The following is a 57671-nucleotide window of genomic DNA, read 5'->3' as shown; positions in this document are numbered from 1 at the left end:
TGAACACAGCTCCGATCAAGGTACGCTGGAGGTTTACTGGGTAGCATCTGAGGCAGGTATCGAGTTCATCCGCACCGCCGATGCCAGTGACAAATACCTGAGCAATTTAAATGAATTTGGTATACGGGAAGCCGAATGGTACTTGTGCAGCCGTGATCGGGGCCGGCCTTGCCTGATGGAGCCTTATCAGTACGAAATCCGTCCCGGGTACGAGGTGTTGCTGACATCCCTGGTGTACCCGGTCATGGTCAATGGCACTTTTCGTGGTGTCGCGGGTGTTGATATTAACTTACCTGTTTTGCAGGAATCCTTACTCAATCAGGCTACCGCGCTGTACGATGGCAAAGCCGATTTGTATCTGTTAAGTGATAAGCAACTGGTGGTTGCCTCCAATCGTTTTGCTAACCAACTGGGGCAATCCCTGCAACAGTTGGATCCTGCCCTAGCCACCGCTTTACAGCAGCAAGGCAGTGGTTTGTTTTCGTATCAGGATCAACTGGTGCTGGCCTACCCCATTCCTATCGAAGCCTCTGGCAGTACCTGGTATACCCTGGTTGCAGTGCCTGAGCAGGTTGCATTGGCTACCGCACGCGAATTGTCGGCCCAGCTGCAAGAAGATGCCAATGCTACTACAGCTCGTATGCTGCTATCCGGCCTGGGGTTGCTGCTGTTTTTTGTGAGCTTGATGTCGTTGTGGCTGGCTCGTGCTACCAAACCCATTGTTAAAATGAGTCTGTTGATGCAGGAGTTAGCAGGCGCTGAAGGTGATTTAACCCGAACTCTGGATAGTAGCCGTCATCAGGAGTTGCAGGATATGGCGCATGGTTTTAATGCCTTCACCGCCAAGCTGGCACTGATGATCAAAGCTTTGCAGCAATTCTCTGCCCAGTTGCAACAGCAAACCCATACGCTGGTAGATACCAGCCAACACACCAATCAGGCCACACAACTGCAGGCAGCTGAAATTCAGAATGTGGTTTCGGCCATGCATGAAATGACGGCGACAGCCAATGAAGTGGCACAATTGGCCGGCAGCACCGCGGAAGGTGCTCAGAACGCTATTCTGGCCCTTAATGAAGCCAATGGCTTATTTCAATCCACGCTGGATGAGTTCAGGCAGTTGGCGGTAGAGGTAGAGCAGAGTAAAACGCAAATTGAAGGTGTTGCTGGCAGCAGCCAGGAAATTAACCAGATTATTGAAGTTATTCAATCCATTGCGGAGCAAACCAACTTATTGGCTCTGAATGCCGCCATCGAAGCCGCCCGGGCCGGTGAGCAAGGCCGTGGCTTTGCCGTGGTAGCCGATGAAGTTCGTACCCTGGCTGCCCGAACCCACAGCTCCACCGATCAGATCAAACAGTTGATCACCAACTTGCAACACCAGGTAAGTGGTGCCGTGCAACAGATCAGTAAAAACACCGCAGGTATCGAACAAACATTATCCGAAGCTGTGGTTGCTTACGACAAGCTCTCTGCAGCCACGGGGGATATAACTGCCATAGCTGACAACTCTTTTCAGGTAGCCACCGCAGCCGAAGAACAAAATCAGGTAAGCGATGAAATAAACCGCAATATTTCTGCCATTGGTGATGCCACCAGAGAGCTGGAAGAATTGGCTCAACGCAATAAAGATGTCAGTGATGCTATTGATGCAATTACCCAACAAATGGATAACCGGCTGAATCAACTTAAATGTTGAGCAGCCGACTGGAGTCTGTATGAAAAAAACACTACTCTGCTCAGCTTTGCTCGGCAGCACCCTGCTGAGCTACAGCGTTGGTGTTCATGCCAACTGGAGCCTGGATCTGGCTGTAACCAATAACTACTTGTTCAATGGCGTCAGTCAAACAGATAAAAAGCCAGCTTTCCAGCCCGGCTTGCTGTGGGAGGCAGGTAACGGTTTTTATGCCGGTTTCTGGGGCTCGAATGTCGACTTTGGCGAAGGCACCAAAGTCGAGTTTGATGGCTATGTTGGCTATTACCACCAATTTAACGATGTTGGTCTGGATGTCGGGCTGTCCCAATACACCTACCATGGCCGCGGTCACAGCTCCGATCTAAACTTTCGTGAAGTGCATCTGATACTGAACCGGAACCCTTACGAGCTGTCGTTGTGGTACAGCAACGATTACTTTGGTTTTGGTGGTGGCCATCTGGTGGTGAAAATTGCCCGAAGCTTTGTGCTCAGCCCAGGCTGGACACTACAGGCTGGCCTGGATCGCTCGCACTCCTTCGATAAAGACAGCTACGATTGGGAAGGAAAATCCGGCTTTTTTCATGCCGAGCTGGTACTAAGCACCGATCTGGCCGGCTTTATCCTGAGCGCGGGCCTGCACACCACAACCTTAAAAGAACGTTGGGGTGATGATGCCCTGGTACTATCGGTCAGCCGCTCTTTCTAAAGGCTCTGCGTGCACCTGAGCGGGCAGGCACAGGGCACACACCATAGCAACACCGGCGGTCGCTGCTGCAACTACAAAGGTGTGGGTTGCACCAGCGCCATCCTGCCACAAGATGCCGGCGGCATAAGCGCCGACAGCACCGCCGCCGCCAAAAATGACACCGGCATACAGTGCCTGACCACGGCTGCGCAATGCTTTCGGGAAATAATGCTGCACAAATTGCATCGCACAACTGTGCGCAATCGCAAAGCTCCCGGCATGCAATAGCATACTGAGCCCCAGCCAAAGCGGCGAATGCGCCAGATAAGCCAGCATCAACCAACGCAGCATGGTCAGGCCATAGCAACAGCTCAGCACCAGCCGGTAACTGCGCTGCTTTAATAGAGCCCCCATCCAGAAAAAAGCGACAATTTCAGCCAAAACAGCCAGGCTAATAAAAAGCCCGGTGGCGATGCCGCTGTAGCCTAAATCCCTGGCATAGAGAGTGAAAAAGCCATAAAAAGGGGCAAAGCTCATCTGCAAAATAAAAGCTGCGCCCATAAAGCAGAGAAACACCGGCTGAGTTAATAAGCGGCCAAACCCCTTTTTCTCGGTGCTGCTTTCGGTGGGCGCTGTCAGCTCAGGCAATAAAAATAAACTGCCAATCAAAAGCAACATCAGTAAAGCTGCACCATAAGGCAGCGCTTCGGTCCCAAAGCTTTGCAACAAAACCCCACCCACCAGCACCAGTACAATGTAGCCAACACTACCACTGCTGCGAATGCGGCTATAACGGCTGGTGTTGTCGTTCAAAAAATGAAAGGTGGTGACTTCCAGTTGCGGCAGGATGGCAGTCCAAAAAAAGCTGAAGATACTAAAACCCAGCAACAACAGCCAAAAACCCTGATCGAAGAAGCTACTAAGCCAGCCGAGCGTGGCAAGCACTGCACCAAGTCGCATAATACGCAGTGGCCGTCCCTGCTGCTCAGCTACCGCAGCCCAGAGACTTGGGCCAACAATACGGGTAGCAGTGACGAGCGCCAGCAAGACACCGATATCGTACGAGCTTAAACCGCGGCCATCGAGAAAAAGCCCCAGATAAGGAATGAAGATACCGAGCACCCCGTAGTAAGCAAAGTAAGCCAGCACTAAGGCTGGCACGGCATGCTGTACTGGCAGTCGGCTCATTCGTCTTGCAGGCGGGCAATATCCGGTGTGTGACAAACCACATCCGGGTTCTGCGCCCGATGCCGTAGCAGGTGATCCATCAACACTATGGCGAGCATGGCTTCGGCTATCGGCACAGCACGGATGCCGACACAGGGATCGTGCCGGCCTTTGGTCAACATCTCGACCGGCTCACCTGCCACATTGATGCTTTGACCGGGGATGCTGATACTGGAAGTAGGCTTTAGGGCAATACTCACCCGGATATCCTGGCCACTGCTAATGCCCCCCAGCACACCACCGGCATGATTGGCGCTGAAGCCCTGCGGGGTTAACTCATCGCGGTGGGTCGAGCCATTTTGCTCCACCACCGCAAAGCCATCGCCAATTTCTACCGCTTTTACCGCATTGATGCTCATCATGGCATGGGCAATATCGGCATCAAGCCGATCAAATACCGGCTCACCAAGCCCTACAGGTACCCGGCTTGCCACTACATTGACCCGGGCACCGACCGAATCGCCTGCTTTTTTCAGCTCACGCATGTAGGCATCGAGTGCCTCCAGTTTGCCAGGATCCGGGCAAAAGAAAGGATTGTTGTTCACTTCATCCCAATGGGCTTTCTGCATCACGACCGGGTCTACTGCAACCGGGCCCAGTTGGGCCAGATAACCACGGATTTCCATGCCAAATTTTTCTTTCAGGTATTTTTTAGCGATGGCGCCGGCAGCAACCCGAATAGCCGTTTCACGGGCGGAAGAACGACCACCACCGCGGTAATCACGAATGCCAAACTTATGCCAGTAAGTGTAATCGGCATGGCCCGGCCGGAACACATCTTTGATTTTGGAGTAATCCTGCGAGCGCTGATCGGTGTTTTCAATCAACAAACCAATGGAACAACCGGTACTGATGCCTTCAAACACACCGGATAAAATTTTGACTTCATCCGCTTCCCGTCTCGCTGTGGTGTAGCGAGAAGTACCGGGCTTGCGCCGGTCCAGGTCCTGTTGCAACTCTTCTGCGGTGATGTGCAACCCGGGAGGGCAGCCATCGACAATACCGCCAATGGCTGGGCCATGACTTTCCCCGAAGGTAGTCACCCGAAACAACTGGCCGATACTATTGCCTGCCATTTAAAACTCCTTCAGTTGTTGTTGGCAGCGCACCAGCTCTGCCTTGTCAATGGAAAACACCCCGGTTCCGCCCTGCTCAAACTCCAGCCACTGCAAGCCAACATCCGGCAGCAAGGCCTGCAGCGCCACCATGCTGTTGCCTACTTCACACACCAACACGCCCTGCTCAGTCAGGTGTTCTGCCGCCTGTCGTAAAATTTGCCGGGTTAGTTCCAGACCATCGGCACCAGAAGCCAGGCCGAGCTCGGGTTCATGCAAAAATTCTGCGGGTAAATCGGCCATATCTTCGGCATCGACGTAAGGTGGATTGGTCACAATCAAGTCGTACTGCTGGCCAGCCAGGCCTGAAAAGACATCCGATAGCAGTGGAAATACCCGATGCTCCAACTGGTGCTCCGCAATATTGATTTCTGCCACAGACAGCGCATCCGGACTAATATCCACTGCATCAACTTCCGCTTGCGGAAACTGGTAGGCACAGGCAATGGCAATGCAACCAGAGCCGGTACATAGATCCAGAATTCGTGCAGGCTGATGACCGACCAGCTGTTGCGCAAAACCTTGCAGGATAAGTTCAGCAATCGGTGAGCGAGGCACCAACACCCGCTCATCGACATAAAATGGCAAACCGGCAAAATAAGCCTGCTGGGTCAGGTAAGCGGCTGGAATGCGTTGTTCAATCCGTTGCTGCAGCAATGCCATAAAGGCTTGCCGCTCTTGCATGGTCAAACGAGCCTGAAACAAGTGCTCATCGGTGATCGGCGGCAAAAACAGCACGGCGGCCATCAAATTGGCAGCTTCATCCCAGGGATTATCGGTACCGTGCCCCAAAAAGACCTGCCCCTGATGCATTTTACTGACGGCATAGCGCAACCAGTCCTGGACGCTGTGCAGTTGCTGAAGAGCATCCTCAATCAAAAGCGGCTCAAATAAGGCAGAAGCAAGAGGTTGCGCTGTATCTGTGGTCATAACAATCCAGTTTTAAATGCTGCCGGCAACGGATGTGGTTTGTGTTACCCGGCTAGTTTCATTACACTTGCACCATGCCCAGAAAGAATCAAATCAGCCCGGAAGAAAGCCAGCTTTTTCGCGAGCTTGTCGCGGATACCTCACCCTTGGTGCAGGATAAAAAGTGGCATCATTCTACTCCGGTTGCTGCAAAAACTAAAGCAAAAGCCCGGCTTCCTGCAAAGGAGCAGGCGCTGTTTTATTTCTCTGATCAATACGAAGGCTATGTCAGCACCGATGGTGCTCAAAGCTATACCGCACCCGAAGAGGATGCGCTACTAACCAGAGCTTTAAAGCGTGGTCAAATCCAGCCACAGGTCACTCTGGATTTGCATGGTATGACACAGCAGCAAGCCAAGCTTGAACTGACATCACTGCTGCACTGGTGTGAGCTACAACAGCTGCACTGCGCCTGTATTGTGCATGGAAAAGGGCTGGGGATTTTAGCGCGGAAAGTGCCCAATTGGCTAATTCAGCATCCGAATGTACGGGCGTTTCACACGGCGCCACGCAGTTGGGGGCGTGATGGCGCCTTGTTGGTCTTGCTCCGTTTGGCAAAAGGCTCGGTGGCAGCCAAGGACAGTGATAACCCCGCTTAGCCCTTCCCGGAAGGCTGGCAATCACACCGGCAGCAGGTTGAGTTCAAATGGGGATGCCGTTTCCAACAGCTGGCCGGTTTTCTCTGGTTCATAGTGCAAACAGGCAACCCCTGCGGTCGCAAATATCGGAGCCTGGCCGCTATAACTAAAGGTTTGCACCAAAAAGCTTACCAATGGCATATGGGATACCAGCAGGATACGCAGCTCAGGTTGAGCCGCCCATAAAGCATCCAGATAAAGCTGGACCTGTTGTGGATCCCCATCGGGCACCAGATCGGATAGCAACTCAAGCTCGCAACCCTTTGCTGCCTGTTTTTGCAACACCAGCTGCGCCGTCTGACAGGCGCGTGTATAAGGGCTGCAGATGATCCGATCAAATGCAGGGAAGTGCAGCTGTAACCAGCCAGCCATTTGGTTTGCTTCTGTGATTCCTTTCACCGTCAGTTGACGCTCAGCATCCGTACTCTGCAATGCTTCAGCCTCACCATGACGCATAATGACCAAGTTGACCATACCATGTCACCTACTACCGAAATGTCACGCCCTGGATACACCAGGCCAAAAATTGTGCGCTATGATAAAGAAAGAAACAGCAATGAGTAACTGTTATTAAGTCATAACTTTGCGCTATGCTATTCCTTAAAGCTATGAGGCTTCATTTCTCACAGTGTTCACTCAAAAAACCAGCAGGTCAAACCTTGAAAAAAACCGAGATAAAGCAAAGCCCTAACGATAAGAAGCAGTACAAACACCTGGTTCTGAGCAACGGCCTTGCTGTCTTGCTGGTACATCAACCTGATGCCGAAAAAAGTGCAGCCGCACTTTGTGTACGTGCCGGACACTTTGATGATCCGCCCGAACGGCAAGGGTTAGCGCATTTCACCGAACATATGTTATTCCTTGGTAGCCAAAAATATCCCATTGCCGGTAGTTTCCAGAACTTTGTCAGCCATCATGGCGGTAACAACAACGCCTGGACAGGGACAGAACATAGCACCTATTTTTTTGATATTGACACAGACTACTTTGCAGATGGTCTGCAGCATTTTGCAGATATGTTTAGCGCTCCCTTGTTCGCCGAAAACTACATAGAAAAAGAACGTCAGGCGATAGAGGCAGAATTTACCCTGAAGCTCAAGGACGATGGTCGTCGTATTTATCAGGTGCATAAAGAAACGGTGAATCCGGCACACCCTTTCGCCAAGTTTTCCGTTGGTAACCTGCAAACATTAGCCGATTCTCCGCAGCAAAGTTTGCGCGATAGCCTGCTTGGCTTCTATCAACAGTATTACCTTGCCAATCAAATGACGCTGGTTCTGGTAGCTCCAGATACTCTCCAGGCCCAACAAAGCTGGGCTGAACAATGGTTTGCTGCTTTGCCGCATGGTGATTGCCCACGGGATTGGCTTGAACAGCCGTTGTATCTGCCAGAGCAGCTTGGTATTGAGCTGCTGATAGAACCGCACAAAGAAATGCACAAGTTGGTGCTTACGTTTGCCTTACCAGGGATCCAGCGCTGGTATCCGTACAAACTGGTCAGTTTTATTGCTCACTTGCTTGGTGACGAGGGCCCAGGCTCTTTGTACGCGGTATTGAAATCCGCTGGCTGGATTAATCAGTTAAGTGCAGGTGGTGGTATTGATGGCAGTAATTTTAAAGATTTCAGTATTTCCTGCGAACTGACTCAGGCTGGCATGGCTGCTACCGAGCAGATCATCAGCATGGTATTTCAGTATCTGGCGATGTTGCAACAAGCCCCCTTCCCTGCTCAATTGTACCGGGAGCGTCAGCAATTGTTGCATTGGTCGTTTTGTTACCAGGAACCAAGTACCACCGAACAGACAGCGACCGAACTGGCTGTAAATATGCATCACTATCCAGTGGAAGACATCGTGTTTGGTGATTACCGGATGGAAACACCTCCGGAGTCTTTGTACCGTGAAATTCTAAGCTACTTTCAACCAGACACTATGCGTTTGATGCTGATAGCTCCCGGGCTTAACTGTACTCAGAAAGCGCGCTGGTACCATACCCCCTATCAGGTAAAAGCTATACCTGCCAGTTTCTTGCAATCCCTGTTGCAGGCAACACCTTCAAAACAGCTGCAGCTTCCTGAAGCAAATCCTTATCTGGTGCATGAATTAGCTTTGCTGCCGGCCTCAGCTACCCGGGAAAAACCAGAGTGTCTGTATCAGGACCAGTCCCTGACACTCTGGTTTAAACCGGATGCAGACTTTCATACCCCAAAAGGCCATATTTACCTGCAACTTAGCCTGCCACACAGCATTCAGAGTTGTTGGCACCTGGCCGCAACACGGCTATGGGTAGAGCTGCTGAACGATGAAATACAGCAGGCATTTTACCCAGCCAGTACCGCCGGGCTTGGTTACAGTCTGCATGTACAAAAACAGGGGATAAGCCTGCATAGTTACGGCCTGAGCAACAATCAAATCCAGCTGCTACTGGATGTCTTGCAGCACATTTGTCACTTTAAAATCATCCCTGGCCGCTTTGCCGAGCTGAAGCAACAGCTAATGCGTCATTGGCGCGACAGCCACAAGAATAAACCTGTTGCCAGTTTATTCAGTCAGCTTTCGGCATTGTTGCATCCGCTTAACCCTGCTATTGACATGCTATTGGTTGAGCTGGAAGCCATGCAGTTGGATGACTTTGCCAACTTTAATCAGCAATTGCTGCAGCCACTGCATATCGAAGCCTTTATGGTGGGCAACTGGCAACCCCATGAAGCGATGGAGCTACAGCAACGTTTGAGCGGTTGGTTAGCGGATAAAGCCAGTTGCCTGCCACTATCAGTTCCCGAGCGCTCCACCCGGGGGCTTGGGCCAGTCTGGCTAACCATTGATGTGGATCACCACGATCATGCGCTGGTAATCTATTTGCCTGCTCAGGATAAATCCCCGCAACATATTGCCCGATTTATGTTCGCCAATCATCTATTGGCACCACGATATTTCCAGCAGTTACGGACCGAGCAACAACTCGGCTATCTGGTTGGTACAGGCTACGTGCCTGTCAATACCCTGCCCGGACTGGCATTTTATATTCAATCCCCCACAGCAGACTGCGTACAATTGTATCATGCTACCATTGATTTCTACCGAGCTCTGCTGTTAGAGCTCGAGTCACTCAACCAGCAGGAGTTCGAGGAGTTAAAGCAAGGTTTAATGAGCCAATTGCAGGACAAAGATACCAGCTTAAGCAGTAGAGCTAAGCGCCTCTGGTTGGCCATTGGTCAAGATGATTTGCAATTTAGTCTGACGCAACAAATCACTGAGGCATTAATAGCTTTAACAAAACAGGAATTTGTGCACTTTTTTCACCAATTGCTATCACCTGATTACGATGCCATCTTCCTGGCTACCGATGGTGTGCCGCGACACAGCCACCTTAAATTCACCACCAGCGCAGAATTGCTCAGCCAACTGGACGATGCAAGCTGATGTTTGCTTTTGACAGCTTGCTGTAAATTCTATATGTTAACCGTACCTTGGCCAGATACAGCATGCACCAATGCACAATGGCATTAAAACAATAATAACAACTTGTTGCCTCGGGTTGCTTGCCCATCCACGCACTGCGTACGCTCTGAACTGGGAAAGTATGGAGCCTTACGCTATTAGTGGTATTCTACTGCTCTCACTGGGTGCCCTGCTGCTGGCACACTTAAGCATTGTGAGGATGCGGCGCTACCAAAAACGTCTGGAACACAGTGAAGAACGGCTTAGGCTGTCACTTTGGGGCAGCGGTGACGAACTATGGGACTGGAATATCAGACAGGGCAATTTGTATCGCTCTTCTTCCTGGCAAAATCCGGTAGAACTCAAGCCAAGCTCCCAGGACTCCCCACCGAACCGGCAACAAATCCACCCGGATGATCTGGACCGGGTCACGGATGCCCTGAGCAAGCACCTTAGCCAAGAAACACCCTACTTTGAAGCGACCTACCGCATTCTCTCCGATGACCAACAATGGATCTGGGTGCTTGATCGGGGCAAAGTAGTCAGTTACGACCAGCACAACCAAGCCAGCCGCATGACCGGCACCCTAAAAAATATCCAGCACATCAAACTGGCTGAAGAGCGGTTGCAACTGTTTGCTCAGTGCCTGGAGAGTATTTCCGATGCGGTTGTGATTTGTGATACTGCCTTTCGGATCCTGGAAGTGAACCCGGCATTTAGCCGTATCACCGGTAAAAGCAGAGAACAGGTGTTGGCACAGCAATTCGAGCTATCGTTGTATCCCAGTCGTTATATGCGGGATATTAAGCTGACTCTGGCTCAATCTGGCAACTGGGCTGGTGAGGTACAAGAACAAAAAGCCGATGGGCAAATCTATTTCGCCGAACTTAACTTCAACGTTGTCCGCGATGAGCAAGGCCAAATCCAGCAATATGTCGCCGTATTTTCCGATATCACAGAACGAAAAACCCGGGAAGAACAACTCAGCCGTCTGGCAAACAGTGATACTTTAACCGGACTTCCAAACCGCACCCTCTTTCTAAGCCAGCTAAAACAATTGGTAGAAAAACAAAAACACCACTCACTGCTGATGTTTGATCTGGATAACTTCAAAAAAATTAATGATTCTTTAGGGCATCAATTAGGGGATGAGCTGCTGTGTAAACTAACCGAGCGGTTAAGCCTCTTTCCGCGTAGCAAAGGCCAGCTGTACCGCCTGGGAGGGGATGAGTTCGCTATTCAGTTGGAAAACACCAATGACATTCACACCATTACCTCGCTGGCAAAAGAGTTACTAAAACAAATTAATATGCCTTTTTATATCAATCAGCATGAGCTGGCCATCAGTTGCAGCATCGGCATAGTGCTGTGTCCGGAAGATGGCCAGGATCCGCAGAGCTTACTGCGCAACGCAGATACTGCCATGTACCACGCCAAAAGCGAAGGCGGCAACCGCTACTTGTTTTTTAATGACAGCATGAATAAACAAGCCGTGAAGCGGTTGCAAATTGAAAACTTAATCCGCCACGGCTTAAAAGAGGATTTTTTTACCGTCTACTACCAGCCCAAAATGGATATTCACACCGGCAAACTGGTTGGGATGGAAGCCTTGGTGCGCTTTATCACCCCAAAGCGAGGCATTATCAGTCCAGGTACTTTTATTCCGGTCGCTGAGGAAACAGGCCAGATTGTGGAGATTGGGGCTATCGTACTGAAAAAAGCCTGCCAGGATGTCAAAAACTGGATTGATCAAGAGCTATTTCATGGCAGGGTGGCGGTTAATTTATCGGCGAAGCAATTTATGCTGCCTTATTTGTGTGAGCAAATTGACGACATTCTGCAACAAACTGAGTTGCCGTCTTACCATCTTGAGCTGGAAATTACTGAAGGCACTGTGATGCAATCCCCTACCATCGCTATAGATACCATGAAAAAGCTACGCGCCCGGGGCGTGCACTTGGCGATGGATGATTTTGGCACCGGATATTCTTCACTGGCATACCTGAAACAGTTTCCGCTCAATACGCTGAAAATTGATAAAGCTTTTATTGATGACATGAATACGGCCCGAGGCCGTAATATGGTGGATACCATAGTCACGATTGCTCACAACCTTAGCTTAACTGTGGTGGCCGAGGGCGTAGAAGAAAAGCAGCAGCTGTTGCAATTAAAGCAACTTCGCTGCGAAGTGATCCAAGGGTATTATTACAGTAAACCGCTATCTGCCGATGACTTTACCCAGTTTCTCAGGCAACAGCAGCCTCAAAAAAAGAGCGCCACAGTTGAACAGAGCGCTCTTCGTTCAGCCGCATCGGCCGCCGATTCATAATCTGGCAGTGCCCGACACTAGTCGCTGTCTACCTCGACGTAGCTAAAATCATCACTGCTATCGGCAATGCGTTTTTTACCAAAGACAGTGTGAAACTTACGCTTTTCCTGTACTTTTTGCTTGTACTTTAGCCAGGTTTTTTCAATGGTACTGCTTGGCTCGGCTTCGCCACGACAAACCAGTACAAAATGCTGCTCATCTTCAGTTTCCGGAGCCCGGGTTCCTTGCTCCAAATCCTGCAAAGCGACACCGTGCTTCTCCAGCAAGTTACCTTCTGCCAGAGTAAAGCGCCCTGACCGGGTAAACCCTTTTGGGAAGTTACGGTCATCGAAAAAGCGACGTGGAGCGACAAAACTTTGCTGCATCACTTTTTTCCTCTGCTGCTGATCATTACAATGAATTCATTAAGGGTAGCATGTTTTACAGAGCAAGCAGGCTCTGGGATCACATTCAGCTTGCCCTGCTCAACTGTGCGGAGTATGGTGAACAAAACAGCCCCCGTAAAACAAAAGTTTTTTATCGTGAAGATAAAAATTTCTAAGGAAACAAGGTGGATACTGAGTTACTCAAAACCTTTCTGGAAGTGCACCGCACCAGACATTTTGGCAAAGCTGCCGAAAACCTTTTTTTAACCCAGTCAGCCGTTAGTTTTCGTATTCGTCAGTTGGAACAACATCTTGGCGTTGCTCTTTTCAGTCGCTACCGCAACAATATCCAATTAACTACCGCAGGGGAGCGCTTACTGCCCCATGCAGAAGCCATGCTGGTTACGCTGCAACGCGCCAGGCAAGATGTTGCTATTACCGATGATCAGCAGTTGCAATTAGCCATTGCCTCGACAGCTTCTATTTGGGATGGCTACCTGCTCTCCAGGTTTAACGCCTTACCAGACCAGCTCCCCACCTTCAGTTGGCGGGCAGAAAGTCTTGAGCGAGAGCAAATGATTCGAAGCTTGCTGGAACGTCAATTGGATCTGGCTTTGTTATTCGATCCGCCCAAAACTGATGATTTAATGGTGGAATTGCATACAGAGTTGCGACTTATTCCAGTGATCCGAAGCAATGACAAGCCCACCAAAGCAGCCATGCAAAGCAACTACATTCTGGTAGATTGGGGGACAGTGTTTCAGATCAAGCATGCAGATATCCTGGACGAAAACACCAAAGTAGCGGTAAGAACAAATCATGCAGGTCTTGCTTTGTCACGACTGCTGCAACAAGGAGGAGCCGCTTATTTACCTGAAACCATGGTTCAGCACCTCCTGGAGCTTGGGCAGTTGCAGCAGGTGGTGGATGCGCCATCAATCCAGCGCAACTTATACTCGGCTTATCTAAAAACCACAGACTCTGTCAGCAGCATTCAGCAGGTATTGAGTGGTCTGAAACAAGTTAGGGTTTAAATAACCAGGCATCGCGGCCACGGGCCCGTACAATAGTTAAACGCTTATGGCTGGTAAAAATTGGCAATAAAAATGGACCAAAAGCCAGTGCAGCTATGGCCCAGCGCCGTGCCCGCATCCCTGCTCTAAGCGCAGCAATGTAAATAGAAATAGCGGTACAAACAAAAACAGCAGGCAACAACAACAAGGCTATGTCTCCTGACGGTAGCTAGGCAGATTAGTTTATGAGAACGCCGCTATTCTAACATAGTAAGAGGCACTTGTTGATAGCACAAAACCCTGGCCTGCTAGTTCAACTGGCAGGCTGCTGTCTCCTCTGTCATCCGCTGGTACACCCAGGCACTTTCGCCGCTAAGTAAAGACACCTTAAACCGGCAATAACGTTGCCCTAAGCGCTCATATCGGTCCAATCGCTGCAGTTGCCTGGCACTCACTTCGAGCCGGAGTCCGGAAGTCACTGCGGCCTGGTTGGCAACAACGGTCAGTCCTTGCTTTTGAAAGCCTGGAAGTCCATCCGCAGTCACAGCTACATCCTGGCCAATGATCACCCAACGAAGCCAGCGATTGCGTAAAGTGCCATACACAAACAACTGATACGAGTGTTGCTGGTACTGCATACCTTCTGGCAGAGAGTAACCAAAAGGGCCGAGCAATCGTAGCCACAACAGCCACCAGAAAAATCCTGTGACCAATACAGCAGCAACAAAGGCCATAAGCAATGGTTTAATCGATTTCATTGCCACAGTGTACACCCGGGGCCGGGGCAAAAAAAAGCCCATCCGAAGATGGGCTCATTGAGTTCATGCTTTAGTTCGCTATGATTTCTAGCAAAGTAGAGCTTTGCTCATTTCCTTCATCATCTTTGAAGGACATCACACCCATGTACGGGAATGGTGATGGTGTCAAACCAGTCGTCATCAAAGTGACGTTGTTGTAACGACCTTTGATAGCACGAACCGGAGCAGCGATACGCGATGTCGCATTATCGTGCTCATCCACAATCCAGAATGGCATGGTGTACGTCACCTCTGCCGCGCCTTGTAAATCACGTGGATGCACCCAGACTATATACACATCGCCATTTGCCGAGTTAGCGGCTGGTTGAGGATCGCGCAATACGATGTCTTCAAAACCACTGTTGTTGGTTGACGATGTAACGAATGAACAGCTCCATCCCTGACAACGGTATACATACAGGTCCAGAATTGCACCTGGTACGGATGCCAAGCCCTCGTTCAACATAAAACGCGCGACACGGGTACCCGCAGGGATCTCCAGAATATGAGTGCCTAAACTTGGTTCATTAAACTGGAAAGTACCATCTGGATCCTGCGGAATGGTTCTGCCGCTACCAAAAGGCGCCGACAGACCAACCAGAGATGTTGAGGTAGTACCACTGTAGTTCATCAGGACAGGGAAGCTTACACGACCAGAGCGCGCTGCAACCTGAGCAGAAATTACCTCAGGAGCCTCGATCAAGGTCGGTGGAACAGCCTTCACCGCCACTGGGCTACGGACATCGAACTGACCATTGCTCAAGGTAACGGAACCGAACAACCACTCATTAAACTGAGTTGCTGCAGTGGTTTCAAAGTGGATTGCATACGCCGCCTGGCCATTAGCAGGTACTTCCAGTTGAGAAGATGGTACCCATTCGCCCATAGCGTTCATCGTCAGAGCAGTCGCCTGAATGCCATTTGGAGCTTCCAGTTGAATGCTGTAAACAGAGCTGACGCCGGAGACATCCGTCACTTCGCGGTACACCACACGGCTTTCATTCAATTCAGCAATACCAATGGATGGCAGGTTCAATTGGCTGGCTTCAAAGTCATAGCCCATCTCTGCAAAGGCAGCACAGCTAAACCCTGTTGCATTAGACACAAAGCTTTCTGCACCTAACCCACACAGGAAAGCAAAGTAGTGGCTGGTATCTACGTCATACACCAAGCCAGGGTTACTGGCACTGGCAGGAACAGCGTGACCGGCACCAAAATCAAATGGGTCCGCGGGGGTAACACCATTTTCTTTAACCACATTCTGCCGTGCAGTCGTCATTAAGGCCGACTTCATCATGGCTGGTGACCATTCAGGATGAGACTCTTTTAACAATGCAGCCATACCCGCAATATGTGGGCTGGACATTGAAGTACCACCCAGATACGTGAAAGGTGCACCCTGACGGCCCAACATCCGCTCTTCCGAACCAGCAGCCAGGATACGGGTACCAGGCGCAGTGATATCAGGTTTGATGATATCAAACGAAGCCAGGTTAGGACCACGTGAGGAGGATGTCGCCATGACATTGCCTACCTCGGTTTGCTCAGCAAAAACGCCGCTTGCAAAACGGGCTGACACTGTTTCACCATCGTTCAGTGCCGCAAGCAGTTGCTGGCCATCGGCCAAAGTGATCATAAAGCCCGGAATCTCAAAGCTACCATCACCGCCCATAGCAATAGGGGCACCGGCCACACTATTAATAACCAGGGCGCCCAGAGCACCTGATGCTTCAGCTGCGGCCAGCTTGAGATCAAAAGCGCAGTCACCACGTTGCATCACGGCTATTTTCCCAGCCAGCTCGGCTGCATTATCCACGCCATCACAGGCCAGAATAGGGCTGGCAACTACCAAGTCGCCAACCACTTCACCCAACACCGACATAGGTGTGGTGGTACCAGCTTCGATTGCACGATAGATGCCGGTAACTGACTCACCGCTCACCTCAATACCGGCTACAACAGTATTCCCATCGTAGGTGGAATTGGCCACACTCATTACCCATGGCGCCGGAGTACCCACGGTGCCAGCACCCGGGCCGCTGTTTCCGGCAGAAACCGAGACAAAAACACCAGCTTGGGTGGCACGCAATTTGGCAGCAGCCGCGATAGTGGTTAAATCGGTTAAACTACCACCGATAGAGTAGTTAATGATATCCACACCATCGGCAACGGCAGTATCAATCGCAGCCATGGTATCGCCATAAAAACAACCACGCTCAGGATCGCCTTGCGGATTTACGTAATCACTATTCCAGCATGCCTTGTAGGTAGCAATACGGGCGCGAGGAGCAATACCAGTGACAGTGCCAATAACAGTACCATTCATGGTTGCAGTAACACCCTCGTTGCCAGCTGCTGTTGAGGCAACATGGGTACCATGGTTGTCAGGATCACGTGGCGAGATAAACTCACCAGGCTGCAATTCATAGACAGAGGTAAAGGTGTTATTAAAGTAGCGCGCTCCTACCATCTTATTATTACAGAAGAAGGTGTCATCTTCCCCCGTGTCACACACACCGTTCCAACCTTCTAAAGGCGTATAAGAGCCATCATCAGCAAAGCTTTCGCTTTCAGGCCAGATACCAGTATCGACGATACCTATGACCACATTCTCACCTTTCACTCCCAGGGTGTGCTGACCATTGGCAGCATTTAGTCCCAGAAACTCAGGGGTATTTGCAGTATCAAGTGGCATCGGCTCATCAAGCCAAATACCGACGACATCCGGATGCTGCCGCAAACGTTCTACTTCATCGGCACTTAAACGCGCAGAAAAACCATTAAAGGTGTGAGTGTAAGAATAGAGGATATTCGAAACACCGGCATGAGCAGCCAGGTTTTGATGGAAATCCCTTACCTGTTGCTGATAAGCCTGCATAGCTGGAGTACGCGCATTGTAACGATTTTTACCCGCAGTTAGCTGCGAGTTTGGCCGTAGCTCACCCAGACGAGCAGCTTTCTCAATACCCGATTCACCCCGCACCTGTACAATGTAGGGCGCTTGTGCAGCAGCCTCCGCAGTCAGGCGCAACTGACTGGTATCAACACTCACTTCATAAGGGTTGGCGTGAGCGGCAGTGACACCGCAAGCAGCCAGTATGGCAGATGCCAACATGGTTTTGGTTTGTTTGTTTTGTATCTTCATAATTTTCACTTTTTAGTTGTATTTATTTTCGAGCAAAGAAGTTGCCTGAGTTTCATCGGACACTGTATCTGGTTGAGACCCAATGCATAAGCATGCATCACAACAGCAAAACACAGCGAACGTAAAAAAATCAGACACAATCAGTACAAAATATTACATCAACAGGTAAAAGGCGTGTTTTTTGTCGCTTTTGGCATTGGCATCGTACGAAAAACAGACCAGACCAAATGATTCAGCGTAAAAAAAACTGACACCATTTACTGTGTCGATTAAGCGCGCCGGCGCAACGCCAAGCCAAACAATGCCAACAGCATCAAACCAAAAGTGGCAGGTACTGGTACGGCAACAGATGTATTCCCCAGAAAAACGGTATCGAAAGCTGCTATCAAACTTTCATCCGGCACGGAAAAAACATCAAGGAAACCAAAACCAAGGACAGTATCAAAGATGCCCTGGAAAGCAAAACCACTGACCGGGTCGAGTACATCAAACTGCAAAAACTCAAAACCAGCTACTAAATTGTTGATATCAAAGAGAGCTTCAAAAGTATCACCAAAGCTCTGCATAAATTGAAAACCAAACAATTCCAACTCAAGCCAGCTATCAGCTGCATAGGTTGGCGCTCCCCACTCAAAGCTATCCGCTACATTCACGCTGACAAAACCAATGGATTGAATCGTGCCATTGTTATTCAGCAGAATATCTTGCGATAAAATGGGAGTGGCATACGCGGAGGGTTGGCTAAACAAAGAGGCAAAGCCAAATAAAAGCACTGCGAGTAAAAGCTTTTTCATTGATGTAACTCCTGGATGTATTGTTTTAATTAGAATGCATAGCTGTTGCATAACTATGCTACCCATTTAAAAGCAGGATACATGCCAGAATACTAAAAAAGATCACTTCAGGTACGAAATACATCGTAAGCAGAGAGATGGTAAAACGAAATAATTGCAACAATATTTAATAGAAATTGAAAGCAAAAAGGCCAGCCGGCTATTGCAGTAGCCGGCTGGCCTGAACGGTTAATTTATCCCATCAATAAAACGTTTTTTGCTCGGCAGCCATCGTCAATAGCAGCTCACAGGGCGTAAAGCGGGCACCAAACTTCGCTTCATAGCCTTGCAGTGTTTCGACCAGTTTGGCCGCACCCAGGCTGTCCATGTAACGGAAAGGCCCGCCAAGGAACGGTGGGAAACCGATACCAAAGATGGCACCAATATCGCCATCACGGGCCGAAGCTATCACGCCTTCTTCCAGGCAGCGGGCTGCTTCATTCAGCATTTGCACCGTGGTGCGCTGCACCAGCTCTTCACTGCTCAGTTTTGGGCTTGGGGTGATACCAAGCAATGGGTAGACACTGGCATCCACTGGTTTCTTGCCTTTGGCTTTGCCGCTGTAGAGGTAAAACCCTTTCGAAGACTTCTTGCCTTTACGGCCATCGGCCAGCAATTTGTCAAAGGCTGCGGGCGCCGCAAAACGCTCACCGAGCTCGCCCTGCAAAATCGGGCCGATTTTAGCACCAACATCGATGCCAACTTCATCCAGCAAGGTAATGGGCCCAACCGGGAAGCCAAACTTAACCAGGGCTTTATCCAGCTTCTCAATCGGCTCACCTTCCAGCAGCAGTTGCGCGGCTTCGTTCATGTAGAGCGCCAAAATGCGGTTGACGTAAAAGCCAGCGCCATCTTTAACTACGATCGGCGTTTTGCCTTGTTTTCGGGCAAAAGCTACGGTGGTAGCTATGGTCTCTGGAGAAGTACCTTCATGCGCAATCACCTCGACCAGCGGCATTTTATCCACCGGAGAGAAGTAATGCAGACCAATAACATTTTCAGGCCGCTTGGCTTTGGCAGCGATCTGTCCAATCGGCAAAGAGCTGGTGTTGCTGGCAAAGATAGTGTCTTCTTTGCAGTGCTGCTCGATATCCGCCACCATGCTTTGTTTCAGCTCAAGATCTTCAAATACCGCTTCGACCACCAGATCCACATCCTGGAAACCACTGTAATCGGTGGTGCCGGTCATCAGCGCCATTTGTTTTTGCAGTTCCGTTCTGCGCATAAAACCACGTTTGGCTTTTTTATCCAGCAACTGATAGCCATAGGCCAATGCATTGGCAATGCCTTGCTGCTGAATATCTTTGATGCGCACCGGTAACCCTGCTTTGGTGGCAGTCACACTGGCAATGCCGCCGCCCATCAGACCGCCGCCTAACACCGCCACCTTGCGTAAAGAACGCGGTTTGGCATCACCTGCCCCACTTTCTTTTTTCATCTCGGTAGTGGCGAAAAACAGTGAGCGCAGCGCTTTGGATTCCGGTGTCATGCAAAGCTCGCCAAAAGCCTTGGCTTCGGCTGCCAGGCCCTGCTGCATGCCTTTATCAATACCAGTGCGGATCACCTGCAGGATTTTTAATGGCGCTGGGTAGTTGCCATGGGTTTTGGCCAGGGTTTGCTTACGCGCCTGATCAAAGACAATGCCACGGCCCGGGCCGGTTTTCTCGAGCAATTTACCTACCAGATTGAGCTTGGGCTCCTGCACAGCTTTCTTGCCGGACAGTGCCAATTGCACAGCTGCATCCAATAGAATACTGTTGGGTACCATGGCATCGGCCAAACCGGCTTTAAGGGCTTGCTTTGCTCGCAATTGCTTGCCGGTCAGCATCATATCCAGGGCTTTTTGCAGGCCAACCAATTTCGGCAAGCGCTGTGTACCACCACTGCCTGGCAGCAGGCCCAATTGCACTTCAGGTAAACCCAGTACGGTTTTCCCATCGTCACTCACCACCCGCTGATGACAGGCCATCGCCAGCTCCAGGCCACCGCCAAGGCAAGGACCATGAATGGCCGCAACCACAGGTACTTTTAATTGTTCAATGTCGGCAAAGACTTGCTGACCTAAGCGGGCAATGGCTTCAGCTTCCTCGGCACTGTTGCAGCCATCCAGCATGCTGATATCAGCGCCAGCAATAAAGGAGTCCGGCTTACCGCTAATCAGCACCACGCCTTTGATGCTGCTGTTTTGCTTTAGCTCCGCTAGCAAGGTTTTAATTTCATCGGCAAAGGTGGCTTTGAGCACATTCATGCGCTCACCCGGCACATCCATGGTGATCACGGCAACGCCATCATCACGCAGTTGCAAAGCAAAGCTGCTAGTTTGTTCAGTCATTATTCGGTCTCCACAATCATGGCAGCACCCAGGCCACCGGCAGCGCAGGCAGTCGTCAGGCCTACCCCGCCGCCACGGCGTTTTAGTTCATGTAAGGTTTGTACCAGCAAACGGGTACCGGTCGCAGCAAAGGGATGGCCGTAAGCCAGGGAGCCGCCATTGACATTAAACTTATCCATATCAATGTCGCCAATGGCTTTATCCAGTCCCAGCTTTTCTTTGGCGAATTTAGTGCTGCCAAACATCTTCATATTGGCCAGTGCCTGAGCGGCAAAAGCTTCATGCATTTCTATCAGGGTTAAATCGGCCAATGTCATGCCAGCACGCTGCAGCGCAATGGGTGTGGCATACGAGGGGCCCATCAGCATGTCTTCCCACACATCGATGGCAGCAAAGGCATAACTACGAATGTAACCAAGCGGTTCATAACCCAGTGCCTTGGCCCGGCTTTCAGTCATCATCAACACCGCCGAGGCACCATCGGTTAATGGCGTGCTGTTGGCCGCTGTGACAGTACCGTATTTGCGATCGAACACTGGCTTTAAACGGGCATAGGAAGCCAGCTCGGACTCCATCCGCACATTGTTGTCCTGTTCAAAAAAGGTTTTATGCGGTGGCACATGGGCTACCATCACTTCATTGGCCATCAGGCCAGATTGCCAGGCTTTGGCGGCCAGGCTGTGCGAACGATGCGCCATTTCATCCTGAGCTTCACGACTGATGCCATGGGTTTTGGCCATTTGCTCGGCGGTCTGGCCCATCGACAGGCCGGTGCTGTACTCAGCCACCGCAGGTGGGACCGGTAACAGGTCTTTTAAGCCCAGTCGCTTTAAAATAGTTAGTTTTTGCCCAAGGGTTCTGGCTTTATTCATATCGACCAGTGCCTTGCCCAGCTTTTTGCTGACGCCAATCGGCAACACTGAGCTCGAGTCCGCACCACCGGCAATACCAACATCCACCATACCGGCCAGCATGCTTTCAGCCACATTGGCTACCGCCTGAAAGCTGGTAGCACAGGCACGGGTTACGCTGTAGGCGTCGGTATGCACATTCATGCCAGTGCCAAGCACAATTTCGCGGGCAATGTTCGGTGCCTCAGGCATCTGCACCACTTGACCATACACCACTTGCTCGACCAGAGCAGGATCAATTTCAGCGCGGATCAGCAGCTCATTGACCACCATCTTGCCCATATCCAGTGCCGACACCCCATGAAAAGCGGTGGCCTGCTTGGCAAAAGGAGTGCGTAAGCCACGAACGATGGCGATGCGATCCCCCTGACGGTTTTTTAACTCGATTGGCTTGGTCATAAGTATCCTCATGGTATCGGTAACAGGTCAGACCTGATTTATCCTTCGATTGTAACCACAGTTGTTGGAAATTAAAACACCTGTTTTAAAATCCATGCATTGCAACCTGCTCTTGTCTTTTGCACAATGAACCTTATATAAATGCGTACGTCATAGCATAGCTGCTTTTATTCCCTGCAAAGGTTAAACATCATTATGGTACAAGCTTTTACCGAATTGAAACGCTACCTCGACAGCCAGGTACTGGGCCAACCGGCGCTGACGGAAGGCATTCTTATCGCCCTGCTTGCCAATGGCCACCTGCTGGTGGAAGGGCCGCCGGGCCTGGCGAAAACCCGTGCCGTCAATGCACTGGCTCACGGCGTGGAAGGCGATTTTCACCGTATTCAGTTTACCCCAGACTTGCTGCCCGCTGATTTGACCGGCACCGATATTTACCGGCCGGAAACCGGCCAGTTCGAGTTTCAAACGGGGCCTTTGTTTCACCACATTATTCTGGCCGATGAAATCAACCGGGCACCGGCGAAAGTGCAATCAGCACTGCTCGAAGCCATGGCTGAAAAACAAATCACCGTAGGGCGTACCACCTACCCATTGCCTGAACTCTTTTTAGTAATGGCAACGCAAAACCCGTTGGAGCAAGAAGGCACTTACCCACTGCCAGAAGCTCAGCTGGACCGCTTCTTATTGCATTTGAATGTCGATTACCCGGATGCAGACACCGAGCTGGCTATTTTACAACTGACACGGAACGAAGCACTGCAACAAGCCGACGTCAAAGCACCGCAAATGACCCAGGCGGATATTTTTGCTGCCCGCAAAAGCATTTTGCAGCTGCATTTAGCCCCGGCACTGGAGCAATACATCGTGGCCCTGGTACTGGCCAGCCGCCAGCCTGCCAAGTACGATCAACAGCTTAGTCAATGGCTGGCCTATGGTGCCAGCCCTCGCGCCACCATCGCACTGGAGCGCTGTGCCAGAGCTAAAGCCTGGCTGGATGGCCGTGACTTTGTTACCCCGGACGATATTCAGGCAGTATTCCACAATGTACTGCGCCATCGCATTATTCTGACTTATGCAGCAGAAGCTGAAGGGATTAAAACCGATGCAGTGCTGACGAAAATTCTTGAGCTGGTGCCTGTACCCTGATCATGAGTGATGTCCACCCACAACAATGGCTTCAGCAACTGGCGGCAACCGGGGTTAGTCTCAGCCTGAATGAACTGCTCTGGTATCAGCGGTACACCAAGCTGCTGGATCTCAGACCACAGCAACACATTCAAAGCAAGCTGGCAGGCAGCTACCTGGCGCGTAGTAAAGGCCGAGGCATGGAGTTTGATGAAGTGCGCCATTACCAGGCAGGCGATGATGTTCGCACCATCGACTGGCGGGTGACCGCCCGTACAGGTAAAGCCCATACCAAACTGTTTCGCGAGGAAAAAGAACGGCCGGTCTTTATCCTGACCGATCTTTCCGACAGCATGCACTTTGGCAGCAGTTTATTGTATAAGTCAGTGCAAGCAGCCCATTTAGCCGCCCTTATCGCCTGGCACAGCAAAGCAAGTGGCGACAAACTCGGAGGCCTGGTATTCAGTGAACGCCATCATCTGGAATTAAAACCCCGCAGTCGCTCGGCTGGCGTACTGCATTACCTGCATGCACTGCAAGCGGTATTCACTGAGCAGCAAGGACGTTTTGGCCTGAAACTGCCGCAGGCGCTAGGCCAGGTCCGGCGGCTGGTGCGCCCTGGCAGTTTGTTATTCGTATTGTCTGATTTTCAACAGCTGGACAGCGAAGCATTGCGCCATCTAAGTGCCATCCGTCAGCACAACGAAGTGGTCTGTGCGTCTTTATTTGATCCGTTAGAAATGGCGCTGCCCATCGGTGCCCACGGCGATGCCCCGGTGACCGATGGCGAGCACTCAGCCTGGCTTGATCTGGGCAACAACAGTACCCGGCAGCGTTATCAACGTCAGCAACAACAGCTTTCTGCTGCACAACAACAAAGCCTGAAACAACTGGGTTGTCGCTGCCTGCCCATAAGCGCCGCCGAACCGCTGGTCAATCAACTACTTCGGAGCTGGCATGACTGAATCGCATCCTTTGCTGGCTGAGCTGGCGGATATCATCGAAACCGACACGGCACCCGCTATGGGGATAGCGCCTGGCTGGTGGTTGCTGTTATTGCTTGCGCTACTGGCAGCTGCTGTGGTGGTCTGGCTGGCAACGAAGCGCAGACAACAACTATTACGACAAGGAGGATTGCTGGCAGCCCAAACCGAAATGCAGCAATTAGTTGCCAGTGAAACCGTTGATGCTGCCGCCATCAATCAGTTGCTAAAACGCCTGATCCGTCATTACGCGCCGAACAGTCCCTTGCTAAGCTGCAACATTTCGGACTGGCAACAGTTTTTGCAAGCACAGGATTCAACCGTCACCTGGCCGGATCTAAACGCTTTATTGTATCAACCCAAGCCAGATGCGGCCGATGCGAAACACTTTGCCGATTGCGCTCAAAACTGGCTGGCACAGCAAAGCCTCCCGCAGCTACAACAGCTCGCACAACAGCATCTCGCACAACACCATCTAGCACAACAAAAGCCCGGAGGTGCGGATGTTTGAGCTGAACTGGCCCTGGCTGCTATTGCTACTCCCCCTGCCTTTGCTGATAAAAAGCAGCGCAACCATGGTCGGCCGGGCGCTAAAACTAAAACCGTTACTGCAGGTTGCCGGACAAAATCAGCGCAGCCAAAGCAAATGGAAACGACCAGCCACCTGGCTGGCCGGTCTGATTTGGTTGGCTTTGCTGTTGGCAGCAGCTGAGCCGCGCTGGTACGGCGAGCCGGTACAGATCCCGCAGCAAGCCCGCGACATTATGCTGGTGCTGGACTTATCCGGTTCGATGGAAATCGAAGATATGCGCTGGCAAGGTCGCACCATTAACCGGATTGAAGCGGTGCAAATTCTTACCCGGGACTTTTTAGAGCGACGGCAGGGCGATCGCATTGGCTTGATCCTGTTTGCCGATGCCGCATACCAGCTCACGCCGTTAACGCTGGATTTAACCACGGTACAGACCATGCTGGATGAAATCGTGGTCGGCATGGCCGGGCGGCGCACCGCCATCGGCGAAGGCATTGGTCTGGCAGTGAAACGTTTTAATGAACTGGAAAGCTCCAACAAAGTGATCGTGTTTTTAAGCGATGGAGCCAGCAACACCGGCAATATCAGCCCGGAAGAGTCACTGCAGCTTGCCATAGCTGCTGGCGTCCGCATTCATACCGTCGGCATTGGCGCTGAAGAAATGGTGCAACAGGGCTTGTTTGGTCCACGGGTGGTGAATCCTTCACACGATCTTGATGAGCCCTTGTTGATCCGGATGGCGGAGGAAACCGGCGGTGCTTATTTTCGGGCCCGCAACATGCAGGAATTTGAACGCATGTATCAGTTGCTGGACGAGCTGGAGCCGATTGAGCGTGAAACCTTAAGTTACCGGCCACAGCGTAGCCTGGTGCACTGGCCTCTGGCTGTGGCCTTGCTGCTTTCCCTCTGGTTGGCAGCACTTCAAATTCGTTGGCAGGAGCTGTGGTATGCCAATCATTGACCTACACTGGCTAAGGCCTTACTGGCTATTAAGCCTGCTTCCCTTACTGTTGATGCTGGTTTTGCTCTGGCGCTACCGCCAACAGAAAAGCCCCTGGCAACAGCTGATCGCACCGCATTTGCAGCAACACCTGCTGGGTAAAGCCAGCGGAACGGTAAACCGCTGGTCACTGCCGCTACTGGCCTTTTGCTGGTTGTTGGCAGCCATTGCCCTGGCTGGCCCCAGTTGGCAACGTATCGAGCAACCGGCCATTACCGTTAATAAAGCCACGGTACTTATTATTGATATGTCGATGTCGATGTACGCCACCGATATGACGCCCAACCGGCTCAATCAAGCCCGCTTTAAAGCACTGGACTTTATTGATGTCCTTAAGGAGGGCGAACTGGCACTGGTTGCGTTTGCCGGTGACGCCTTTGTGGTCAGCCCGCTAACACCGGATCATAACAATGTTCGATTGCTGCTACCTAACCTGCGGCCTGACATTATGCCGAACCAGGGATCCAACCTGCTCGCAGCCCTAAAAGAGGCAGATAAACTGCTGCAACAAGCGGGCTATACACAAGGCGATATCGTGGCCCTGGTCGATGGCTTTGAGCGGCATAGCGAGCGCGAATTATTTGATCAGGTGTCCCGCATGCGGCATCGCCTGTCAATTATCAGTTTTGGCAGCGAAGAAGCTGCGCCGGTGCAACTGCCAGATGGCAGCTTGCTGCGCGACCGTAACAACCAGTTGGTGCTGCCCAAAGTTCCGGTCAATCAGCTGCGTCAACTGGCTCAACGCGGCGGTGGTGTTTTCCAGCAGGCGCAGCTATCTGACAGTGACATTCAGGCCATCCTCAGCCTGTCCGATTACCGCCAACAAGGTCGCACGGAACAGCAACTGCACAGCCGTGGCGACGATTGGCGCGACAAAGCGGTCTACCTGGTCTGGTTGCTGTTACCCCTGGCACTATGGCTGGGTAAACGAGGTCAGTTGCTGCTGGTTTGCCTGTTACTGCTACCACCGGGGGTGATGGCAGAAGGCAGCCGTAGTCTGTTTCAAACCGACGAGCAACGCGCCATGCACGCCTATCAACAAGGTGATTATCGGAGCGCTTATCAGCTATTTAGCGATCCTTACTGGCGGGGCCAGGCCGCGTACCGGGCTGGCGATTATCTGGCCGCAGAACAAGCCTGGGCCACACTGAATGACAAAAGCCCTACCGCCAGCCACAGCTACAATTTGGGCAATGCCTTAGCCAGACAAGGTCGTTTTGAAGAAGCGCTTAGCGCCTACCAATCGGCCTTGCAACAAGACCCGGAGTTAGAGCAAGCCCGGCACAATGCCGAGCTCATCCAGCGCCTGCTGGATGAACAACAAGAGCAGCAAGAGCAGCAAGACGGCGATGACAACGGCCAAAGCGATGATCAACAAGAACCATCAGAACAGGGCTCGGACAGCAGCCAGTCTCAGGAAGACAGCTCTGGTTCTTCAGATCCCTCCGCCACCGATGACGGTGCGAATGGCTCTGAGCAAGGGGACAGCCCTGAGCCAACAGACAGCCCTGAGCCAACAGACAGCCCTGAGCAAACCGACAGCACCGAGAAAGAAGTCAGCAACGAAGAACAGCAAAGTGAGCAACAGGATCAGGCAGATAGCGAGCAAGCAGTGACAGAACAGCAACAACGCCAGGTGGTGGAGTCCCCCTGGCCCGATGCCGATCCTGAACAACAACAAGAACTGAATAATCTGCTGCGTAAAGTACAGGATGATCCGGCATTGCTGCTACGTAACCGGATGCATATTGAACATCAACGCCGCAGGCAGCAACAGCTGCCGACAGGAGCCCGAGAAGAATGGTAAGAACCCTTTGTCTGTGTTTGTTGATTGTAAGCAACTGGCCCTTGTGGGCAGCCAGCCAGCTCAGTGCCAGCGTCGATAAAAACCCGGCCATGGTCGGTGAGGCCATCGTACTGGAAGTCATCGCTGATGCGCGTTTAAGCGCTGATCAACTCAACTTCCGCATCCTGGAGCAGGACTTTCGAGTCACGGTGCCATCCGTCAGCCAAAGTACCCGGGTGATAAATGGCGAAGCCAGTCACACTACCAGTTGGCGTGTATCGCTGTTTGCCAGGGAGCCTGGTCAGTACACCATACCGGCTTTTCAGGTTGGTCAGGCCGGCAGTCAACCAATTGAACTGGAGGTGCTTGCAGCATCAGCCGCAGGAGATGGTAAATCAGATGTGTTTTTAACCGCCAGCCTGGAACAAAGCCAGCTCTATGTACAGCAAACCGGCTACTACAGGGTGACGATTCATTACCGGGGCGATTTGCAACGCGGCAGCCTGACAGAGCCCAGTATGGAAGGTGCTACCGTCCAACAAATTGGTCGGGATGAAGAAGGCAGTGTGCTGGTCGATGGCGTGCGTTATCGCACCATTAGCCGGCGCTTTGCGATCACACCGCAACGCAGTGGTCAATTCAGTATTACCGCTCCCGAATTTACCGGCGAACTGCTGGACAGAGACAGTAGCCGTAGCAACTTTTTTGCCCGTACCCGCACCGTGTTACAACATGCCGAAGCCATTGAGGTTGACGTTTTGTCAATACCAACGGACTTCCCGGGGGATTGGCTGATAGCGGGCCTGGTCACTTTGCATGAGGAGTGGTCTGGCGATCTTACCACGCTTCGTCAAGGCGAACCCATTACCCGTACCATTACGCTATCCGGGGTGGATGTAGCCGCGCATCAATTACCAGACATCGATTTTACTGCACCGGCAGGCTTTCGGCTGTATCCACAGCAACCGGAGCGCCAGGGAGCACAGCGCAATGGGCGTTTAGTGGCACAAAAAACCTTTACCCTGGCGATGATTCCAACCGATGCAGGCGAGGTGCAATTGCCGGAGCTGCGCTTACCCTGGTGGAACAGTCAACGCCAGATGCTGGATTATGCTACCCTGCCAGCCCGCAGCATTCAGGTATTGCCGGCAGTAACGGCTCAGGCCGATGCAACGGCCCCCGAACTGTTAACCAGTGGCCAAACCCTTGCCACCGATCTTTCCTCTGCCTCTCCCTGGCATTGGAACCATCTAAGCAGTTTGTTACTCACTTTTTGGTTAATCAGTACAATCCTGCTGCTTTGGTTATGGCGCCGGCCTGAAGCGGGCAAGGGATCAACCACAGCTCAAGCTCCCAGCTTTAACTCGACAGCTTTGCAAAAAGCTTGTAAGCATCACCAGCCTCAAGTGGCTCGTGATTGCTTACTGTATTGGGGCAAGTCACAGCTGGATCACCGTATCCATACACTGACCTCCTTAGCTGACCAAGTTACAGAGCCGCTGCGTAGCGAGCTGCTGCAGCTTAATAAAGCGCTGTATCATCCCAATGCGGATAACTGGCAAGGCAACAGCCTGTGGCAAGCCTGGCAGAGTTATCAACCAACTCAGCCGGCGAAACCGGAAGCCAGTCAACTAAAGCCATTGTATTCCTAATGCTGCCACCCCGCGGTTTAAACGGCGGGGCTGGTACTTCCATGCATAGCTTGTTAGCATGAGCACTTGCAGTAGAACTACAACAACAGTGTTTATGCAAATAACAGGAGTTTACTTTGGAAACAGGCACGCTTATTTCCCTCGCCATCTATTTTCTTGCCATGCTTGGCATCGGGCTATACGCCTACCGCACCTCTACCAGTGATGTTTCCGGCTATATGCTGGGCGGCCGCCAGCTCGGCCCTGGGGTGACAGCCTTATCCGCCGGAGCCTCCGATATGAGCGGCTGGATGCTTATGGGGTTACCCGGCGCATTTTTTGTCGCGGGTTTTTCCGAGGTATGGATTGCCATCGGCCTGACGGTGGGCGCCTATTTAAACTATTTGATTGTAGCACCGCGCCTTCGTACTTATACCCATGTTGCCAAAGATTCCATCACCCTGCCCGATTACTTTGAGAATCGCTTTAACGATCAAAGCCGGGCGCTGCGACTGGTATCAGCAGTAGTCATTATCGTCTTCTTTACGCTCTATACGGCGGCAGGTGTTTATGCTGGGGGTACCTTGTTCCTGAATGCCTTTGGTCTGAATTATGAGACTGGTTTATTGATTACTGCTGGCGTAGTGGTTGCCTATACTTTATTCGGAGGCTTTCTGGCGGTGAGCATGACTGACTTTGTGCAAGGCTGCATCATGTTTATTGCACTTATCATGGTACCGGTAGCCGCTTTCATCATTTTAGGTGGCTCCGAGCCCGTGATGCAGGAAATTGCCCGGATGGATCAGCCCATGCTCAACCCATTGCATGGTGCTACTGTGCTAGGTGTAATTTCGTTGCTGGCCTGGGGTTTGGGTTATTTTGGGCAGCCACACATTATCGTACGTTTTATGGCGATTCGCTCCATTAAAGACTTTAAGATGGCGCGCCGTATTGGTATGAGCTGGATGATCATTGCCCTGATTGGTGCCATGCTGACCGGTATTATTGGTGCAGTCTATATGGCTACCCAGACAGGCAATTTAGGACCCGCGGCATACCTGGATGAACATGGTCAGCTAGCAGACTCAGAAACCATCTTTATTGTGTTGTCACAAATCCTGTTTCACCCGTTGGTTGGGGGTTTCCTGCTAGCAGCCATCCTGGCAGCTATCATGAGTACCATTTCATCTCAGTTGCTGGTGACATCCAGCTCACTGACCAAAGACTTCTATCTGGCCTTTATGCGTCGTGATGCATCCGATAGTGAGCAGGTATTGGTGGGTCGGATTTCAGTGGTGATCGTTGCGGCAGTGGCGATAGCTCTGTCGCTGAATCCAAGTCAAAACTTGCTGTCACAGGTTGGTAATGCCTGGGCTGGCTTTGGCGCGGCCTTTGGTCCACTGATTATCTTCAGCCTGTATTGGAAACGAATGACTTATGCCGGTGCTTTAAGCGGCATGCTGGTTGGTGCTGGCACAGTACTGTTTTGGATCTATGCCCCGATAACCATTGCCGGTGAAACGCTGAGCAGCTATGTGTACGAAATCGTTCCAGGCACCTTGCTCAGTGCCATCACCATAGTGTTGGTTAGCAAACTGTCGGCTGAACCCTCTGCCAGCATCCTGCAGGATTTTGACAAAATGGAGCGTCGTCTTAAAACCGATATGGACTAAGTCCCCATGCCCTGAGCTTTCGCTCAGGGCACTCAACTTTGGTTGTATTTTTCTCTTGTTTCACCCAACTCAACCAGCTATAAACTAACTTAACTTTAAGATACATCAGCCATTGTTAACTGGCCGCACCGAATGAAAGGAACACAGCACCTATGTATTTCTATGCTGCACGCCAACCCATCCTGGATAGAGACAAAAAGCTTTTTGCTTACGAATTGCTATTCCGCGATAGTCTCGACAATGTTTTTCCAGACATTGATGGTGATGAAGCCACCTCAAAAATGATCGAAGGCAGTCAGTTTTCCTTTAGCATTGAAGATTTTCTGGATGACAAACTGGGCTTTATTAATTTCACTCTGGATACCATTCAAAAAAAATACCCAGCCATGTTGCCCAAAGAGCAGGTGGTGATCGAGATCCTCGAAACCATCCAGCCTGGCAAACGCCTACTTGCCGAGTGCCAGCAACTCAAAAAAGAAGGTTATACCCTGGCGCTGGATGACTATGAACACCAGAGTGTCTGGCGGCACTTTTACCCTTTTATTGATATTATCAAAATCGATTTCCTTACCACCAGCGTCGATACAATTCAGACCATAAAACAAGCCATTACAGACTATCCTCACATCAAGCTTTTAGCAGAAAAGGTGGAAACAAATCAACAGTTTGAAATAGCTCTCGAGCTTGGCTTTGATTACTTCCAGGGCTTTTTCTTTTCCAAGCCGGAAATGATGCAAACCAAAGCACTGTCACCGGCCCAAATGACCTTGGCCGAACTGCTGTACGAAACCTCTAAACCAGAAATTGATCTAGGCAGTATCACTGCTATTTTTGAGCGCGATGTCAGCCTGTCCTACAAGCTGTTACGCTACAGCAACTCGGCTATTTTTAAGCGCCGCACCGAAGTAGCAACCATTAAGCAAGCCTTGGTGATATTAGGTCAAAATGAGTTGAAAAAATTTCTATCTCTGTTGTTCACTGCCCAGATAAGCAGCGATAAACCGGCAGAGTTGATGCGCTTATCCATGACCAGAGCCAAATTTGCCGAAGGGTTGGCAAAATTACATGGTTCAGACTGTTCAAAGGCCTACCTGACCGGCATGATGTCTTTGATGGATGCATTATTAGACGAATCCATCGAGTCGGTGATGCAGAAACTGCCTTTGGCAAAAGATATCAAAGACGCCCTGGTAGCAGGTGAAGGCGTTTTAGCCGACTATATGCAACTGATGCAATTGTATGAACATGCCGATTGGCAACAAGCCAGCCTTTTAATCAAGGCATTGCAGCTACCTGCAGATAAAGTACCCGATGCCTATCATGAAGCTATTTATTGGGCTAATGAGCAAATGAGAGTGATGGGGGACAGCTAATACCCCATCATTTATCACACAGAGCTTAGTCGTCAAAACGGACATAATTCGCCATTTGGGCAGCCAGTTTGGGGCCAATGCCACGAACTTCAGTTAACTGTTGCTCATTACGGATAGCACCATGCTCGGCTATGTACTGCTGGATAGCAGCGGCTTTTTGCTCACCAATACCTGGTATCAAGGCCAATTGCTCAGCGCTGGCAGTATTGAGACTAATTTTTTGTACCGCAGCCACGCTCTGAGCCTTATTCATACTGTGCTGAGGCTTCGCCTCCAAAGCGAACAACTGATGACTAACCAGAGCAACTACCATCATAGAAAAAGCAAATACAAATGTTTTCATAATTTTAAACTCCATTTAAGGTTGCTGCACTGCCCGAAAGCAAAGCAATTACCGACTCTTGCAACCTGGAAACACAAGATAAATCACTTTCAGCAACCATTAAGTTAACCAGGTTAAATTAATATAACAACAAAAATAAATAGATCAATTTTTTTTCACACGGAAAGATGATATTTTTACTGCATGATTCAGCCAAAATTAAGCATGCACCTTCTAAGCTGATAAAGTAGATTACGCGAGGTGCTTATGATGAAAATGCTCCCTGTCTTTGCCGCTTTATCCAGCCTGGTTGCCGGCTCCGCCCTAGCGCATACGCAACACCTTGAGTATGCCAGAGTGACGAAGGTGGAACCCATATACCGCACGGTTGCAAGCCATAGCCCACAGCAGGTCTGCCATACTGAAGCTGTTCACTATCGTGGCAACCAGCGTACTGACACCACCCCGGTTGTGTTAGGTGCTATTGCGGGAGGTGCTCTTGGCCATGCGATAGGCCGCAACAAAAGCAACAAGCGGGTTGGTATGGCTGCTGGTGCCGTATTGGGTGGAGCTGTGGTCAGTGATGTGCAACGTCATAACAATCAACCCAGAACCGTCTATCAAGAACGTTGCCGGGTTGTGCAGAGTTCGGTACAGTACCACAATGTATTAGATGGCTATGAAGTCAGTTACAGCTTGCGTGGTCGTCACTACACAACCATGCTGGATTATGATCCGGGACCACGATTACCAGTACAGGTCAGTGTGCGACCCGGTTACTAATCAACTAGGACATCAACCCAGGATGCAAGACAATCATCTGACAATTTTGTGGAGCTAACCATGTTACGTAGTACAACAATCCTGTTTTTGGTTGTCTTACTTTCACTGTTGCCAGTTCAGCATGTTGCCGCAACTGGCTCAGGTATCAGCAAAGAGCAGGCCACTGAGCTTGCAGTTCAAAGTTACCCGGGAAGGGTGCTCAATGTAAAAACAGAGCAGCAGAATTACCGTATCCGGGTTTTACAGCGGGATGGCCGCGTGGTCACTTTGGTGGTCGATGGCAGAACCGGGCGCGTTACAAGGGATGATCGCTAATGCGAATTTTAGTAGTAGAAGACGAGCAATTACTGGCTAACCAGATCCGCAACCACCTGACGGAACAACAGTTTAGTGTGGATATGGCTTTTGATGGCCGTGACGGTGATTTTAAGATCAGTGAATACCCCTATGATCTGGCTATCATAGATTTGGGATTACCTCATCTGGACGGCCTGAGCCTGATACGCAAAGCGCGTAAAAAGGACATCAAAACTCCGATTATTATTCTGACTGCCCGTGGCAGCTGGCAGGAAAAAGTCGAAGGGCTGGATGCAGGTGCTGATGATTATCTGACCAAACCTTTTCATATGGAAGAGTTGCTGGCCCGCTGCAATGCTTTGATCCGGCGTGCAGCAGGTCAACCAGATCCAACCTTATCTGCCGGACCGGTGGCTCTGAACAGCCGTACTCAACAAGTTTGGCTACATGAGCAAGAAATAAGTTTGACCGCTTATGAATACAAAGTGCTTGAATACTTTATGATGAATCCAAATAAAGTGATTTCGAAAACTGAGTTGACCGAACACATCTATGATCAGGACTTCGATTTGGACAGCAATGTGATCGAGGTGTTTGTACTGCGATTGCGTAAAAAACTGGATCCTGAAGCCGAGTTAAAACCGATAGAAACGTTGCGGGGCCGGGGTTATCGCTTTACCCTGTCGGTCAACTGACTAAGTATCGATTCGCTATGACCTTATCCCTTAAGCTGCGGCAGGGGTTGATCAGCCTCCTGCTGTTCGCCTTTCTGCTGCCCAGCTCATTTCTGGCGATTGAGCGCGCTTTTTATACCCAGTTGGTCACGAATACCGAGCAAAAGCTTGAAGTGCATCTGTATGCTATTTTATCTGAGATCCAGGTATCTGAGAACAAAGTCCAGCTTAGTAATGTAGCACTGGCTCCAGACTTTTCCAGACCAAACTCCGGCTTAAGTGCTTTTATCACCAGTGAACAGGATGTGCTCTGGCAGTCAGATTCATCCATTACCCAGCAATTTGAACCTGAATTGTTGCAGTTATTACCAGGTAAAAGTGACTTTAGAGCGGATCTGCAACACGGTCACAAATATTGGGTGCTGTCGATCGCCCTGTTGTTTGATCAAGGGGAACGTACGATTCCCCTAACAGTTCATGTAGTGCAAGCAGATCATTTACTGAATACCGCACATCAGAGTTTTTTGCATACCTTGATCCGCTGGTATCTGGGAATCGCGTTAGTTCTTTTACTGGTGATGCTGTTGGCCTATCGCTGGACCACCCGCCCTTTATCTATGTTGGATCATGAAATCCGCCGGGTAGAAAGCGGCAAGCAAGAACAGCTGAGCGGTAACTACCCTACCGAGCTGATGGCGCTAAAAGAAGATTTAAACCTCTTGCTAGCCAGCCAGAACCGCCAGAAACAACGTTACCGTCATCACCTGAGTGATCTGGCTCATGCCTTAAAAACGCCATTGGCTGTTTTGCATACATCCTCGCTAAGTGAGCAGCCCGAGCTGAAAGAGCAATTGGATCGGATTGGCGCCATGATCGATCATCAGCTCAAACGCGCCAGCAGCTCAGGCCAGGATGTCTGGAAAAAACAAATTTCATTAAAGCCGGTGCTGGAAAAACTGGTGAAAGCGCTTGGTAAAATATACCAGCATAAGGGCTGTCAGATTGAAGTCGAGTGCCCGGATGACATGGCATTTAAAGGCGATGAAACCGATATGATGGAAATACTGGGTAATTTGCTCGACAATGCGTGCAAGGCTTGCGATCAGAAAGTGCGGTTGCAAGTAAGTAGCCATCCTTTTACGCTGATAGTAGAAGATGATGGTCCGGGCATTCCTAAAGATCGTCGCCAGCAATTATTCCAACGCGGTACCCGGCTGGATACCTACCAGGAAGGTCATGGTGTAGGCTTATCCATTGTCGCCGAGCTGGTCAGCTCCTATAATGGGGTGTTAGCGATCAGCGACAGTGAACTTGGCGGTGCCCGTTTTCATCTGAGCTTTCCAGATATCTGAGTTTCAATACGAGGTCGGTATGAACATGCTTAGCGTTACCCTGCTCTCGGTGAGCTTGCATACAGCAGCGATTGAAGAACTCTGCCCCTGGCCGGAAAGTGGCAGCCAGCAACAACGCTACCAACAACAGCTCAGTTGCTACGATCAGGAGTTGGTGAAGTCCAGACGAACCTTAGCCCAATGGGAGCAACACCATGAGTTTGTACTGCAACAGCACCGCCAACGTACAGGCCGGCCTGCCGCCTACAACAGCTTCAAAAGCTCGCAGCAAAGTTTTCAGCAATTAAAAGAGCAGCAATGCCGCTGGCAATATCAGTTGCAACTCCCCGATGTGCAACTAGGGGCAGCGCTTTACAAACGCTGCCAGCTGCAATTAATTAAGCAGCGAGCTGAGCAACTGGAAGCGCTGGTAGCACAATAATTAAACCAGTTTGTCATCCAAATCATCGCGCAGCTGGGTTTGTTCTTCAGAATCCAGCAATACCGCAATCCAACGGCCATTCGGGCTATTTTCCAAGCCAATTTTCACAATCATGGTCAAGGGGATACTTAGCAGCATACCAACAGTCCCCAACATCCAGCCCCAGAAAATCAACGACAAAAACACCACCAGAGTCGATAACCCCAGTCCTCGCCCCATCAGTCTGGGCTCAAGCATATTGCCTATCACCAGATTGACTGCCACAAAGACTAGTGTGGTTCCCACCGCCAGGCTCAGGCCTCCGTCAACCAATGCGATTAGAACCGCAGGCACAGCAGCAATAATGGAACCAATATTTGGAATGTAATTTAATAAGAATGCCAACATCCCCCACAACAGCGGATAACTCACACCGAGCAACCAAAGTAAAATACCAACCACCATACCAGTCAGGGCGCTCATCAAGGTTTTGATAGCGATATAGCGATTTACTGAGCCTAAAAAGCGCTGCACCTGGGCCAGACGATGCTCAGGATTGGTCATTCCCAGCTGGATTTTGGCAGGAATACTGTGCGCCTCCAACAACATAAAAACCACAATTAACAGAATTAAAAGTGTATTGGTCAGCATGGTTCCCAAGCCAGCTAATAGATTGGTCGCTAACGTCATGGCTGAACCGGGATTAATCTGGCTTAGCACTTGCCGTGGTTCTACCACTAAATGATAATCTGCCAACCAACTCAGCAGTTGTAAAACCACTCCATTTAACCTGGCCTGATACTCAGGCATATTCCGGGTCAAATCCGTTAGCGACTGGCCTACAATGGTCGCAAAGAAAGTTCCAAACACCAGTATAAGCACTATAACCAAACCAATAGCAGCCAGCTTGGGCAGATGCCAGCGATGCAATAGCTGAATCAGTGGACTGCATATGATGGCGATAAAAAGTGCCAGTAAAAAAGGCACCACAATGGCGGCTGCCGCTTTGATGCCTGCCAGGACAATAACCAGCGCGGCACAAGCTACCAGGACTCGGGTCGCGTTAGATTCAGGAGCAGTTGTCATAAACATCCTTGCATTCTTTGATCGGGAAAGGCCTAATAAACGTAATGAATAAAAACAACCAGGATTCTTCAATGATGGAATTAAACCCGGCGATTATTCGCATTAAAAATCTGCGGCTGCGTACCTACATCGGTATCAACGAGGACGAAATCAACAACAAGCAGGATGTCGTAATCAACGCCAAAATTCAATACCTGGCCGATGCGGCAGCAAACAGTGACGATATGAGCAAAGCACTTAATTATCGTACCATTACAAAACGAATCATCCAGTTTGTTGAAGACAATCGTTTCTCATTATTGGAAAAACTCACTGCCGATGTGCTGGCCATTACCGCCGAGCACAGTTCAGTGTTGTACGCTGAAGTAGAAATTGATAAACCGCACGCACTGCGCTTCGCCGATTCTGTATCCCTTACCTTGTCAGTGACCAAACAGCGCTGATACCGCTATACTGAGATACAATAAAACATCATGCTAACATCGACAAGGATTTCGCTATGAATGTATTCATTACCGGAGGCACCGGTTTGATCGGCCAAGCCATCATTCATCGGTGGCTACCCGAGCATCAAATCACAGTCTTAAGCCGTGATGCCGGTAGAGTGAAATCGTTGTTTGGCCATGATGTTGCTTGCTGTGAACAACTGGAAGCCGTTGATATTAACCGCTTTGATGCAGTGCTCAATTTAGCAGGTGAGCCCATCGCCAACAAGCGCTGGAGCAAACAACAGAAGTCCAGGATTTGCCAAAGTCGCTGGCAATTAACCGAACAACTTAGTATAAAAATTCAACAGGCCCACAAACCGCCATCAGTTTTTATCAGTGGATCGGCTATTGGTTATTATGGCCGGCAAGATCAGCGTTGCATCGATGAAAATCACCAGGATTTTTACCCGGAGTTTAGCCATGATATTTGTGCGCGGTGGGAAAATCTGGCTCAGCGGGCAGCCAGTGAACGCACCAGAGTATGCTTATTGCGCACTGGTATTGTTTTGGCCGCCAACGGTGGCGCATTAAAAAAAATGCTGCCAGCTTTTCGGCTGGGTTTAGGTGGTCGCATTGCGGATGGTAGCCAGTATATGTCCTGGATCCACCTGGATGATATGGTAGCCTTAATCGACTTTTTACTCAGTCACAGTGAACTATCAGGCCCTGTCAACGCAACCGCCCCCAAAGCGGTGACAAATGCACGTTTTACAGAGCTGCTGGCAGAGCGTATAAAACGGCCGGCCTTTTTGCCCATGCCCGCCGTTATGGTGCGATTATTATTTGGCGAAATGGGCGATTTGCTACTATATGGCCAGAATGTTTATCCTAAAAAACTGCTGGATGCAGGTTTTCAATTCAGCTACCCGGATTTACGCGAAGCGTTGCTCCAGCTCAAACTATAGGGGCGCTGCAATGCGCCCTTTCGTTACGAATAAATTGCCCGACGCATTAACACCGAGCTTTGGATGGCAAGCAATTGCCGCAACTGCCACCAGCCGAGCAAAGTAACCACCAGCATGCCAAAACCAGGACCAATCCACCACAGGTTCCAGTGCAACTGAAATGGCAATTCAAATAAGCGGAATTGCAATACGCCTAACACGGCTTCGGCCAGCACGGTTGCCAAAATACCGGCTAAGGCGCCAAGTGCAGCAAATTCCAACAACATAGCGTTACGTAAAAAAGCATAGCGGGCACCAAGGGTACGTAAAATCGCCAACTCTTGCTCTCGCTGTTCCATAGTAGCCTGTACCTGCGCCACCAATACCAAGACTGCAGCGGCAAAAACCAGCAACAAAATACTGCTGAGCGCTATTGTAACCTGGGCAATAATATCCTGTACTTGCTGGATAATGGCATCCACATTCAGCACAATCACCGTTGGGAATTCGCGGTTTAACTGGTTTAGCACCTGCGCTCGTTCAGCTTCCAGATAAAAAGCGCTCAAATAACTGGCCGGGAAATCGGCCAGCAAATCGGCACTTAAGATCATGTAGAAATTTGGCTGCAAGGTATTCCAATCCACCAGCCGGATACTACTGACACTGGCAGATACTGTGCGCCCGCCGATAGAAAATTCAAGTTCATCCCCCAGCTCTATGCCAAGACGCTCTGCCAGCTCGGATTCGACCGATACTTCAGCAGTCGTTTGTGCATCAAACCAACGTCCGGCAAGTACACTATTATTGGCCGGCAATTGCTCCGTCCAGGTCAGATTCAACTCTCGGCCAACACCAAACCGTTCTGTATCCTCCTCTTTGCTGGCCCTCTGGCGCAGCTGTTGCTGATTGGTGGCCGTCAAACGACCGCGAACGATCGGATAAAAGGCATCCAGTTGCAGTTGATGCTGCTCAGCAAAGGCTTCTATGCCAGGTCGCTCAGCAGCTGAGATATTCACCAAAAACTGGTTCGGTGCACCTTCAGGGATTTGCTGCTGCCATTGATCCAACAATTCTACCCGAAGAAAATACAACAGTAGGGTTAAAAACAACGCCATACTAAAAGTCAGCAACTGGAAGCTATTTTGCCACAACCGTCGGCGCAAATTGGCCAATGCCAACTTAAGCGCCGAACTTTGACCTGCCGCCATTGGCTTAGCCACCTTTACCAGCACAGCAGCCAAGGCCATCAACACCAAGGCAAACACCACACAAGCAGCGAACAGTATAAGACTAAGCACTAGCTCTCGGCTAAATAGCCACATCAGCAACCAGACAGCCAGCGCGCCAGTTGCCAGATGCCAGACATCAAAACGCCATGCAGGCAACTGCCGTAGCACAGCTATTGCCGGCACCGCCGCCAATTGCCAAACCGGTCGGGCAGCAAAAAGTCCGGCACAAATCAATGCAGTAAGCAGCCCCATCCCAAATGGGCGGCTGCTAAATGCCGGTTGGTAATCCTCCATCCACAGTTGGATCCCCTGCTGAATAAAGACCACCAATACAATGCCAGTAGCTATCGCCAGCACTGAACTGAAAACACTTACCAACAGCAAGTGACTGCAATAGATTTTACGGGCAGTCGCTGTGGTTGCTCCCAGCGCTTTAATGACGGCCACTGCTTCTGCATGCCGCTGGCGGTAGCGATTGGCCGCTACCGCCGAGGCACTGGCTGCTAGTACAATACCGAGTAACCCAGCCAGCAGCAGGAAGCTCTCTGCCCGCTGCATCGCAGCACCTATGGCGGTTTCCGGGTCCAGCTCTTGCCACTGCTCATGCACCGACAACTGCGAATCCAGTTGCTGCCGCAGCTCAGCCAGTTGCGCAGCACTGCCGGCAAACAAGTAGCGATAGCCGATACGACTGCCAGGTTGTACAACTTCGGTTGCGGCTACATCATCCAGGTGCATCAGCACTCGTGGATTACCGCCAAATACATTGAGCGGCGCATCGGGCTCCGCTTCAATGACACCGGCAACCAGCAGCGATGCCATGCCAAGTTCCAGGCTATCACCGGGGCTGACCGCCAATAAACTCAGCAAGCGTGGCTCCAACCAGATCTCACCTTGACGGAAACTGGCAAGGTCGCCCTGCCCAGGCTGGCTACTACGTCGCAACAGCAACTCACCACGCAATGGAAAAGCACTGGAGACTGCTTTTACCGTCACCAATTGCATTTCATCTGTAGAAAACAGCATGGAATCAAACAACATTTGCTGTGCTTGTTGCAGTTGTAACTTGTCGGCCGTATCGATTAACTCCGGCTGAAATGGCCTGCTGGAACGCAGCACTAGATCGGCAGCCAGAAAGCTGGCACTGCGCTGGTACAATGCGGAGCGCACACTTTCAGTAATGCCGGTCAACATCACCACTGAAAATACAGCCAAAAACAATGCAAAGGCAATCACCCACAGCTCACCGCGCTTTAGCTCACGCCAGAATAAACGCCAGGCAATACTAGCCCACATGCCGCTGCTCCTGAAGCTCAGACTGCAGTTGTTGCTCCAACTGGCCATGATGCATCAAATACTGTTGCTGACAACGCTCTGCTAACTCTGTCTTGTGTGTTACCAACACCAGGGTAGTTCCTTGTTGCTGATTCAGATTAAATAGTAAATCCTCCACCAGCAAACCAGTTCGTTCATCCAGATTGGCAGAAGGCTCATCTGCAAACAGGATTTTTGGTTGCGTGATAAAAGCCCTGGCAATAGCAACCCGCTGTTGCTCACCACCTGACAACTGTGTTGGATAAAAATCCCGCCGCTCGGCTAGCCCCACTTGCGCCAACAGCGCTAGACCCCGCTCTTTGGCATTACGAATTCCAGCCAACTCTGCGGGTAAGGTGATATTCTCCAGTGCGGTTAAACCTGGCAGCAATAAAAAGGACTGAAAAACGAAACCGATATGACTGGCCCTCAAACCCGCCCTGGCATCTTCATCCAGTTGATGCAGCGGCTGCCCGGCCAGAAAGACTTCCCCCTCACTGGCTGTATCCAGACCAGCCAGTATGCCGAGCAAGGTGGACTTGCCCGAACCAGAGGCACCGACAATAGCCACCGACTCGCCCCGCTTGATTGTTAAATGCAAATCATTCAGGATAGTCAGTGATCCTTCAGTGAGTTTCACCCGTTTGGTTAAACGGGTCGCTTTAATATCAATTTCAGGTGATAACGTCATGCGTGCATTCTTAATTCTATTGTTTGTTGTTTACAGTACCACGACTTATGCGCAGCCGAAAAGGTTGTTGTTGCTGGGTGATAGCCTGAGCGCGGCCTACAACATGCAGGAGCAACAAGGCTGGGTGTATTTGACGCAGCAGTGGTTGGATACGCAGCAATTGCCGCTTACGATCATCAACGCCAGCATCAGTGGTGAAACTTCAGCCGGTGGCCTGGCCCGTTTGCCCGCCCTGCTGGAGCAACATCAACCAGATTATGTGTTGATTGAGCTGGGGGGCAACGATGGCTTACGCGGGTTTGCGGTAGCACAACTTGAACAAAACTTAACGCAACTGATTGAGCTAAGCCAGGCACAAGGTGCTGATGTGTTACTGATGCAAATTCGTATTCCTCCCAATCTGGGCCCGCGCTATACCCGCCAGTTCGAAGGACTCTACCCAGCACTGGCCGAGCGTTACCAACTACCGCTGTGGCCATTTTTTATGGAGCAGATTGCATTGAATGAGGATTTGATGCTACCCGATGGTATCCACCCCAATCGTGAGGCGCAGCCTATTATCAAGCAACAGATGAAGCGTTGGTTTGCTGGGCTGGTGGCAGAATGATGTTGGATGTTGGATGTTGGATGTTGGATGTTGGATGTTGGATGTTGGATGTTGGATGTTGAGTGTTGAATGTTGAATGTTGGATACTCAATGCTCTTAATTCAGCATTCACAATTCATAATTCAGCATTAAAAAAGAAGTGGCGTCCCCTAGGGGATTCGAACCCCTGTTACCGCCGTGAAAGGGCGGTGTCCTAGGCCTCTAGACGAAGGGGACTTAGGAAGTAGCTGACTGTAAGTGGCGTCCCCTAGGGGATTCGAACCCCTGTTACCGCCGTGAAAGGGCGGTGTCCTAGGCCTCTAGACGAAGGGGACGCAATACTAACAGTAGCACAACTTGATAAGATTAATTGGCGTCCCCTAGGGGATTCGAACCCCTGTTACCGCCGTGAAAGGGCGGTGTCCTAGGCCTCTAGACGAAGGGGACGCACGAAAAAATCTTTGGTGGAGCTAAGCGGGATCGAACCGCTGACCTCTTGCATGCCATGCAAGCGCTCTCCCAGCTGAGCTATAGCCCCACACGGGCGTGTTCATCGCACTGGTTTATCGCTGAACACGGAGCGCATTCTAGGGATACCCCTCTCAGCTGTCAACAGTTTTTTCAGCACCTTGTTTTGTTCGCGTATTTTTTAAACGTGACGTTGAATTTTGCAGCAAATTACGGCCAGTGTTCACGCTTTCATGCAAAAGTGGTAGTATGCAACTTGCATCAGGAACTTTTTGCGATTTCACACAGGAATGGACTATGTACGAGAAGTACTACGGGTTTAAGGAGCGCCCTTTTCAGCTTACCCCCAACCCAAACTGGTTTTTCGCCAGCAAATTGCATAAAAGGGCCTTGGCTTATTTGCAGTACGGTCTGAGCCAGGGGGAAGGTTTTATCGTGATTACCGGAGATGTTGGTACCGGTAAAACTACCATTGCCAATCAACTAGTTAGCCAGTTAAATCAGGACGAAATCATTGCCAAGCAAATTGTGACGTCCCGTTTATCACCGGACGACCTAATTCGTATGATAGCCTCCAGCTTTAACCTGGTAGTTAGCGAGCAAAGCAAAGCTTCTTATTTAGACGCCATTGGTAGCTTTTTAAAGCGCCTGCACGCTCAACACAGGCGTGCACTGCTGTTAGTGGATGAAGCACAAAATCTTCCATTGGAAGCCATTGAAGAGCTGCGAATGCTGTCCAACTTTATGGCAGATGGCAAGCCGCTGCTGCAAAGCTTCTTGCTTGGACAAAATGAACTAAATGCCGTGATACAAGCTCCAGATATGGAGCAATTCCGCCAGCGCATTATCGCTTCGAGTAATCTTACACCTTTGCAGCTTGAGGATACCCGTGCTTATGTGGAATATCGGATCCGACAAGCCGGTGCCACTGAGCCTGTGCTGGCCGAAAACTGCTTCCCCTTGATCCAAGGATTTAGCCGTGGCATTCCACGTAAAATAAATACCTTGATGGACAGAGTGTTCTTGTACGGCTATTTGGAAGAGAAGCCTTTTATTGAAGCAGCCGATGTACAGGCAGTGATTGATGAAATTATGGATGAAGTGGCAAACTTAACGCCCCTTTCTGCCACCCAGCCTACTCAAGAGCTACAGGCAACACCTCAGGATGGCAGCAAATCTGCAATGCTGACAGAAATCAATCAGCTACTCGACAGCTCATTGGAAACCAAATTAAAACTTGCCAAAGAGCTGGACCAACTGATCCAAAGACAGCAAAGCAGCTTGCAAAAAAAGCATCCACCGGAAGAAAATTAATTGAAAGCCCGTTACTGTCATTAACGGGCTGCTGAGGCTTTAAAAGCGATACATATAGCTTACTGACAAGCGGTTTTCACGGTAGTTAAAGCTCTCGACAGTTGAGCTTCTCCGGCTGTGTCGTGCTGTCAGGTTGATATCTGAAGCGGATGATAAATCCCGTCCCCAGCCGATTTCATATTGCCAGCTTTTATCGTCGCGATCACTTGCCCCAAAGCTGTACTTATAACCTCGCACATTTGTACGTAAACGGCTGTGTGGTGTTAAACGCCAGGAGGCCTGCAGGCTGGCATTGTGTCGTCTATCTACCCGATTTTGTTCCACATAGCGCAGCTCGCTGCTGGACAGCTCCAGGCTGCTAGTTAGCCGGCTCCTGTTGTAGCCAAGCGCAAAAGCCCCTTGCCGGTTTAAAATCACATCATCCCGAATATTCAAGTCAAGATCAAAGAACTGCTGCAGTCGTTCATTGGCAGCAGGCTCATAACCCGGACCAGGCAGGGTAAAACAATCGCCAATATCAGCCGCCCCATCCGGACAGACAAAAATGCCCAGATTCACCAACTCAGCCTCTAAAAAGCTACGGGCGGTCAGTTGATCGGTGTAGGATAAACGCATGGTCAAAAAGCGCAGACGATAATCACCGGCCAGTTGTACGGTACGGCCAAAATAGCGCTTATCCCAGGAACCAGATAAAGAGGAACGGCGTGAGGGAGCCAGATAAAAGTCAGCTCCGACAAAGTCGGCTTGCTCGCTATCACTTAATACAGTGTTGTAAGTAAAGTTAAGCCGAGAAACCCGACCAAAGTACCACTCAAAGCCAGTACCCACCGAGCTGAATTCATTGGTGAAGTCTGAGTTTTGAATGCTATTTTGCTCATAATTTCCTTTTAGCATCCATGCCAGTCCTGGCAATACCGGGATCCCAATCTGTAATTGGCCGTTATCCCTTATCAAACGATCTCTATCATCGCGGTGGGTTCGAAAAGCTGAGCCACCACCACGCCAAAACACCCCACCGTGTTGATGTGCTTTTGATGTTGCAAAGCTGACGCCAAACTGCTCATTGTCAATATTTCCGAAGAGATCATCTTGCTCAGGCCGTCTTGATTCCAGTTTATTCGCACTCAAATTGAGTACGAATTGTGCCTCTTTATGGCGGGCATTGCTAAATCGGAGATTGCTGGCATAGCGATTGGTTCGACTTAAACTTCCCGCTGTTGTAATGCGATCCTGGAATAAACCAGCCCCCTCACCTCCCCCGCGGATTTGGTGATTCTGACTGGCATTCAGTGTCCACACCAAACGACGGTCAAAGCCTGAGAGGCTATTGCTTGCATCAAACTCATTCAAGCTGTAGGGGCTACGTTGGCTATCCTTATACCAAACACGCTGATGGTTCAGATCCACCCGACTTTGCATCCTTGGTCCTTGATAGCGCCAGCCAATAGAAGGTACCACTTCCAATGCAGCACCTTTATCGGTTGCCATAGCGGGTGCTGATTGCAACTGATAGCCATGAGAGCTGAGCTCCAATGCCGGACTGAAGCTGCTATCAGCACGTAAAGCCGAAGGTAGACAGCAAATGGCAATGATCGACATTGCCAGCACATTGTACTTGAGTTTGAACGGCTTAGTTGCTGTTACTGTAGTAATAGCCATATCCTTTGCCTTGATTACGATGCGCTTTATTGATGACAAAGCCGACCGCTAACTCCTCCGGCAGCAATGCCACAGCCTGATCAATTTCAGTAATTTTGGTTTGATTCTCTTCCACTACCACCACGGCCTGGCCACACATCGCTGCCAATACCGATGTTTCATTCACGCCGAGCAAGGGTGGAGCATCAAAGATCACCACTCTATCCGGGTAGCGGGTAGCGAACTCTGTTGCAAGTTGCAGCATTTTCTCACTGGCAAGTAGCTCGGTAGATAAATGATGAGGCTTACCCGCGGAGATAATTTTCAAACGATCGATATTGGTGCTGAGTAATACATCCTCAACATTCAGATCATCTGTCGATAAGTAATCGGTTAAACCATTTTCGGTAGTAAAGCGTAAAGTTTTTGCCACCATCGGCCGCAGCACATCAGCATCGACCAACAGCACAGTTTTATCTTTTTCCAACGCCATGCTGAGCGCCAGATTGACCGCTGTGAAAGTTTTTCCTTCCCCTGGCCTCGAGCTGGTCACCATTATAAGGTTCGGATGCTTCAGACTGTTGCTCAAACCACCAAAAGCGTTGTTAAGTAATTTACGTTTAATGGAGCGGAACTCTTCATTAATAATACGCCGCTCAGGGCTAAGGGAGACAAAGTTCAGCGACTCCAAATGTTCTAAATCAAGCTGAATAGTGGCATTTGCCAGGTAGCTCTGTCGTACCATTTCTGCCTTGTCCGAGGCTTCGCGACGCAGATTTTTGTCTGCGCGCTCATCGGCAACTTTACTACTCGCTACATTCAATGCTTCCTGTGTGCTTTCGCCGCCTATACCCTGCTCTTGTTGTGCATCCAATTCACTTTGCTTTTTTACAGCTTTTTCAATGGTACTCATTGCAAAACCCTCGACAACATGGCTGCAGGTTGACCAACCAATATCTCATTTCCAATTAAAGCAAGATAAGCTGAAAACAACAAACCACTCAGTAAAACGAAGTACAAAAAGTGCAAACGAACCTGACGGACTATTGCATTTTTATTGGTGTGCGACACAACACCAAAAACCGGGTAACTTGAGATAGCCCTTAACTGCAATCTGTTGGTGAGAACCGGTGATAACAAATTTCGGAGTAAAGCTATACCAATGCCAGCACCAACCCCAAGCAGTAACACTGCGGTGTAGTACAGCAGGCGGTTTGGCCCGGCTGGCAACATTGGTACCCGGGGTGGGTCAATAACACGAAATTGTAAGTCCGACTCCGAAGCATCTACACGACGCGCCATGTCTGCAGCTTCACGGCGGGACAACAAGGCTTCATAATTTGACTTATTGATCTCATAATCCCGATTCAAAGCGGCGTATTCAGCTTCGATTTCAGGGATTAAATGCAATCGGCTGCGCAAGGTTGCAATCTGCTCTTGAATGGCGCCGGCTCTTAACTGACGGGATGCAATTTCACCTTCCAACTCAGAAATAGTGGTAACCAATCGCTCATACAAAGCACTCTGCATCAGCGCAGGGTTATTGCTGCCGCTGGTACCCAACTGGCGTAACATGGCCAACTCTTCATCCCGCTGCTGCTGCAGCCGCTCAATTAAGCGACTGGTCTCAATCACATCCGGATGATTTTCGGTAAAACGCATCAACAACCCATCCAGCCGCTCTTGCTGCTCTGCAATTCTTGCATCATATTGGGTACTGGGTTGGCGTCCCTCACTGCTCATTGTAGTTAGATTAGTCAGCTCACGTCGCGCGCCCTCCAACCGAACTTCTAACTCCTGGATCTCTAACATGGTCGCAGACAACTGTGATTCCTGATTACTGATGCGGGCATAATAGCTAGCCTCCCCACCAGACAATACATTCATCTGATTGCGTCGAAACTCTGAGCGTTTACGCTCTGCGGCAAGCAAACGGCGCTCGTAATCTGCAATTTGTTGATTTAAAAAACGCTCTGCAGATAGCTGATCTGCTCTACTGGTCCCTAACCGGCTTTCAATAAAAACATTGAGCATTTCCTGCACAACACGCAAAGCCACACGAGGATCACTATTGGTGTAATGCAGAGTATAAATATTGTCGCTCTGACGCCCCCGGGCATTGAACCGAAGTGATATATTCCGTTCAAGACCATCAATCAAACGCTCAAACTCCTGTGCTGTAGGAGCATGACGGTCCAGGTCAGCCTGGCGAGCCACTTTTTCCAGGTTTGGCCGCGTCAAGACAGTTCGGGCTAATGCCTGCACCTGCTGCTGTTGATTGGTAGACACCGTCAACCCACGTAACAAAGGCTCCAGAATGGTTTGAGTATCAAAATAAACTCTTGCTTCAGCTTGATAGACTGGTGGCATTTTGTACACATGGTACCAGCCAATAGGACATAACAACCAGGCAGTAATAATAATATAACGTCGACGGATCCAAATACCATGCAACTGGATCATCAATTGCTCAATCGCGAGATTCAGCTCCTTCATGTACAGCTCCCTGCTTTCGCGGATACAACCAATAATTCGATGTGATTTTCCATCAGATGAAAGCCCGGCTTAAAACCAGGCTTGAGGAATAATAACTATATCACCGGGCAAGATATCGACGTTGGCACGAATATCACCATCGCGGATTAAATCATCCAACCGCACCCGATAACTCACCTGGCGGCCATCCACTGTGCGCACCAACTGAGCACGATTTCCACTGGCAAAATCAGTTAATCCACCCACCTGAATCATTAAATCAAGCATAGTCATGTATTGGCGATAACTGACTGCTCTGGGGTTTACGGCCGCACCAATTACTCTTACCTGTTCGCTGTAAGGCCCAACGAAACCAGCAACAGAAACAGTGACTATCGGATCCCGGATAAACTGACCCAACACCTGCTCCATATCACGAGCGACTTGGGTGGGTGTTTTACCACTTACCGGTATATCTTCAACCAGTGATGTTGAAATCATCCCATCAGGGCGCACCAAAAAGGAACCGGATAGCTCCGGATTACGCCAGACAAAAATTGTTAAACTATCACCCGGACCGACCAGGTATTGATAGTTTCCGACCGATGTTGTTAATGAGTCATGGACAGTAGCGGATGGCAAGCTATTGGAGCTGCCACAGGCGCTAAGAAAAAACGTGACTGCGGCCAGCAATACACCGCGAATTCCTTGTATTCGTTTTACTTTCATGGATTTGGTCCCTCGATTCCCTAACCAGGCGCTACTACTATAACGTATTTTTTTAGCTGTGATGTAGGAAATGCAAAAAATTATTTCCGTTTCACAGTGGAAATAGTATACTTAGTGAGCTAGATTTTAAAGCCTGCAATTTACCTCGCCAGGTTCTGATGTATTAAATGCATAGGATGCACAAGGACGATTAATTATGAACAAGGCTACCGGTTACGGAAAAAATTCGCTTGCTGATCATTTGTTTTTGCTCGGTGAGTTAGCTCTGTTGCTACTTGCCAGCTTTGCTGCCAGCTACCTGTCCCAGTACTTCATCAGCCCAATCCCTTTTGATGTTCGCCTGATTAATGCTGCTATTTTCGCATCTGTGGTTATGCTGTGTGCGCTCTCTGTAGGGCTTTACGATCAGCAGCTCAGAGAAAGCCATCGCGGTGTTTTGAAACGCGTTATCATCACCATGTTGTTCAGTGCATTTCTGCTCGAAGTCGTGGTGTTTAACCTATTTGACTCCATCGCAATTAATAGCTGGTACATGCTGATTGCTACCACGATTTCGATTGTTCTGATCAGCAGTTTCCGGGCCTTTTTCCACTACCATGATGTCACGCGGATAAGTCGTCGTCGGGTGCTAATCCTGGGCGCGGGTGAACGTGCCTCCATCATCGAAAAACGCATGCGCCGCACAGTAGACAGACGGAATTTCGAGATTGTTGGTTTTGTCCGGGTTGATGGCGACAAAGATGGTGCTTTGCAAAATGAAACCATTCTTGATTTGAACGTACAAGAAGACCTCTTTCAATTTGTGATGGAGAATGCCATTGACCAGATGGTGATTGCTTGTGACGAACGACGTAATATGCTGCCGGTGGAGCATCTTTTTAAGTGCAAAACCCGTGGTATTGATGTAGTAGAAATTTTGGACTTCATTGAGCAAGAAACCGGGCAGATTGCGGTAAACCTGATTTACCCAAGCTGGGTGATATACTCCAATGGGTTTGATAACAAAAAGTGGTTAAAAACCAATCTTGATTACCGTCTTAATTTCCTGCTTGGGCTATTCGTATTAGCCTTAACCTGGCCGATTATGGCTATTACTGCTCTACTCATCTATTTAGAAGATGGTCGTCGTACTGGCGCGCCTATTTTTTACAAGCAAGTTCGGGTTGGCATCGATGGAAAGCCTTTTCATATCATTAAGTTCCGTAGCATGCGGACCGATGCGGAAGCTGGTGGAGCCAAGTGGGCCACCAAAGACGATGATCGTGTCACCCGGGTGGGTCGTGTTATTCGCAAGTACCGCATTGACGAATTACCACAGCTTTTTAATGTGTTCCGTGGTGAAATGGGCTTTGTCGGTCCCCGCCCGGAGCGCCCGGAGTTTGTCTGTGAGCTGGAAAAAGACATTCCTTATTACGCACAGCGCCACAATGTAAAACCTGGCCTGACCGGCTGGGCTCAATTAAAATACCCCTATGGCTCTACTACTGAAGATGCGCTGGAAAAGCTAAAGTTTGATTTGTATTACATCAAACATCGTAGTTTGTTACTGGATCTGGTGATTCTGGTGCGCACCGTTGAGATAGTTTTGTTCGGTAAAGGCCGATAACGATAAAAATAAACTTAGGGCGTTATTCTTGAAAGTATTGCACATACTCGAATACTCACGACCAAATATCAGTGGGTACTCACTTCGTTCAGACGCCATTATCCGTCATCAACGTATGCTGGGCATTGAAACAGTCCAGCTTACCAGTCAGCGCTACCAAGAATTTTCAGCGTTGTCAGAGGATGTGGATGGTGTTTGCTATCAGCGTACCCCGGCTTCATCATCTTTCTTACGTCGCATACCCTTTGTCAATTATATGCACCATGTCAGTTACCTGGCTAAGCATATTGATGCAATGGTGCAACAACACAAACCAGATATTATCCAAACGCACTCTCCCATGTTTAATGCACTGGCCGCTTGCAGAGTAGGAAAAAAATATGGCATTCCGGTGACCTATGAGGTTCGGGCTCTCTGGGAAGATGCGGCCGTTGATACAGGTAAAACCAAAGAAGGCAGCCTACGTTATAAACTGATTAAGCGCATCGAACAGATGGCGTTTGAGCGGGTAGATGCCATCAGCTGCATTTGTGAAGGTTTACGCAGTGACTTGATCCAGCGGGGTATTCCCGCAGAGAAAATTTTTGTGACGCCAAATGCCGTTGATATTGAACGCTTTAAGCCCTTGACTGAAGCAAATTTACTGCTGCAACAGCAGCTTAAGTTGACCGGTAAAAAAGTGCTTGCCTTTGTCGGCTCATTCTTTAAATACGAAGGTTTGGCTACGGCTGTAGAGGCCATGGCCATTATCAGCAAACAACGTCCTGATATACATTTGCTATTGGTGGGGGGCGGAAATGAGCAGGCCGCATTAAAGCAGCAGGTCGCCCAATGCAAACTCCATGACGTCATTACCTTTGTAGACCGTGTGCCATTTGAGCAAGTCAGTCACTACTATAGCCTGGCTGATGCGCTTATTTTTCCGCGCGAAAGTATCCGCTTAACCGAGTTGGTGACACCATTAAAACCTTTGGAAGCTATGGCGCAAGGCAAAGTTGTCTTTGCTTCCGATATAGGTGGACATCGTGAACTGATTCGTCACCAGGAAACAGGTTTATTATTTAAAGCAGATTCAGCCGGGGATCTGGCCAAAGCTATCTTAGACCACATTGATCAAGCAGCTCTCTTTGAGCAGCTCATCAGCAATGGCCTGGACTTTGTCCACAATGAGCGCAATTGGCTGAACACAGCAAATGCTTATTTGCCAGTTTACCGGAGCTTAATCGGTGAGCGATAAGCCTATTTCCATCCTGGCCATTACCAATTTGTACCCTGTGCCCTGGGCGCCTCACAGAGCCAGTTTTAATAAACAACAGTTTGAGCTGTTGGCGCAGCAGGTAGCACTGCGCGTTTTGGTCTTAGTGCCTTGGCGTGAATGGCTTAAACACCGTCATGAATGCCTCGAAACCGAGAGCATTAGTTATGCGCCCTACTTTCAGCTTCCTGGCTTTGGTCGCTCACTGACACCATGGTTCCAACGATGGGCCATTGCCAGAAAGCAATATTGGATTGACCAGGCAAAACCAACGCACCTGCTTGCTTCCTGGGCGTTTCCTGATGCGGTCGCTTGCCTGATGTATGCCAAAAACAAGGCGCTCCCTGTTCTGGTTAAAGTTCATGGCACTGATGTCAACGAGCATACTCTGTATCCGAAGCGCCGGCATCTGATGACAACCTGGCTAAGCCAGGCAAAAGCCATATTCTGCGCCAGTCAGGCCCTGCAACAAAAGCTCATTGCCATCGGGCTAGATAAAGATACCGTTTGTACCAATTACAATGGTGTCCATGCTGAGCTGTTCTACCCGGAACCAACAGGGGCAACTGATAAAAAGATTTTGTTTGTTGGTAATTTACTCGATACCAAAGGTGTTTTCGAGCTGGTGGATGCCTTTCACCTGGCGCACAAAGAAACGGATTGTGATTTGCATTTTATTGGCCAGGGCCCGGCAACCGATGCACTGAAAACACGGGTTTTGCAGCATGGTCTAGCTAAACGGGTAACCTTTCATGGTGCTTTACCCATTCATCAAGTTGCAGAACACATTCGTAAAGCACAACTGCTTGTCCTTCCCAGCTATCGGGAAGGTGTTCCTAATGTGCTGCTTGAAGCCTGCGCCAGTGGTACCCCCGTTGTTGCAACACGTGTTGGCGGCATCCCGGAAGTGGTTACAGAGCAAACCGGGATCTTAGTTGAACCACAAACCAGTACGGCTTTAGCTGAAGCTATACTTGCTGCGCTGACCAAATCGTGGCAAAAAGATGTTATTGTACAACATGCTACCCGGTTTAATTGGCACCAGAATATTCAGAACGTTCTGGCCAGGATTTGATATGAAAACTTTTTGGCTGGATCTTCGTCAAAAGCAGAACTTTATGCAGCAGCAGGGCTATCAGGTATCCATGCTGCGCACCCTGCTCAGCGATGGCAGCAGTGCCAACTTCCTTTACCGTCTTACTTCTGCGCTTATCCGCTACCGGCTTACCCCATTGGCTTTTATCACTCTCTGGTTGAATAAGTTTATCAATGGATGCGTGCTCGGGGCTGGTTGTCAGTTTGGCAAAGGACTCATTTTGATGCATCCTTGCGGCGTCGTCATCAACTCCAAGGTACGGGGTGGCGACAATATTGTCATTGAAAGCGGTGTAGTCATCGGCGATGAAAAAGGCAAAGCTCCGACACTTGGCCACAATATTTTCATCGGTGCAGGGGCAAAGATTATCGGTGGTGTCCGCGTCGGGAACGGCGTTAAAATTGGCGCCAATGCTGTAGTGGTGAAAGATTTACCGGATCATGTAACCGCGGTTGGCATACCGGCCAGAATCATCAAACAGGAAGATCACCCATGATGGCCGCAGTGTTCTGGCTTGCTATTTTTTTGCTGGTGTATAGTTATTTTTTGTACCCACTCTTACTTAAGCTGTTCATCACCCCGAAAACTCCGACACAACAGCAGCCTGAACATTGGCCAAGTGTGGACGTGATCTTATCGGCATTTAACGAAGAAAGTTGCATCGCCGAGCGGCTGCATAACTTACTGCAGCAAGACTACCCCGGGCCTCTCAATATCCGCGTTGCCTCTGATGGTAGCAAGGACAATACAGGTGCTATCATTCAGAGTTTTGATGACCCAAGGATTCAAGCCGATGTGCACACCGAAAATCGGGGGAAAGTTGCTGTTTTAAATGATCTGGTTGCCCAATCTAAAGCTGATATTCTGGTGTTTACCGATGCAAATACCTTTTTTGCAAAAGATGCTATCCGCCAATTGGTAATGAGCTTCCAACAACAGATAGGCGCGGTTTGCGGTGAACTCCATCTGCACACAGACGATGGTAACGCTAATTCGGATGGTCTTTACTGGCGCTACGAACAATTTTTAAAAAAAAGCGAGTCAGCATTAGGCGCTTTACTCGGTGCCAATGGCGCTATTTATGCAATCCGCCGCACGCTGTATCAACCCTTGCCAGCCAGCACCGTAGTGGATGACTTTTGCATCGTGATGAATATCAAACGCCAAGGGTATGACGTTGTTTACACTACGAATGCTCAGGCATCCGAAGAGGTTGCACCATCGCTGCAGGATGAGTATGGCCGGCGGGTACGGATTGGTCTCGGCAATTATCGGGCTTTTCGCCAGCATCTTTGGGCGCTTTCCCCATTAAGAGGCCTTCTAAGCTGGTGTTATTGGTCGCATAAAGTCCTGCGTTGGTTTGGACCACACCTGATGCTGCTGGTCTTGCTGAGCAACTTATTTTTACTGTCTTCTGCCTGGTATCAGGCGGCCTTAGCCGGCCAGTTACTTTTTTATGGACTGGCCTGGGTGGGTCACCTCAGGATCCAACAAAAACAACCCACCCCATCCTGGCTGGCGATCCTCAGTTTTTTTGTTTCAATGAATGTGGCCCTGGCCCAAGGTTTCTTGCGGTTTTTGCGAGGCAACCAACAGGGGGCATGGAAGCGTACCGCACGCCATGGAGATGCTAAATAATGCTTATCATGATTGTATCTGTTCTGCTGCTTTTGTTTATTGGGCTCTTTGTATTGGTATTGCGCAAAAAGCATATGCATCTGTGGCTTGGCAGTTATCTGCGCCAATGCCTGACACCAAGACCTAAACACCAGGGACCAAAACACATTTTGTTTTGTTTCGTCGACCACTTTGAACCGCAGTGGAAAAACAAAGATTTAGCACGCGAGCGTGCCAGAGTGGACCGCTGGTATCACGACTATCCGGCGATGGCCAGCCAACATCAGGATGCGGATGGTCAACCTCCGAAGCATACCTTCTTTTATCCGGAAGAAGAGTATCGGCACGAACATCTGGCAAAACTCTCTGATCTGTGTGCCCGCGGCTACGGTGAGATTGAAATTCATCTGCATCATGATGATGATACGGCAGAGAACCTGTATAAAACCCTCACAGAGTTTGCCCAGGTCCTGCACCATGAACATGGCGCTCTGCCCTTGCACCCGGAAACAGGCCAAATTCAGTATGCTTTTATCCATGGCAATTGGGCGCTTGATAATTCCTTACCTGGTGGCAAACACTGCGGCGTAAACAATGAATTAAAGGTCTTAAAAGACTCAGGCTGCTATGTAGATATGACGCTGCCTTCAGCACCAAGCCCGGCCCAAACCCGTAAAATAAATAGCATTTATTACGCTACAGGCCGGGATGGTCAGTGCAAATCGCATGATAGCGGTGTGGATGTGGAAGTTGGTAAGGCCGCCAGCGGCGATTTAATGATCCTGCAAGGCCCACTCGGGCTTAACTTCAGCTGGCGTACCCAAAGCGGTATGCCGCACATTGAAAACAGCGATGTGCGTAAAACCATGCCTCTCCTCAAAACCCGTATTGATCAGTGGGTGAACAGCAATATTCACGTGAAAGGCCGCCCTGAATGGGTGTTTATCAAAGTACATACCCACGGTGCTCAGGAAGGCGATATGGATACCTTGCTTGGCGAACCCCGCCATTTTTTGCATGGCTATCTGGAAGAGCAATACAACGATGGTAAGCAGTATGTACTGCACTATGTATCTGCCCGTGAGATGTACAATATAGCCAAAGCAGCTGAAGCCGGAAAAAGTGGCAACCCGAATGACTATCGGGATTACTTTTTACCGCGCCCACAGTTTAAAGCCCTGGTTAAGGCGTCAGAGCAATGAAGCGACGTCTAGGCCAACTGCTTAGAGATTATCTGAGCAACTCATCCATTGTCAGCCAGCTGTGGCAACGACTGCCGCATGGCATCTATATTTTTAATTACCATCGAATAGGTAATAAACTCGAATGCCCTTATGCTCGTGATGTATTCTCATGCAGTGCCGATGCCTTTGAAAAACAAGTTGAGCAAATAAAATCAAACTTCCTGGTTTTAAACAGCCAACAGCTTTCAGCTGTGCTGGATGGTCAGCATTTATCAGAGCGGTACGCCATGATTACCTTTGATGATGGCTACAAAGACAATTTTGATACCGCCTTTCCTATTCTTCAAAAGCACCAGTTACCTGCACTTTTTTTGATCCCAACAGACTTCATTGATACTGATGCTATTCCGTGGTGGGATGAGCTAAGCTTTATTTTGCGCAATAATATCGGTAAAACTCTGGTCACACCTGCCAGTGGCGAAGCATTGCACTTAACCCAGGACTCCATCGAGCACCAAATAAGGATCTTCACCCGGCAAATCAAGCAAATACCCGAAGAGGAATCCTTAGCATTCATGGCCCGATTGCGTGATAGTCATGCCGGACTTTGCGAACAATTGCGCGAGCGTCATCAAGAGTTGTTTGTGAACTGGCATGATCTGCAAGTTATGCATTCAGCAGGAATGGATATTGGCTCTCATACCCGCAGTCACAAAATCCTTTCCAAACTGCCCGTACTTCAGCAAGCAGAAGAGCTGCAAACCTCCAAGCAAATCATCGAAGAAAAGTTGGGAGCCAGCATTGTCGCAGTTGCCTACCCGGTTGGTAGTAAGCATTGCTATACCAGTGAAACAAAACTCCTCGCCCAAAAAGCGGGTTACCGGTTGGCGTTTAACAACACTTCAAGCATTAATAACCTGCTCAGCGATCGACATGACATGAACAGGATTTGTGTTATTGACGATGAGGTAAACAAGCTGAAAGCTACTACGGTATTCCATGCATACCTAAGAAAAAGAAAATGAAAGTTATACACTTTACGTCAAGCCTTAACTTAGGAGGAGCAGAGCGTTTTGTGATAGATTTAGCACATACGCAACTGCTTCAACACAACGTGACTCCTACAATCGTGAGTTACGGTACCATGGAAGACAGCCTTAGCTCAGAGGCGCACAATATCGGTCTTAGCTGTTACCATCTAAACAGCGGTGCAGGCAGGCTGAGTCTATTACGCCGACTGCATGCACTACTCAAGCGCATAAAACCTGATGTGCTGCATGTGCACAGTCCTGCAGTGATGAAGTCTCTTGCTTTGCTGTTATGGCTTCAGCCCAAACAATACCAAGTCATTTACACCCGCCATGGTGCCAACCCATATACCCATGGCAGCTGGAAGCTGATGCACAAGCTATTTAAACCAGTGACTGACGTTGCTACTTTTGTTTCTGATGATGCACGAACGAGCTTCTTGCAACACCACAGCTGGGCACCAGAACGTTGTATCACCGTATGCAATGGCGTTTTTGTACCTGCTATCACTGCGCGTGCAAAAGCCGATGAAACCAAATTGAACATAGGTGTGGTTGGCCGGCTCGAACGGATAAAAAGCACTGAGCATCTTTTTGAAGCGCTGAAGATACTACCAGAGCGATGCCAATCTGATATTACAGTTCATATCTTTGGTACTGGCAGTCAAAAAGAGCCTTTGCAAAAGCTGGCGGCAACTCTGGGGCATATCAAAACTGAGTTTCATGGTTTGGTGCTTGATCGGGAAAAAATCTATCAGACCATTGATGTGCAGGTGGTCTGCTCAAAATCTGAGGGCCTTTCGTTGGCGATCATGGAGGGGTTAGCTCGCGGAGTCCCATGCATCGCAACCAAGGTTGGCGGTAATCCTGAACTGATACGCCATGGAGAAAATGGTTACTTATACGACTATGGTGACCAGCAAGCCCTGGCAGAGCATCTGCGCAAATTCTTACTGAATGACTATCCATATCATCAACTAAGTCATCAAGCTCAGCACCGTATCTCTGCCAATTATTCGCTGACCAACACCCAGAGACAGTATACTGAGCTGTATAGCGTCAAGAGGCCACATCAAGCTTAGAAATCGTGACCCGGTTTTTACCACTGGCGGTTAGAGCAATAGCGTCTACATAATGAAAGAACACACTGAGCTC

Annotated in this window: 51 protein-coding genes and 4 tRNA genes (2 of these 55 cut by a window edge); 31 read left to right on the top strand and 24 right to left on the bottom strand. The window is 49.8% G+C overall.

Annotated features, from left to right (window positions below; genetic code table 11):
- A protein-coding gene (locus tag QWF21_RS01760; RefSeq protein ID WP_330086310.1) for a methyl-accepting chemotaxis protein crosses the window boundary here: on the top strand, positions 1–1699 show its 3' portion. It extends 419 nt beyond the left edge of the window; 1699 of the gene's 2118 nt are visible here — the last part of the coding sequence; its start codon lies beyond the left edge, outside the window; the stop codon is at positions 1697–1699.
- A 19-nt stretch (positions 1700–1718) separates the two neighbouring features.
- The gene (locus QWF21_RS01755) at positions 1719–2402 is read left to right on the top strand and encodes a TorF family putative porin (RefSeq protein WP_330086309.1); all 684 of its coding nucleotides are present in this window, start codon (positions 1719–1721) and stop codon (positions 2400–2402) included.
- On the opposite strand, the gene QWF21_RS01750 is transcribed toward QWF21_RS01755, so the two are convergent.
- From QWF21_RS01750 to prmB, 3 genes are read right to left on the bottom strand one after another with little or no spacing between them, the layout of a single operon-like run.
- The gene (locus tag QWF21_RS01750) at positions 2379–3569 is read right to left on the bottom strand and encodes an MFS transporter (protein ID WP_330086308.1); all 1191 of its coding nucleotides are present in this window, start codon (positions 3567–3569) and stop codon (positions 2379–2381) included. The two genes, QWF21_RS01755 and QWF21_RS01750, sit on opposite strands and share 24 nt — an antisense overlap.
- The gene (gene aroC / locus QWF21_RS01745; RefSeq protein ID WP_330086307.1) at positions 3566–4684 is read right to left on the bottom strand and encodes a chorismate synthase; all 1119 of its coding nucleotides are present in this window, start codon (positions 4682–4684) and stop codon (positions 3566–3568) included. The genes QWF21_RS01750 and aroC overlap by 4 nt, the downstream gene beginning before the upstream one ends.
- Positions 4685–5653: a 50S ribosomal protein L3 N(5)-glutamine methyltransferase gene (gene prmB, locus QWF21_RS01740; protein ID WP_330086306.1), complete on the bottom strand. Its 969-nt coding sequence runs from the start codon at positions 5651–5653 to the stop codon at positions 4685–4687.
- Positions 5654–5727: 74 nt separating this feature from the next.
- Here prmB and smrB point away from each other — a divergent pair, with 74 nt between their 5' ends.
- Positions 5728–6291 carry an endonuclease SmrB gene (smrB, locus tag QWF21_RS01735; RefSeq protein WP_330086305.1) on the top strand — a complete coding sequence of 188 codons (564 nt, stop codon included), beginning with the start codon at positions 5728–5730 and terminating at the stop codon, positions 6289–6291.
- A gap of 21 nt (positions 6292–6312) precedes the next feature.
- On the opposite strand, the gene sixA is transcribed toward smrB, so the two are convergent.
- Positions 6313–6804 (bottom strand): phosphohistidine phosphatase SixA, encoded by a 492-nt coding sequence (gene sixA / locus QWF21_RS01730; RefSeq protein ID WP_330086304.1) that lies wholly within the window; start codon positions 6802–6804, stop codon positions 6313–6315.
- A gap of 185 nt (positions 6805–6989) precedes the next feature.
- On the opposite strand from sixA, the gene QWF21_RS01725 reads away from it, so the two are divergent.
- Positions 6990–9752, top strand: a complete 2763-nt coding sequence (locus tag QWF21_RS01725) for an insulinase family protein (protein ID WP_330086303.1) — start codon at positions 6990–6992, stop codon at positions 9750–9752.
- Between the two features lie 70 nt (positions 9753–9822).
- Complete coding sequence (locus QWF21_RS01720; protein ID WP_407935245.1) at positions 9823–12099, top strand: putative bifunctional diguanylate cyclase/phosphodiesterase; 2277 nt, start codon at positions 9823–9825, stop codon at positions 12097–12099.
- A 17-nt stretch (positions 12100–12116) separates the two neighbouring features.
- On the opposite strand, the gene maoP is transcribed toward QWF21_RS01720, so the two are convergent.
- On the bottom strand, positions 12117–12464 hold the full coding sequence (gene maoP / locus QWF21_RS01715) for a DUF413 domain-containing protein (RefSeq protein WP_330086301.1): 348 nt from the start codon (positions 12462–12464) through the stop codon (positions 12117–12119).
- Between the two features lie 185 nt (positions 12465–12649).
- On the opposite strand from maoP, the gene hdfR reads away from it, so the two are divergent.
- Positions 12650–13498 (top strand): HTH-type transcriptional regulator HdfR, encoded by an 849-nt coding sequence (gene hdfR, locus QWF21_RS01710; RefSeq protein ID WP_330086300.1) that lies wholly within the window; start codon positions 12650–12652, stop codon positions 13496–13498.
- Here the strand turns inward: hdfR and QWF21_RS01705 are convergent.
- The 6 genes from QWF21_RS01705 to fadI all read right to left on the bottom strand — a co-directional run bounded on the left by QWF21_RS01705 (position 13488) and on the right by fadI (position 21894).
- Positions 13488–13685, bottom strand: a complete 198-nt coding sequence (locus QWF21_RS01705; protein ID WP_330086299.1) for a hypothetical protein — start codon at positions 13683–13685, stop codon at positions 13488–13490. The two genes, hdfR and QWF21_RS01705, sit on opposite strands and share 11 nt — an antisense overlap.
- Before the next feature lie 100 nt (positions 13686–13785).
- A complete protein-coding gene (locus QWF21_RS01700; protein WP_330086298.1) occupies positions 13786–14235 on the bottom strand; it encodes a gamma-glutamylcyclotransferase family protein in 450 nt (149 codons plus the stop codon).
- Positions 14236–14305: 70 nt separating this feature from the next.
- Positions 14306–17419: a S8 family serine peptidase gene (locus QWF21_RS01695; RefSeq protein ID WP_330086297.1), complete on the bottom strand. Its 3114-nt coding sequence runs from the start codon at positions 17417–17419 to the stop codon at positions 14306–14308.
- Positions 17420–17688: 269 nt separating this feature from the next.
- Complete coding sequence (locus QWF21_RS01690; RefSeq protein ID WP_330086296.1) at positions 17689–18213, bottom strand: PEP-CTERM sorting domain-containing protein; 525 nt, start codon at positions 18211–18213, stop codon at positions 17689–17691.
- Between the two features lie 241 nt (positions 18214–18454).
- Entirely contained in the window at positions 18455–20584 is a 2130-nt protein-coding gene (fadJ, locus tag QWF21_RS01685; protein WP_330086295.1) for a fatty acid oxidation complex subunit alpha FadJ, read from the bottom strand.
- Positions 20584–21894: an acetyl-CoA C-acyltransferase FadI gene (gene fadI / locus QWF21_RS01680; RefSeq protein ID WP_330086294.1), complete on the bottom strand. Its 1311-nt coding sequence runs from the start codon at positions 21892–21894 to the stop codon at positions 20584–20586. Before fadI ends, fadJ begins: the two co-directional genes overlap by 1 nt.
- A gap of 195 nt (positions 21895–22089) precedes the next feature.
- On the opposite strand from fadI, the gene QWF21_RS01675 reads away from it, so the two are divergent.
- The 8 genes from QWF21_RS01675 to QWF21_RS01640 all read left to right on the top strand — a co-directional run bounded on the left by QWF21_RS01675 (position 22090) and on the right by QWF21_RS01640 (position 32000).
- Entirely contained in the window at positions 22090–23043 is a 954-nt protein-coding gene (locus tag QWF21_RS01675) for an AAA family ATPase (RefSeq protein ID WP_330086293.1), read from the top strand.
- 2 nt (positions 23044–23045) lie between these two features.
- On the top strand, positions 23046–23987 hold the full coding sequence (locus QWF21_RS01670; protein ID WP_330086292.1) for a DUF58 domain-containing protein: 942 nt from the start codon (positions 23046–23048) through the stop codon (positions 23985–23987).
- Complete coding sequence (locus QWF21_RS01665; protein ID WP_330086291.1) at positions 23980–24516, top strand: DUF4381 family protein; 537 nt, start codon at positions 23980–23982, stop codon at positions 24514–24516. The genes QWF21_RS01670 and QWF21_RS01665 overlap by 8 nt, the downstream gene beginning before the upstream one ends.
- On the top strand, positions 24509–25498 hold the full coding sequence (locus QWF21_RS01660) for a VWA domain-containing protein (protein WP_330086290.1): 990 nt from the start codon (positions 24509–24511) through the stop codon (positions 25496–25498). Before QWF21_RS01665 ends, QWF21_RS01660 begins: the two co-directional genes overlap by 8 nt.
- Entirely contained in the window at positions 25485–27344 is a 1860-nt protein-coding gene (locus QWF21_RS01655) for a vWA domain-containing protein (protein ID WP_330086289.1), read from the top strand. Before QWF21_RS01660 ends, QWF21_RS01655 begins: the two co-directional genes overlap by 14 nt.
- Positions 27338–28975 (top strand): BatD family protein, encoded by a 1638-nt coding sequence (locus tag QWF21_RS01650; RefSeq protein WP_330086288.1) that lies wholly within the window; start codon positions 27338–27340, stop codon positions 28973–28975. Before QWF21_RS01655 ends, QWF21_RS01650 begins: the two co-directional genes overlap by 7 nt.
- Positions 28976–29091: 116 nt before the next feature.
- Positions 29092–30627, top strand: coding sequence for a sodium/proline symporter PutP (gene putP / locus QWF21_RS01645; RefSeq protein WP_330086287.1), 1536 nt, complete (start codon positions 29092–29094; stop codon positions 30625–30627).
- A 152-nt stretch (positions 30628–30779) separates the two neighbouring features.
- Positions 30780–32000, top strand: coding sequence for an EAL and HDOD domain-containing protein (locus tag QWF21_RS01640; protein ID WP_330086286.1), 1221 nt, complete (start codon positions 30780–30782; stop codon positions 31998–32000).
- A gap of 25 nt (positions 32001–32025) precedes the next feature.
- Here the strand turns inward: QWF21_RS01640 and QWF21_RS01635 are convergent, their stop codons facing one another.
- Positions 32026–32343, bottom strand: a complete 318-nt coding sequence (locus QWF21_RS01635; protein ID WP_330086285.1) for a ComEA family DNA-binding protein — start codon at positions 32341–32343, stop codon at positions 32026–32028.
- Between the two features lie 249 nt (positions 32344–32592).
- Between QWF21_RS01635 and QWF21_RS01630 the strand changes: the two genes are divergently transcribed.
- From QWF21_RS01630 to QWF21_RS01610, 5 genes are read left to right on the top strand one after another with little or no spacing between them, the layout of a single operon-like run.
- Positions 32593–33105 carry a glycine zipper 2TM domain-containing protein gene (locus QWF21_RS01630; RefSeq protein WP_330086284.1) on the top strand — a complete coding sequence of 171 codons (513 nt, stop codon included), beginning with the start codon at positions 32593–32595 and terminating at the stop codon, positions 33103–33105.
- Between the two features lie 60 nt (positions 33106–33165).
- A complete protein-coding gene (locus QWF21_RS01625; RefSeq protein WP_330086283.1) occupies positions 33166–33420 on the top strand; it encodes a PepSY domain-containing protein in 255 nt (84 codons plus the stop codon).
- Entirely contained in the window at positions 33420–34097 is a 678-nt protein-coding gene (locus tag QWF21_RS01620; protein WP_330086282.1) for a response regulator transcription factor, read from the top strand. Before QWF21_RS01625 ends, QWF21_RS01620 begins: the two co-directional genes overlap by 1 nt.
- 17 nt (positions 34098–34114) lie before the next feature.
- On the top strand, positions 34115–35428 hold the full coding sequence (locus tag QWF21_RS01615; RefSeq protein WP_330086281.1) for an ATP-binding protein: 1314 nt from the start codon (positions 34115–34117) through the stop codon (positions 35426–35428).
- Positions 35429–35447: 19 nt separating this feature from the next.
- Positions 35448–35849: a lysozyme inhibitor LprI family protein gene (locus tag QWF21_RS01610; protein WP_330086280.1), complete on the top strand. Its 402-nt coding sequence runs from the start codon at positions 35448–35450 to the stop codon at positions 35847–35849.
- Here the strand turns inward: QWF21_RS01610 and QWF21_RS01605 are convergent, their stop codons facing one another.
- On the bottom strand, positions 35850–36914 hold the full coding sequence (locus tag QWF21_RS01605; RefSeq protein WP_330086279.1) for an AI-2E family transporter: 1065 nt from the start codon (positions 36912–36914) through the stop codon (positions 35850–35852). It abuts the gene before it with no gap.
- A gap of 74 nt (positions 36915–36988) precedes the next feature.
- Between QWF21_RS01605 and folX the strand changes: the two genes are divergently transcribed.
- Both folX and QWF21_RS01595 read left to right on the top strand, forming a co-directional pair.
- Positions 36989–37357, top strand: coding sequence for a dihydroneopterin triphosphate 2'-epimerase (folX, locus tag QWF21_RS01600; protein ID WP_330086404.1), 369 nt, complete (start codon positions 36989–36991; stop codon positions 37355–37357).
- A 56-nt stretch (positions 37358–37413) separates the two neighbouring features.
- Entirely contained in the window at positions 37414–38307 is an 894-nt protein-coding gene (locus QWF21_RS01595) for a TIGR01777 family oxidoreductase (RefSeq protein WP_330086278.1), read from the top strand.
- A gap of 23 nt (positions 38308–38330) precedes the next feature.
- Here the strand turns inward: QWF21_RS01595 and QWF21_RS01590 are convergent, their stop codons facing one another.
- Complete coding sequence (locus QWF21_RS01590) at positions 38331–40811, bottom strand: ABC transporter permease (RefSeq protein ID WP_330086277.1); 2481 nt, start codon at positions 40809–40811, stop codon at positions 38331–38333.
- Complete coding sequence (locus tag QWF21_RS01585; protein WP_330086276.1) at positions 40801–41520, bottom strand: ABC transporter ATP-binding protein; 720 nt, start codon at positions 41518–41520, stop codon at positions 40801–40803. The genes QWF21_RS01590 and QWF21_RS01585 overlap by 11 nt, the downstream gene beginning before the upstream one ends.
- Here QWF21_RS01585 and QWF21_RS01580 point away from each other — a divergent pair.
- Positions 41519–42127 carry an arylesterase gene (locus tag QWF21_RS01580; protein WP_330086275.1) on the top strand — a complete coding sequence of 203 codons (609 nt, stop codon included), beginning with the start codon at positions 41519–41521 and terminating at the stop codon, positions 42125–42127. The genes QWF21_RS01585 and QWF21_RS01580 overlap by 2 nt on opposite strands.
- Before the next feature lie 140 nt (positions 42128–42267).
- Here QWF21_RS01580 and QWF21_RS01575 read toward each other — a convergent pair.
- From QWF21_RS01575 to QWF21_RS01560, 4 genes are all read right to left on the bottom strand, one after another.
- Positions 42268–42343 (bottom strand) — tRNA-Glu (locus QWF21_RS01575).
- 22 nt (positions 42344–42365) lie between these two features.
- Positions 42366–42441 (bottom strand) — tRNA-Glu (locus QWF21_RS01570).
- A 36-nt stretch (positions 42442–42477) separates the two neighbouring features.
- Positions 42478–42553 (bottom strand) — tRNA-Glu (locus QWF21_RS01565).
- A gap of 15 nt (positions 42554–42568) precedes the next feature.
- Positions 42569–42644, bottom strand: a tRNA-Ala gene (locus QWF21_RS01560).
- 227 nt (positions 42645–42871) lie between these two features.
- Here QWF21_RS01560 and QWF21_RS01555 point away from each other — a divergent pair.
- Positions 42872–43888, top strand: coding sequence for an XrtA/PEP-CTERM system-associated ATPase (locus QWF21_RS01555; RefSeq protein WP_330086274.1), 1017 nt, complete (start codon positions 42872–42874; stop codon positions 43886–43888).
- Between the two features lie 39 nt (positions 43889–43927).
- Here the strand turns inward: QWF21_RS01555 and QWF21_RS01550 are convergent, their stop codons facing one another.
- The 4 genes from QWF21_RS01550 to QWF21_RS01535 form a co-directional block, all read right to left on the bottom strand.
- Positions 43928–45547: a TIGR03016 family PEP-CTERM system-associated outer membrane protein gene (locus QWF21_RS01550; RefSeq protein WP_330086273.1), complete on the bottom strand. Its 1620-nt coding sequence runs from the start codon at positions 45545–45547 to the stop codon at positions 43928–43930.
- A complete protein-coding gene (locus tag QWF21_RS01545) occupies positions 45519–46439 on the bottom strand; it encodes an XrtA-associated tyrosine autokinase (protein WP_330086272.1) in 921 nt (306 codons plus the stop codon). Before QWF21_RS01545 ends, QWF21_RS01550 begins: the two co-directional genes overlap by 29 nt.
- On the bottom strand, positions 46436–48022 hold the full coding sequence (locus QWF21_RS01540; RefSeq protein ID WP_330086271.1) for an XrtA system polysaccharide chain length determinant: 1587 nt from the start codon (positions 48020–48022) through the stop codon (positions 46436–46438). Before QWF21_RS01540 ends, QWF21_RS01545 begins: the two co-directional genes overlap by 4 nt.
- Before the next feature lie 69 nt (positions 48023–48091).
- The gene (locus QWF21_RS01535) at positions 48092–48730 is read right to left on the bottom strand and encodes an XrtA/PEP-CTERM system exopolysaccharide export protein (RefSeq protein WP_330086270.1); all 639 of its coding nucleotides are present in this window, start codon (positions 48728–48730) and stop codon (positions 48092–48094) included.
- A gap of 196 nt (positions 48731–48926) precedes the next feature.
- On the opposite strand from QWF21_RS01535, the gene QWF21_RS01530 reads away from it, so the two are divergent.
- From QWF21_RS01530 to QWF21_RS01495, 8 genes are read left to right on the top strand one after another with little or no spacing between them, the layout of a single operon-like run.
- The gene (locus QWF21_RS01530) at positions 48927–50336 is read left to right on the top strand and encodes a TIGR03013 family XrtA/PEP-CTERM system glycosyltransferase (protein WP_330086269.1); all 1410 of its coding nucleotides are present in this window, start codon (positions 48927–48929) and stop codon (positions 50334–50336) included.
- A 28-nt stretch (positions 50337–50364) separates the two neighbouring features.
- On the top strand, positions 50365–51573 hold the full coding sequence (locus QWF21_RS01525; RefSeq protein WP_330086268.1) for a TIGR04063 family PEP-CTERM/XrtA system glycosyltransferase: 1209 nt from the start codon (positions 50365–50367) through the stop codon (positions 51571–51573).
- Positions 51563–52666 (top strand): glycosyltransferase, encoded by a 1104-nt coding sequence (locus QWF21_RS01520; RefSeq protein WP_330086267.1) that lies wholly within the window; start codon positions 51563–51565, stop codon positions 52664–52666. The genes QWF21_RS01525 and QWF21_RS01520 overlap by 11 nt, the downstream gene beginning before the upstream one ends.
- A 1-nt stretch (position 52667) precedes the next feature.
- Complete coding sequence (locus QWF21_RS01515; protein WP_330086266.1) at positions 52668–53183, top strand: serine O-acetyltransferase; 516 nt, start codon at positions 52668–52670, stop codon at positions 53181–53183.
- A complete protein-coding gene (locus tag QWF21_RS01510) occupies positions 53180–54325 on the top strand; it encodes a glycosyltransferase family 2 protein (RefSeq protein WP_330086265.1) in 1146 nt (381 codons plus the stop codon). Before QWF21_RS01515 ends, QWF21_RS01510 begins: the two co-directional genes overlap by 4 nt.
- A complete protein-coding gene (locus tag QWF21_RS01505; RefSeq protein WP_330086264.1) occupies positions 54325–55506 on the top strand; it encodes a hypothetical protein in 1182 nt (393 codons plus the stop codon). The genes QWF21_RS01510 and QWF21_RS01505 overlap by 1 nt, the downstream gene beginning before the upstream one ends.
- A complete protein-coding gene (locus QWF21_RS01500) occupies positions 55503–56513 on the top strand; it encodes a polysaccharide deacetylase family protein (RefSeq protein ID WP_330086263.1) in 1011 nt (336 codons plus the stop codon). Before QWF21_RS01505 ends, QWF21_RS01500 begins: the two co-directional genes overlap by 4 nt.
- Positions 56510–57598, top strand: a complete 1089-nt coding sequence (locus QWF21_RS01495; RefSeq protein ID WP_330086262.1) for a glycosyltransferase — start codon at positions 56510–56512, stop codon at positions 57596–57598. The genes QWF21_RS01500 and QWF21_RS01495 overlap by 4 nt, the downstream gene beginning before the upstream one ends.
- Here the strand turns inward: QWF21_RS01495 and QWF21_RS01490 are convergent.
- Positions 57576–57671, bottom strand: the 3' end of a protein-coding gene (locus tag QWF21_RS01490) for a phenylacetate--CoA ligase family protein (protein ID WP_330086261.1). It continues 1260 nt past the right edge of the window; 96 of the gene's 1356 nt are visible here — the last part of the coding sequence; the start codon falls outside the window, past its right edge — the gene reads right to left on this strand; it ends in the stop codon at positions 57576–57578. The two genes, QWF21_RS01495 and QWF21_RS01490, sit on opposite strands and share 23 nt — an antisense overlap.

Origin of the sequence: Alkalimonas mucilaginosa (assembly GCF_036327005.1) — a bacterium.
Classification (GTDB): Bacteria; Pseudomonadota; Gammaproteobacteria; order Enterobacterales; family Alteromonadaceae; genus Alkalimonas; species Alkalimonas mucilaginosa.
This window is presented reverse-complemented; position numbering and strand designations above follow the sequence as displayed.

Excerpts from the sequence above, each read along its gene's own strand:
- aroC (WP_330086307.1), bottom strand. The coding sequence starts at position 4,684 with ATGGCAGGCAATAGTATCGGCCAGTTGTTTCGGGTGACTACCTTCGGG.
- QWF21_RS01695 (WP_330086297.1), bottom strand. The coding sequence starts at position 17,419 with ATGAAGATACAAAACAAACAAACCAAAACCATGTTGGCATCTGCCATA.
- fadJ (WP_330086295.1), bottom strand. The coding sequence starts at position 20,584 with ATGACTGAACAAACTAGCAGCTTTGCTTTGCAACTGCGTGATGATGGC.
- fadI (WP_330086294.1), bottom strand. The coding sequence starts at position 21,894 with ATGACCAAGCCAATCGAGTTAAAAAACCGTCAGGGGGATCGCATCGCC.
- QWF21_RS01755 (WP_330086309.1), top strand. The coding sequence starts at position 1,719 with ATGAAAAAAACACTACTCTGCTCAGCTTTGCTCGGCAGCACCCTGCTG.
- QWF21_RS01530 (WP_330086269.1), top strand. The coding sequence starts at position 48,927 with ATGAACAAGGCTACCGGTTACGGAAAAAATTCGCTTGCTGATCATTTG.
- QWF21_RS01590 (WP_330086277.1), bottom strand. The coding sequence starts at position 40,811 with ATGTGGGCTAGTATTGCCTGGCGTTTATTCTGGCGTGAGCTAAAGCGC.
- QWF21_RS01500 (WP_330086263.1), top strand. The coding sequence starts at position 55,503 with ATGAAGCGACGTCTAGGCCAACTGCTTAGAGATTATCTGAGCAACTCA.
- QWF21_RS01700 (WP_330086298.1), bottom strand. The coding sequence starts at position 14,235 with ATGAAATCGATTAAACCATTGCTTATGGCCTTTGTTGCTGCTGTATTG.
- prmB (WP_330086306.1), bottom strand. The coding sequence starts at position 5,653 with ATGACCACAGATACAGCGCAACCTCTTGCTTCTGCCTTATTTGAGCCG.
- QWF21_RS01750 (WP_330086308.1), bottom strand. The coding sequence starts at position 3,569 with ATGAGCCGACTGCCAGTACAGCATGCCGTGCCAGCCTTAGTGCTGGCT.
- QWF21_RS01510 (WP_330086265.1), top strand. The coding sequence starts at position 53,180 with ATGATGGCCGCAGTGTTCTGGCTTGCTATTTTTTTGCTGGTGTATAGT.
- QWF21_RS01540 (WP_330086271.1), bottom strand. The coding sequence starts at position 48,022 with ATGAAGGAGCTGAATCTCGCGATTGAGCAATTGATGATCCAGTTGCAT.
- sixA (WP_330086304.1), bottom strand. The coding sequence starts at position 6,804 with ATGGTCAACTTGGTCATTATGCGTCATGGTGAGGCTGAAGCATTGCAG.
- QWF21_RS01515 (WP_330086266.1), top strand. The coding sequence starts at position 52,668 with ATGAAAACTTTTTGGCTGGATCTTCGTCAAAAGCAGAACTTTATGCAG.
- QWF21_RS01595 (WP_330086278.1), top strand. The coding sequence starts at position 37,414 with ATGAATGTATTCATTACCGGAGGCACCGGTTTGATCGGCCAAGCCATC.
- QWF21_RS01495 (WP_330086262.1), top strand. The coding sequence starts at position 56,510 with ATGAAAGTTATACACTTTACGTCAAGCCTTAACTTAGGAGGAGCAGAG.
- QWF21_RS01550 (WP_330086273.1), bottom strand. The coding sequence starts at position 45,547 with ATGGCTATTACTACAGTAACAGCAACTAAGCCGTTCAAACTCAAGTAC.
- QWF21_RS01670 (WP_330086292.1), top strand. The coding sequence starts at position 23,046 with ATGAGTGATGTCCACCCACAACAATGGCTTCAGCAACTGGCGGCAACC.
- QWF21_RS01720 (WP_407935245.1), top strand. The coding sequence starts at position 9,823 with ATGCACAATGGCATTAAAACAATAATAACAACTTGTTGCCTCGGGTTG.
- QWF21_RS01505 (WP_330086264.1), top strand. The coding sequence starts at position 54,325 with ATGCTTATCATGATTGTATCTGTTCTGCTGCTTTTGTTTATTGGGCTC.
- QWF21_RS01675 (WP_330086293.1), top strand. The coding sequence starts at position 22,090 with ATGGTACAAGCTTTTACCGAATTGAAACGCTACCTCGACAGCCAGGTA.
- QWF21_RS01625 (WP_330086283.1), top strand. The coding sequence starts at position 33,166 with ATGTTACGTAGTACAACAATCCTGTTTTTGGTTGTCTTACTTTCACTG.
- QWF21_RS01650 (WP_330086288.1), top strand. The coding sequence starts at position 27,338 with ATGGTAAGAACCCTTTGTCTGTGTTTGTTGATTGTAAGCAACTGGCCC.
- maoP (WP_330086301.1), bottom strand. The coding sequence starts at position 12,464 with ATGCAGCAAAGTTTTGTCGCTCCACGTCGCTTTTTCGATGACCGTAAC.
- QWF21_RS01620 (WP_330086282.1), top strand. The coding sequence starts at position 33,420 with ATGCGAATTTTAGTAGTAGAAGACGAGCAATTACTGGCTAACCAGATC.
- QWF21_RS01655 (WP_330086289.1), top strand. The coding sequence starts at position 25,485 with ATGCCAATCATTGACCTACACTGGCTAAGGCCTTACTGGCTATTAAGC.
- QWF21_RS01585 (WP_330086276.1), bottom strand. The coding sequence starts at position 41,520 with ATGACGTTATCACCTGAAATTGATATTAAAGCGACCCGTTTAACCAAA.
- QWF21_RS01635 (WP_330086285.1), bottom strand. The coding sequence starts at position 32,343 with ATGAAAACATTTGTATTTGCTTTTTCTATGATGGTAGTTGCTCTGGTT.
- QWF21_RS01605 (WP_330086279.1), bottom strand. The coding sequence starts at position 36,914 with ATGACAACTGCTCCTGAATCTAACGCGACCCGAGTCCTGGTAGCTTGT.
- QWF21_RS01615 (WP_330086281.1), top strand. The coding sequence starts at position 34,115 with ATGACCTTATCCCTTAAGCTGCGGCAGGGGTTGATCAGCCTCCTGCTG.
- QWF21_RS01640 (WP_330086286.1), top strand. The coding sequence starts at position 30,780 with ATGTATTTCTATGCTGCACGCCAACCCATCCTGGATAGAGACAAAAAG.
- QWF21_RS01580 (WP_330086275.1), top strand. The coding sequence starts at position 41,519 with ATGCGTGCATTCTTAATTCTATTGTTTGTTGTTTACAGTACCACGACT.
- QWF21_RS01545 (WP_330086272.1), bottom strand. The coding sequence starts at position 46,439 with ATGAGTACCATTGAAAAAGCTGTAAAAAAGCAAAGTGAATTGGATGCA.
- smrB (WP_330086305.1), top strand. The coding sequence starts at position 5,728 with ATGCCCAGAAAGAATCAAATCAGCCCGGAAGAAAGCCAGCTTTTTCGC.
- QWF21_RS01690 (WP_330086296.1), bottom strand. The coding sequence starts at position 18,213 with ATGAAAAAGCTTTTACTCGCAGTGCTTTTATTTGGCTTTGCCTCTTTG.
- QWF21_RS01555 (WP_330086274.1), top strand. The coding sequence starts at position 42,872 with ATGTACGAGAAGTACTACGGGTTTAAGGAGCGCCCTTTTCAGCTTACC.
- QWF21_RS01630 (WP_330086284.1), top strand. The coding sequence starts at position 32,593 with ATGAAAATGCTCCCTGTCTTTGCCGCTTTATCCAGCCTGGTTGCCGGC.
- QWF21_RS01610 (WP_330086280.1), top strand. The coding sequence starts at position 35,448 with ATGAACATGCTTAGCGTTACCCTGCTCTCGGTGAGCTTGCATACAGCA.
- QWF21_RS01535 (WP_330086270.1), bottom strand. The coding sequence starts at position 48,730 with ATGAAAGTAAAACGAATACAAGGAATTCGCGGTGTATTGCTGGCCGCA.
- folX (WP_330086404.1), top strand. The coding sequence starts at position 36,989 with ATGGAATTAAACCCGGCGATTATTCGCATTAAAAATCTGCGGCTGCGT.
- QWF21_RS01660 (WP_330086290.1), top strand. The coding sequence starts at position 24,509 with ATGTTTGAGCTGAACTGGCCCTGGCTGCTATTGCTACTCCCCCTGCCT.
- QWF21_RS01665 (WP_330086291.1), top strand. The coding sequence starts at position 23,980 with ATGACTGAATCGCATCCTTTGCTGGCTGAGCTGGCGGATATCATCGAA.